Here is a 55,205-nt window from a genome sequence, read left to right as displayed (position 1 = left end):
CCCTACTCGCATACCCGGCCGCACACCCCGCCGTGCGAGCAGATGCGCCAGCCGGTTCGCCCGGGAGTTCAGTTCCCGATAGCTCAGCTCGGTGCCCGACTCGTCTACGAGTGCGACCGCGTCAGGAGTGCGCTCTACCTGCTCCTCGAACGGCCCAGCCATCGTGCGATACCGGATATCGGGGCGCTCATGTCGGTTGAGGCCATGCAGAACTCGCTGCCGCTCGGCAGCATCCAACAGCGGGTGCGTATCCATCGCACACTCAGGGTCGCGAGCCAGCCCACTGAGCAGCCGCACGAACGACTCCGCCCAGCACAACGCGACGGGCGCATCGGCTGCCGCGGTCATGCTCTCCGCGTACACCCGCGCCCCGTCCGCGGACACCACGATCGTTGCCGCTACCCGTTCTGCTGCGTCCTGGGCATTCACCGCGGCAACCCGCAGTTCACCGGCCCCGAGCAACGCCGCACTGAAACTGTCCCCCGGATCGACGGGCGCAGGCGTAATAGCCTCCCGCGCACCCTGAATCACGCGCACCCGATGCCGGGCCCCGAACTGCGACATCCGCTCGGCCAGCACCGTCGCCCCGATCGACAACGCCACGAATTCATCGGCCTCCGCCCGCTCAGCCAGTTCCCGCAACCGCTGCAGGACATCGGCCGGCACCTCGACGGGGCCGGCGCAATCCGACAGCAGCGAATCGTCCGACTCGGCCAAGGCCGTCGAACCGGCCCCCATGTAGTCCTCGAACTCGGCGACAGTTCCCACCCCATTGTTTACGGCGGAATCGCTGGACCCGTTCACGGGCGCCGAAAGACCGATCGCTACCGAGTCGCTCGGCTCGGCGCCGGCTGCCGACCAGCCGTTGGCCGCCCGATCGCTGGATTCGGCTACCGACAGACCGGTCGGACCCGGATGCCGACCCGCAGAGGGATGGCCGGGCAAGGAATTCGGTGGCGTGGGGGCGGTGGAGTCCGGTGTCATGAGCGCTCCGATCGTCCGGGCCGGCCGGTGGTCGGCCGACGAACCACTCATCCCAGGGTCGTGTCCCGAATGCGAATATTCCTGTCCCGCGTTCACGCGACACCGGCTGCCCGCGTAGCACTTTCACGTGACTGACCTGCTCTGACCGCCGGAATCTACTGTCGGAGGCGGCAATTGGCAAGCACCGCGACAGCGGCCGGCGATCGGAAGGCCACGCATGGATATCGCGATACCGGCGACCACGACCGCGCCCACCCCCGTACCGCCGCTGGACCTTATCCGCGCCCGGGCCGCACAGGCGGGCGACCGTATAGCTCTGGGCGGCGACGGCCGGTTGATCACTTATCGCGAGCTGCTGCTCCGAACCGATGCTCTAGCCCACCGATTGCGCACCGCCGGCGTGACACCTCAACTGCCGGTCGCTGTCCACCTGGACGACCCCGCCGACACGGTGGTTGCCATGCTGGCGACTTTCACTGTGGGCGCGGTGTACTGCCCACTCGATACGGCCGCACCCGCGGATCGCCTTGCGGCGATCATCACTCGACTGCGCTGCCGGTTCGCGATCGCCGACGTCGCCGGCGCCCACCGTCTACCCGCCACCACCACTGTCTTCAACCCCGCAGCCACGGTCGCGAATCCGGCGTCGGCTGTCCACGAGCCGGAGACGACCGTTGTCGACCCTGCGGCTACCGTGCCCACTTCCGCAGCCCTGGCTGATCACGTGGCATTCGCACACAACGCCACCCCGCACCTCGCGCACGCCGACGAGCTGGCCTATGTCATCCATACCTCGGGTTCCACCGGCATCCCCAAAGGTGTCGCGATGACTCGTCGAGGCCTTGCGCGGCTCATCGACTGGCAGGTCGGCGATGGCGAGACGGGCTTGCGCACACTGCAATTCACTGCAGCATCCTTCGATGTCACCTTTCAGGAAGTGCTGTCGACCTTGGCATCCGGTGGCACGCTTATCGTCTCGTCGGTGAACATCCGCCGCGATCCTGCGGCCTTGCTGGATGCTCTCGTCCGCCATCGCATCGAGCGGCTGTTTCTCCCGTATGTGGCTCTGCAACTGCTGGCTGTCGAGGCCGGCCGTCGGGGCGTGTTCCCGGATTCGCTGCGGCAGGTGGTCACTGCGGGTGAGCGCCTGATCATCACGCCCGCCATCCGCGCCTTGTTCGCGGCGCTGCCCGGATGTCGTCTCGACAACCACTACGGGCCGACCGAAGCTCACCTGGTCACCAGTGCGACCCTGCGGGCCGAATCTTCCCGCTGGCCCGAGGTTCCGGATATCGGGGCTCCGGTATCGGGCGTCTCCTGCAGAGTGCTCGATGACCGGTTGCGCACTGTCCCCGCAGGCGAGGCCGGTGAGCTGTATGTCGGTGGCTCGGGCTTGGCGCGCGGCTATGCGCACGATCCGGCTCGCACCGCGGAACGCTTCGTCGCCAGCCCCTTCGCCCCTGGCGAGCGCCTCTATCGCACCGGAGATCTCGTCCGCGCAGCACCAGCTGGGCATTACGAGTTCCTCGGCCGCGCAGACGATCAGCTCAAGGTCCGTGGCTTCCGCGTGGAGCCGGGCGAGGTGGAGCACGCGTTGTCGGCGCACCCGAGCATCGATGCGGCCGCGGTCGATCTGCGGCTCATCGCCGATGGAGTACGGGCGCTCGTCGCCTATATCCAGACCACCGGCCCGATTTCGCACCGAGAGCTCGGCGATCAGCTGCGCGCCACCCTTCCCGCGTACATGATCCCGAGCCGCTTCATCCCGGTAGACATCCTGCCGCGCACGACGACCGGCAAGATCGACCGGCGTGCGCTGGCTGCCCTGCCACTGCCAACCGCTCCAGGCAAGCCCGCTACTCCGCCACCGCGGGAACTCCCTCAGCCCAGCATTCTCGGCGCGCCTACGCCCTCGACGCATGCTCGTCCCAGCGACCTCGCCGCACCGATATCTCCGGAGCATTCCCCGTCCCGCGATCTCGCCGCACCGGTACGCCCGGAGCATTCCCATCCCAGCGACCTCGCCGTACTCGCACCGCAGGTGCATTCCCAGTCCAGCGACCTCGCCCCGCCCTCACGACAGGAGCCCGCCTTGTCCAGCGACGCCGCCGAATCCACATTGCCACAGCCCGCGAGCGCGCCCTCGCCGACCGAGCTCGTCACCGGCATCTGGATCCGGGTACTCGGTCACGACGAATTCGCCGGTAACGATGACTTCTTCGACGTGGGCGGTGATTCGCTGCTGGCCACCTGGGTCGTCACCGAACTCGCGCAAGTACTCGGGCGACCTGTCGAGTTGTCGCTGCTGTTGGAGTACGGCACGGTCGACGAACTCGCCGCCGCGCTGGAGTCGGCCGATGTGCTTGCGGCGCAACAGCGTTTCTCTCAGATAGTCACGTTGCGTCCCGGCAATTCCGGTCGCACCGTCTACTTCGTGCACCCGCTGGGCGGAGAGCTGCTCGCTTATCGTGAACTCGCGCTGGCTTCCACGGCCCCGATGCGATTGCTGGGTATCGGTTGGACGGGCGCTTCACCGAAATTCGGCAGCACGCTCGCCGATATCGCTCACCATCACGTCGAGCAGTTGCGGGTGGTCGAACCGGATGGCCCGTATTGGCTGGCCGGTTGGTCTTTCGGCGGTGTTCTGGCCTTCGAGATCGCCCGGCAGCTGCGGGCCGCCGGCGCGGAGGTTGCGTTCCTGGGCTTGTTCGATGCCAACCCGGTCATCGACCCCATCACCGGACTTCCGATGGGGCGCACGCCATTTCTCGAAATGCTCGACACCGTGGCCGCCCGGCTCGACGATCCGTCCACCACCGACGCCGAGCTGACCGATCTCACATCCGGCCCGACCTGGCTGCAGCTGATGGGCGCGCCCTTGCAGGCGCGGTCGTCCACCGGCTACCTGCGCACCGTCCTGGATACCGCTCGCGCGTGCATGAATGCCGCCATGCGCTATGAGCCGCAACCGTATTCGGGCCCGGTGCACCTGTTCGATTCCGCCGACACCCCGCCCGAGCGCCGGGCGAGCGCCACCGCCGCGATGCGTGAGCTCTGCATCGGCTCGCTGACCATCGTCGAGATCGCCGGTGCACACCGGACATTCATCACTGGAGAACACGCCGCCGAGGCCGCGGCGCAGCTCGATGCTGCGCTGGAACGCGTCGGCGCCGAAGGGAGCGCAAATCGTGGATCCGAACACTGACGCGGCGACATTCGCCGAGCAGGGCTATATCGGGCCGTTCACTCTATGGGAGCCCGAGGAGATGAACGCGTGGTGGAAGACCCAGCGCAGAGCGCTGCTCGACCCCGCGAACAACGCCCGCAAGGTCTTCGACAACCCGGTCAACTACGACCGGCACCTCGATATCCCGGGGTTGAGCAAGCTCATCACCGAACCGGAGATCGTGCGACGTATGCAATCGCTCATCGGGCCCGACATCCTGTGCTGGCGTACCGAATTCTTCCCAAAGAACCCGGGCGATTCGGGCACCGGCTGGCATCAGGTCGAGACCTACGCCATCGGTGAGACCAGCACCGGGATGCTGGAGGCGACCGAGCACTCCCCCGGTATCCCGATGGAGCTGACCTGCTGGGTGGCCTTCACTGACGCCATGGTCGACAACGCGTGCATGAGGGTCATTCCCGGCAGTCACCGGAAGTGGCAATACGACGAGCACGCGCCGATGAAGTGGAACAACGCCGCCAAGGACAATTCCTTCTTCGGCTACAACTACGACGACATCAAGATCGACAAGGACTGGAATCCGGACCAGCAGAACGTCCGCAATCTCGAGATGCGCGCCGGCCAGTTCTTCATCTTCACCGCCCGCTGCATCCACGGGTCGACCCCCAATGTCAGCCGCCGCCAGCGCATGGGCTTCGCCATCCGAGTGGTGCCCACCCACGTCCGCATCTATGGCGGTATGAACGAATTCCAGGAATTCGGGCATCGCTTCGACCTCGACCGCCACGGCAGCGTCCTGGTCGCGGGCCGAGATGCTTACGGGCTCAACCGCATTGCCGACACCAATGCCTGGGGCGAACCGTTCACCCCGGTGGAAAGCGTGGTGTGAACCGATGAAAACCAGCTACGTGACCACGATCTCGCTCGACGAGGACCGCCTCGCCAAGGACCTCGCCCAAGCCGAGACCTTCCGCTACTCCGAGGCCTACAGCAACTACCTCATCGGCGGCCCGTGGAAGAACGCCATGCTCTGGGCCGCCGGCGGCGACACCGGCAGCGGTCTGGTCACCGAATACGCCTACGAGCAACGCCCGACCTTCACCGATTACGGCGCGCGCCTGCCCTATCTGCAGGACATCATCAGTGCCGTCGCCGAACCGGACCTGCTCCAATTCGTGCGCCTGGCCGTGGTTTCCGACAGCGTGATCATCCCGCACCGCGACTACCTCGAACTCGGCGAGCTGCCCGAGGATCAGCGCCCCGCGCATCGGCTGCACATCCCGCTGATCACCCACGACAACTGCTTCTTCAGCGAAGACAACACCGTCTATCGCATGCGCGCAGGCGAAGTCTGGTTCTTCGATGCCGCCCAAGTGCATTCGGTGGCTTCCTTCGAGCGGAAGGCGCGCATCCATCTCATCTTCGATTTCGCGGACCGTCCGGATTCCGGCCCGCTGTTGCGGCTCGCCAACGCCAGCACCGGCGACCGTTTCCCGGCCGAATCGCGCATCACTCGCCCGCCCCTGCCCGACTCCCGCCGCCAGGAGCTGCGGCGTCTGGCCGATCTGCTCACCATCGACAACTATCGCGACGTCTTCAGCCTCGTCATCAAGACCCACTTCCGCTTCGACGGCGGCGAGGACTTCGCCTGGGACACCATGACCGCGCTCGCCCGTGCCTGCGCCGATCCCACTGTCCTGCCGCAGATTCAGGAGTTGCGGCAGTACTTCACTCTCGATCGTTCCGACAGCAAGGAGTAATTCCGATGACCACTCGACTCACGGTCGGTGACCGGCTCGACGCCAGCCCGATCTACCGCGCCTTCCGCGAACACCCGTTCTTCGCCGGCGTCGACGACGCCGACCTGAGCAAGGAGCAGGCCGCCATCCTCATCGAACAGTGGTGGCACCCCTTGCATTACTTCCCCACCTTCCTGGCGCGCTGCGTGGCGGTCCTGCCCGATATCGCCGCCAAGAGCGCCATCACCCGCATCCTCAATCAGGAGGCCGGCGGCGGCGCGGTCGAGAAGGCCCACGAGGTCATCTACACCGAGTCGATGCGCGCCTGCGGATTCGACGCCGGCCGCGTCACCGGAACCGCGCCCTACCCGGAAACCGCCGCGCTGGTCGAAGGCTATCGGCGCGCCTCCGAGGCACCCGAGAGCGCACTGGGATTCATCTTCGCCACCGAGAACACCGACCTGCTCATGGTCTCCAGCATCGGCAAGGCCATCGTGCACACCACCGGCGTCACCGACAACGCCTGGGTCTCCATCCATGTGCAGCAGGAACCCGATCACGTCGAGGAGGCCAATCACGCGCTGCTCACCGGAATGACTCCGGCGCAAGAGGATACGGTCTTGCAGGCCGCCGACGAGATGTGGCAGCTGTGGATCGGATTCTTCGACCGGCTCGCCGCCGAGACCGGCGTCGGGGCCGGTCGCTGAGCGAGGTGCGCCGTGGACGATATCCGGGCCACCTATCTGCGTTTTCCCGGCTGGACACAACACTTCTGGACCTGGCAGACCGGCCGGGCCCTGCCTGGACAGCGTCCACTCATCCGGCACGGGTGGGCCAGTTATCTGGCCCTGACCCTGGCCATCTTCCTCACCGGCCTGGCCGTGTCCACGGTGGCGGTCAGCATGATGTTCCCGCTCTGGTACCTGGCCCTGTTGGTGGGCTGGGTGCTGACCGTGCACGGCGAACGGCTCATGGTGCTGGTCATCGCCCATCAGGCCCTGCACCGGCGATTCTCGGGCAGTAAACGCCAGGACGCGTTCTGGGGTGAGGTCGTCACCGTGCTGTCGGTGTTCCACACCTTCGGCGACTTCAAGGAGGAGCACTTCGACAATCACCATCGCCGTGAGGTTTTCGCGACCGCCGCCGACCCGCCGGTGCAGTTCCTGCAGGCGCTCGGATTCCGTCCGGGGCTGAGCCGGGCCGCACTGTGGCGGCGGGCGTGGCTGGTGTTCCTCTCGCCGATGTTCTACTGGCACGGGTTCACCGGCCGCGTGGGCAGCAACCTGCACGGAAAGCCGTGGCGGATGGTCGGTTTCGTGGGTTGGATCGGCTGGTGGCTGTCACTGCCGTTCTGGCTGCCGCACGGCTGGCTGGTGCTGCTGCTGGCCTTCGTTGTACCGGTGATCCTGTTCGCCCAGTTGAGTGCGCTGCTCGATCGACTCGGCGAGCACACCTGGCTGGCGCCGCGCGATCCCCAACTGGGCCACCGCTTCTACACCGCGTCCAACACCGCCGCCCGCTTCTGCGGGTCGGCGGTACCCGCCCGCGGCGGCGGTCCGCTGGCCTGGCTGCGGTGGACCGCGGTCAACTTCGGCTACCACCTACCCGCTCGGCTGCTCGTCGTGGTGGGAGATCTGCCCAATCACGATTACCACCACCGCTATCCGTCCACTCCGGAGTGGACGACGGCCGCCTATGCGCGCCAGCACGATATCGACACCGGGCCGGAAGGCCCGCCATACCGGGAGGTCTGGGGCATGGGAGCGGCGATCGACCTGATGTTCCGCAGCCTGGCCGGCCGCGAGGAGGACTTCGGCAATGCACCATCACATCGTTGACACCTTCGCCGACGCGGAACACGCGGGCAATCCTGCCGCGGTGGTACAGGTGGCCGAGTTCCCATCGGCCATCGAAATGCAACAGACGGCACATCGGATCGCCTTGCCGACAACGGCTTTCGTGATCGAGTCCGGGCCGGGCGAGTATCTGGTGCGCTGGTTCACCCCGTTCAAGGAGATCAACCTGTGCGGCCACGCGACGATCGCCAGTGCACGGGTGCTGCTCTCGGGCAGCGACCGTGACCGGCTCGCCTTCGTGGCCGGCAGCGCGGTGCTGCACACGGAACGGATCGGCGAGCTGATCGCCATCGACCTGCCCGCGGCGGCGCTCACCGTGTGCGAGCCGCCGCCAGGGCTGCTCGCCGCGCTCGGGGTCGAGGCGGCCGTGTCGTGCGCAGTATCCAGTGACGACATTTTGGTCGAGGTCGATTCGGTGGAGGCGGTGCGCACGGCCACACCGGATTTCCCGGCCCTCGGCGCCCTGCCCTATCGCGGCCACATCCTCACCGCCCGCACCGATTCCGGCGGGGACGGAACCGATTTCGTCTCCCGCACCTTCTTCCCCGCACTCGGGGTGAACGAGGACCAGGTGTGCGTCACCGCGCACTGCAAACTCGGCCCCTACTGGGGTGCGCGACTGGGCCGGGACACGCTGCACACGGTCCAGCTCTCCGAGCGCGGCGGCCGACTCGAGGTGCACAACAACGGCGATCGGGTCCAAGTGCTCGGCAGTGCGGTGCTGCGCGGCGAGGTGCGCGAGGACCGTCCACTCGAGGGTGCTCGGCAATGAACGCGCGCCCTCGCAGCGCTAATAGTCGAAAGCGTCTGGCAATGAAGGCGCAGGCCCTCGCGCTGCTGTTGTTCGAAGGCGCGCGGCGATGAGCGCGCATACCCTCGCGCTCCTGGTGCTGGATCTCGCGGTGATCGCCGCGGTGGCTCAGTTGCTGGGCCGGCTGGCCCGGCGGCTGGGTCAGCCGCCGGTGATCGGTGAGATCCTCGGCGGGATCCTGCTGGGGCCCACCCTGTTCAGCGGCGCGGTGACCCACGCGCTGTTTCCGACGGCGGTACTGCCGTCGCTGACCGCGCTGGCCAACATCGGAGTCGGCGTGTTCATGTTCCTCATCGGCGTGGAACTGGACCGGAACCTGTTGCGCGGTCAGGGCAGAGTGGCGGCGGGGGTGGCGGCGAGCGCGATCATCGTGCCGTTCGGCCTCGGAGCTGTGCTGGCGCTGTATCTGTATGGCCATCATCCCGGGACTTCGCGTACGGCGTTCGTGCTCTTCTTCGGCACTGCGATGGCGGTGACCGCGTTCCCGGTGCTGGCCCGCATTCTCGCCGACCGAGGGTTACTGCGTACTCCTATCGGCGCGCTCGCACTGGCTTGTGCCTCGTTGGACGACCTTCTGGCTTGGTCACTGCTGGCGGTGGTCGCGGCGAACGCCTCCAGCGTGGCCGGGCTGTGGCGGATCGCGCTGATCGTGCCCTTCGCGGCGGTGCTGCTGTTGGTGGTTCGGCCCCTGCTGGCCCGGCTGGCGCGGCGCCTCGACGCGTTGGATCGGGATGACCGCGCACTGGACCGGGATGGCCGACCGTGGGCAAGAATCCCCGCGTGGGCGGCCGCGGTGGCTGTGATCGGGGGCGGCTTGTGGTTGTCGGCGCAGGCAACCCAATGGATGGGCCTGCACTTGATCTTCGGCGCATTCCTGTTCGGGGTGGCGATGCCGCGCGAGCACGCTGTGCGCCTGCGTGAATGGGCAATCCCGAAGGTACGCGCTGTCTGTGCCGTCCTGTTGCTGCCGGTGTTCTTCATGTCAGCAGGCCTGAACGTGAACCTGTCGAACTTGGATGCGGCGGCGTTCGGCGAGCTGGGTCTCATCCTGCTGGTGGCGATCGGCGGCAAGGGGTTGGGCGCGTACGCGGGGGCCCGATTCAGCGGTGTGCGAGTTCGGCATTCGGCTGTGCTGGCGATCCTGATCAATACTCGTGGGCTCACCGAACTCATCGTGCTGACCGTCGGCCGGCAACTGCATGTGCTCGATGGCCGGTTGTATTCGCTGATGGTGGTGATGGCGTTGGTGACGACCGCGATGACGGGAGTGCTACTGCGCCTTGTCTATCCGGAAGCTCGCGCACAGGCGGACATGGCCCCGCGTGCCACGATCGAGGGAAGAGAGGCAATGTCGTGACGACACAACAGGATCGTCGGCGGGTCGCCGATAAGTGGCTGCCACGCCCGCCGACACCGACGGCAACCGGGCGGGTGTTCTGCCTGCCACACGCAGGATATGGAGCCGGCGTATTCGCGTCCTGGCCACTACAACTCGGCGGAGTCGACTTCCTCCCTGTCGAATTGCCGGGCCGCCTACCACGTTTCGGTGAACCGGTGCCGGGAAGCTTCGAGGAGTTGGCCGCCCAGATGATTACCGGGCTGACTCCTTGGTTCGACGTCCCGTTCGCTTTCTTCGGCCACTGCTGGTCGGCGCTGCTGGCGTATGAGGTGACCACGCAGTTGCAGTCCGCAGGCGGTCCGATCGCCGCAAGGTTGTACGTCTCATCACAATTGGCCCCGCAAGACGGACCGGTCGGCCGAATGTTAACCATGACCGACGACGAACTGACCGAGGAACTCGAGGCCACCATCCGCGCCCAAGGCAACGAGCCGCAACGCGAACTGGTCTCCCTGTACCGCACCATGCTGCGCGCCGATATCGAGGCCAGCCGCCGATACGTGGTCCCGCGCCCCCTGCGGTTGCACTCCCCCATCACCGCGATAGGCTGGCGCGCCGATACCGAAGTGCCACCGGAATTGATGGCTGGCTGGCCGAGGTGCGGGGACACTACATTCACGGTGTTCGACGGTGTGCACGAGCGCTTCACGCAAGCCCCTGCGGAGCTGCTCGAGACCCTGCGCGCCGGACTCTGAAAGCGAATCATCCAGAGACCGTAAGGTTTTGGTCGGCAGACTCGGTGGGCGCCGCGCCACCGAGACCGACGGACCCCTCCGTGGACACGACGGCAGGCGCATTCAGCAGCCGGGAAGTGTCCGGGGAGGTCTTGTGATTCGGACGGATCTACTCATCAAGTCGCCGTTGTTTCTCATGGGTCTACGTCAGACTTTGAACGCGGCAGGAATCAAAGTGGTCGCGGTACGCGCCACCGCTGAGGAACACCCCTTCTGGCTGGCCGACACCGCATTGATCGACGCCGCGGTCCTGTCGGCCACCGGAGATCTGAGCCCCATCACCGAAGCCGCGAAATCGGCCGCGGTGCTCGTCCTCGACGAGGAGGAGGGCACCGTCGCCGACGAGCTCTACCTGCAAGCCGGCGCCACCGGGGTGATCGGCAAATCGGAACCGGGCGAAAGCATCGTCCGCGCAGTCCGGCTGGTCTCCTCCGGCGCCGCCACCCGCAACGAAGCGGCATCACCCCCACCCGAACCCGCCCACACCGGCGGCCGCCGCCTGTCCTCCCGCGAGACCCAGGTATTACGCCAGATCGCCCACGGCCTGACCCACGCACAGATCGCGGTCCGCCTCGGCATCAGCCCACACACCGTCGACACCTATGTACGCCGCATCCGAGCCAAACTCGGCGTGGGCAACAAGGCAGAGCTGACGCGTGCAGCGTTGCTCGGCCAGCTCGACCGCGACCCCGTCGATGAGATGCCGACCAGGCCGCACGGATTGCATTCGGCGACAGTCGGTCTGCGGTCCAAGGTCATCGCCCAGCGGGAAAGCCGTTGAGCCATGGACGAGAAACTGATCGTGGTAGACGAAATACCCACATTCCGTGCGGGTTTGACCACTGTCCTGGAACGTGGCGGCTTCGAGGTCGCCGAGCCGGAGGCGACAACCGCCTGGATCCACCGCCATCCGGTCGATGCCGCGGTAGTAACAGCCCACACCACCGACATGCGACCGATCCGCGAGCTCGCGGCGGGCTTCCCGCATCTGGTGGTGGTCTCGGTGCTGGTGTCGGCGGGGTACTCCGATTTCCGCAGCGCCCTTCGCGCAGGTGCCCACGCTGCCGTCCGCTGGGATTCTCCCCCGGACGAGATTGTCGCAGTGGTCCGCTCGGCCATCGCCGGCCAAACCGTCTTGCCGACCCGGGTAGTCCAATCCCTCGCCCGCTCCTCCCTCGGCGCCCCCGACCGTGGCGTCCTCCGCACCGAGGAAGTCCGCTGGCTCCGCGCCCTCGCCCACGGCACCTCGGTGGTCCGCCTGGCCCGAGAGGAAGGCTATTCCCAACGCGAGATCTTCCGCCGCCTCGCAGATGTGTACGCCCGCATGGGCGCCCGCAACCGCCACGAGGCAATCGCCCTCGCCAGCCAATGGGGCCTCCTCTCGGACCCGAGCGAGTCCGCCCCCGACCACCGCGCCGCTGTACTCCCGCTGCGGGTCACGAAGTAGCGAAATCAGCCGTTGACGGCGACTTTCCAGAGGTAGCCGGCGAGGTAGCCGAAGTACCCGCCCCACTGCGCCTCGGCGGCTCCGACATGCCAAGTCTCATCGCCACACACGTCGCCAGGTAGTGCATGCCGCACCACCCGGGCATGCACTCTGCAGAGACCCCATGTGCATTCTGCACATCGATGTGTCAGCTTCAATCCGCGTATCTCATAGCAAGATTCGCGCTACGACCACTGCTTCACTCGGACGATGTCCATCCACTCGGGCGGCCACGTAGCCAGCGCCACGATCGCCATGATGACCAGATGCAGCGGCGCCGCGAAACTCTCCTTCCGCCCGTGATGGTTGATGATGTGCGTGACCACAGCACCGGTCAGCACAAGTATCAGGACGACGGCGCCGAGGAATCGCGCCTCGCGGTACGGGAGCGCCAGCAGCACCGCGCACCCGCCTTCGAGCCCGCCGACGACGAACCGGAACCAAGCAGGCCAACCCCATTCAGGGAACCTGACCGAATACGCAGGCCCGAAAAATGTCGGCCCTGGCCAGAACTTGGTTATCGCCCCCATCAGGAACTCGAAGGCGAGGAACCACAGAAAAGCAGCCGCGACCCATCCGGGCCAAGTGTGTGCGTAAGTCATACGTCGCTGACCGCCCGCGCGGTCACAACGTGACAGCGGCGCGATTCCAATGTCCGAACGGCTCTTCCTGTGCCTCGACACCGCCCAACCGATGCCCTGCACGTGCTTACGATTGATTCATGTGGGAGATGATTGCAACTGCAGTCCGAATCGCCGACTGGAACGAGACACCCGAGCAAGAATTCGACGACGGCAGCAAGATCACTCGCGCCCACGTCACACTGACCGAGGGAACCGATGAGCTGACCGCCGGCACCCTCGACATGACGCTGTTCTACCGCCCCGACGGCACGGGCGCTTTCTCCTCGCTCATGCGATTGACAGCCGAAATTGCCGGACGCCCAGGCACATTCGCCCTCAGCGGCACCGGCGGCTTCAACGACGTAGCATCTCTCAACCTCATGAACATCATCCACAGCTCGGGCACGGGCGAGCTCGCCGGCATCAGCGGGCATTTCGAGAGCAACTCCAGGCGCACCGATTACCCCTTCATGCGAATGGAGTTGCGGTACCAGCTCCCTTGAAGCTGTCACGCACCCGACGTCGGGCTTCACAGCGGCTGTCGGTCGTAACCCCTACTCTCGACCCGTGTACACCATCGACTTCGTGGAGTTCCCCTCCACATCGGCAGGCGCGTCGAGCGCGTTCTTCGAGAAGGCCTTCGGCTGGACGGCGACCGCCTACGGTCCCGACTATGCCGACGTGCAGGGCGCCGGGATCTCGTTGGGCTTTCAGGCGGACGCCGAGGAGCGGCCCGCGGCGCCGCTGTTGACCGTTCACACCGACGACCTCGAGGAAGCGCGCCGTGCCGTCGAGGGTGCCGGCGGGGTCATCACGGTCGAGCCTTTCGATTTCCCTGGCGGTCGCCGCTTCCACTTCCGCGAGCCGGGCGGTGCCGAGCTCGCCGTCTGGTCGCGAACCGTGCAGGCGTGATGCCTCGGTAGATCAGCCCTCAAGCTCCGAGCAACGCACGGAAAGCCGCATCGCGCTGACCGAATCGGGCGGCGCGATGCGGTGGAGGGGCAACATCATCGGGCAGCTTCCCTGGAGTTCGAAGCGGTCCGTGGCGGGTGGCCGAATTGAGCTTTGTAGGCGCGGCGGAAGTGGCTGGTGTCGGCGAAATGCCAGCGCTCGGCGACCTGAGCGACGGTGGCTGCGTGGCGGAGAGCGTCGCGGGCACGCTCGAGCCGGCGTCGGCGCACGTAGGCCATCAGGGTTTCATCGGTCGTGGCGAACGCACGGTGCAGGGTCCGTACCGATACGCACAGTGCGCGGGCGATCATCGCGGGCGCCAGATCCGGTTCATGTAGATGGGCTTCGGTGAACGAGGTCGCCGCAGCGATCAGTGAGTCGGTGAGCAGCGGATCGCCGACGCGCACGCCGCCCGCGATCAGGCCCGCCAGCAGGACGACAAGGGCGTCGCGTGCGGCGGCGGATCCTGGCGCGCCGCGTCCACAGCGCTGCTGCTGCCTCGCGCCACGCTGGTCGAACACGTCGGCGACCGAAACATGGCCCCGCTCACCATCGTTCCGCAAACCGACGACGAAATAGCCACCAGCGCAGACAACTACCTCACGACCGAACTCGCTGAGCGACTCGAACACCAGCCGGTCGCGTTCACCCTTCGCGTGCAGCTGGGAGAAGCCGACGATCCGACCCACGACCCCACCATCGCCTGGCCCGACCAGCGCCGCGAGATCACCGCTGGGCGCCTCGAACTCAGCGCGCCCGTCGACGACCAGGACCATTGGGAAGCAGAAGGATTCGGTCCCACAAGATCAACGCCGGGAATCGAGCTGTCCGATGACCCCATCCTGGCCTTCCGCGCTCGGGCATATGCCGAATCGCTCAATCGGCGCAGTGGCGAGCCGAGCATTCACGGATCCATGTAGCCCTATTCGGGAAGCTCCGCGCTTGCTGAATGCAACAGGCGGGATCGGTCTCGGTGGGTTCTTGATCACTCCGGCGTCTGGTGAGAGTCCGCGATCCCGGCCAGTATCCGACGCAGCCCCTGCGAGAACTGTTCGGCCGCACTCGGATCGGCGGCTTCGATGAAGCGCGAAACCTGGGGATACGCGCCGCTCCCGATGATCTTGCGCAGGTACGGGGCGACGGCGGCGCGCCACTGGTCCTCGGTCTGACCGGTGCGCCGCTGGGTCTCCTTCTCGGAGATTTCACGCATGACCGCGCCACGTACGTAGTCCCGGATCAGCCCGACAGCCGAGGCGGCGTCGGCGATGTCGGAAGTAAGAGGAGCGGCCGCGGCAAGGGCGTGTTCCAGGCCGCGCAGCCAGTTCGGACCGAGCAGTGGCCGGGTGGCCAGCAGCGGGGCCAGCCACGTGTGGCGCAGCCACAGCTCGCGCACGTGATGGGCGTAGTCCTCGAGGTCGGCACGCCAGTCTCCCGTCAGCGGCACTTGGTCGCCATGTACCGCATCCGCCATGAGGTCGAGCAGGTCGTCTCGGCCGTCCACGTAGCGGTAGAGCGTGGTCGTGCCGGTCGACAGCTCGGCGGCGACGCGGCGCATCGACAGCGCGTCGAGCCCCTCGGCATCGGCGATGGCGACGGACGCGTCCACGATCCGCTCCACGCTCAGGGCCTGGCTTTTCGGCCGGTACGGCTCACGGTCCCAGATAAGCGACATGGACGGGAGTCTACAGACATGGGTACAGTGTGCCCATGAATGGGAACACTGTGCCCACTGATGTCTTGATCGCAGGCGGCGGATCCGTCGGACTGATGCTCGCGGTCTTGTTACGCCACCACGGCGTCAAAACCCTTGTCGTCGAAGAGAAACCGGGACTGTCGCCCCATCCCAGGGCTACCGGCATCGGGTCGCGGTCGGTGGAGATCCTGCGGGAGGTCGGCCTGGAACAAGCAGTCAACGAGGCCGCGGTCGACTTGCAAGCAGGCAAGATCAAAGGGCGCACCCTCGCCGAGGCCGACTTCGCCGAAGCCGCAGAGTGGAGGGCGAAGAGCTCGGCCGAGATCACCTACACCCCAGCCCGGATCCGCGGCACCTGCGCCCAGAACCGGCTCGACCGCGTCCTGATCACCAGGGCCGGCGACGTGGAATTCGGCGCGGCCCTCGACTCATTCGAGCAAGATTCCAGCGGCGTCACCGCGACCCTGTCCGACGGACGTGTCGTGCGGGCGCGCTACCTGGTGGGCGCCGACGGCGTGCGCAGCCGAGTCCGCCAGATCCTCGGCGTCGGCGTCACCGGTCCCGGCGTGATGGGCCGGGAGACAACGAGCATCCTTTTCGATGCCGACCTGCATCCGCGAAAGCCGTTCGCAATGTGCAACATCGAGCACCCGGACGCACCCGGCCTGCTGGTCACCGTCGACGGCAAACACGAGTGGGTCTTCCTCACCACCCTCGACACCGACCCGACACCCGACCTCCTCCGCACCGCGATCGGCGACCCCTCCATCGAGGTGAAAATCCGCAGCGTGCTCAAGTTCCGAGGACGCGGTCAGGTAGCTGATCGTCTCTCCGTCGGCCGAGTCTTCCTGGTAGGCGACGCCGCCCACGCCATCCCCCCACTGGGTGCCTTCGGCCTGAACGCCGGCATCTCCGACGCACACAATCTCGCCTGGAAACTCGCCCACGTACTGCGCGATGAAGCCGGCCCCGAACTCCTCGAGACCTACCACGAAGAACGCCATCCCGTGGCCGTCATGACAATGAGCCAGGCATACTTGCGATTCAACGATCCATCCCTGCACTGGGGCAAGGACATGGCAGAAGCGCGCAGGGTAGCGGGAGCGATCAACGCACCGGTCGTGCACATGGGCTACCGCTACGGCAGCACCGATCTCCCCTCCACCGAGGACATCACCCTCAACCTCGACGGCTCACCGGGCTCCCGCCTGCCGCACATGTGGGTAACCGACGGCGTGTCCACACTGGATCTGGTCCGATCGCAGTGGTGCATATTCACGGCCGATCCCGAAGTGGCAGCAGACATTCCGGTACATCTCGTCGATGGCTGGCCGTACGGAACGCTACTGGTCCGCCCAGACGGTTTCGTAAGCCGTTCGTAGGCCGCAGCAAACGTTATTGGATTGCCTGCGCGGTGATCAGCTTTCGGGCGCTGTATCGAAACGACGCGATTGCCGCATCTGCGGACATACGACCGGATGACACCTCGGATCCCGCGGCATGACCGAGCGCCATCACGGCCGTCAGCAGCCATTCCGGTGCGTGATCGGCGTCGAATTCACCGGTGGCCTGGCCACGGCGGATGAGTTGATCGAGCGGTCCCAGTACCGGTGCGTGCGCATCGCGATCGTCGGCCGGATCGGCCGGGGGCAAATGCAGCAACATCGGATAGCGCGCCATGATGCGCCAGCAGACGTCGAGAAACCGTTGCAGGGCTTCACTTGCCGGACCCTGGTCGAGGCAGGCCGCATCGATGTCGGCCACGACTTCCGCCGTAATGCGCACGACCGCAGCCTGAATCAGCGCGTCTCTCGACGGAAAGTGGGCGTAGACCGTTTGCCGGCTCACACCGGCGGCGGCAGCGACATGCTCGAGACTCGCGTCGGGTCGCTCGCCGAGTACCCGTATCGCGGCATCGAGTACCGACTCGACGCTGCGGCGAGCGTCGCTCCTGCGGCGGCGGATCGAACCCGTTTTCTCTGACATACTTGTCAAGCTTAGCCGACGAGCCTAACCTTGACAGTATTGTACGAGTTATCTGAAAGGCGCAGGTAAATGGCTACTTCCAGTACCCTTCCCGGCCGCGACATCGCAGCCTATCTCCGTACCTATGCGACGGAAATGGCCTTCAGCGCCGAACCGCCCGAAGTCATCGTCGATCGGTACCACACCCCCGATATCGTCTGGCTCAGCGACGGCCACCCGATGGACCGAAACCGATTGGCAGCCCACGCCAAACCGAGCCGCAAGAACGTCACCCAATGCCGGGTCGATGTCACCGAAGCCCTCACCTCGGGCGACCACGTCGCGGCTCGCTACACGATCACCGCCACGATGCGCACCGGCGTCACGATCGCCACGGAGGTATACATGTTCGGCGACCTCGCCCCCGACGGTCGGCTCCGCCGGGTCGACGCCATCACGCGCGACCTGCCCCGAGCGAAAAAGGCTACGCCAGAAGTTATTTCCGACCACTAGGGAGGAATGCGCCACACAGGCGCGGCTGGGCACGCGGTCAGCCGGCTGCCCCCGCTGCTGCTCGACGACGAGGAAACCGTCGCAGTCGCCATCGGCCTGCGCACCACCAGCGGTGGCCCCGGCATCGCCCAGGCTTCCCAGCGTGCCCTCGCCAAACTCGAACAGGTCCTGCCCTCGCGACTACGCCATCGGCTCGACACCTTGCAGCGATCCATGGTTCGCATCGAACCCGTTGCCTCGCAAGTGGATCCGGACACGCTGATCGCAGTCACCGGCAGCTGCGATCGACACGAACGCCTGCGCTTCGACTACACCAACCACACCGGCGGTGAATCGCAGTGGGACGTCGAACCCCACGCGGTGATCAACCTGTATCAGCACTGGTACCTCGTCGCCTACGTCCCCACGCTCGATCAATGGCGTTCCTTCCGCGTCGACCGACTCCTCCCCCGCATCCCGACCGGCCCCCACTTCGACCCCCGCACTCCACCCGAAGGCGACTACACCACCTACCTGCTGCACCGAATGTCGGTAGGCGCCTGGCCCTTCCAAACCACCATAACCCTGCACGCCTCGGCCACCGAACTCGCCGACCAGGTCTGGCCCGGCATGGGCATCCTCGAAGCCGTCGACGACACCCACTGCCTGTTCCACACCGGCGCCGACACCCCCGCCTCCCTCGCCTGGATGATCACCTCCCTCGGCACCGACTTCACCGCCACCGGACCACCCGAACTCCTCGACGAACTCCGAACCCTCGCCCAACGCTGCCAACGCGCCCTACCCACCTGACATTGTCAGTTTGCCGGAGTGGTGAAGGCGCGGATGGTGTCCTCGACTCGTAGCCGCGCTCCGGAACGGTCGTATGGTTCGGCGCCGTCGAGGATGTCGTCGAGGATCATGGCGCGATCCAGGGTGGCTGGGACGCGGTGGGCTTCTCGTGCGCTCACCACTACCGCGAGCAGGACTGTGGCGTAGACGCGTGAGCGGGGAACGGTCAGTCGCCATCCACGGGTTTCCAATTCTCGGATCCGGGACTCCACGGCGTCGAGAACGTCTTGGATGACTTGCAATTCGATCTGATGGGGGTCATCGGGCGACGCCGTCGCATTCGATTGCGGATACATGTCCTCACCCGGCCCGATGGCGGCCGTGCCGGCGGTGGGTGTTGGTGACGGGAATGCGGTGAAACTGTCCGCCACCCGCGATAAGGGACGAACCACTCCGCGTGGCCGTGCTTGCCGTGCGGTCGGTCCCGATCGCCCATGCGATCGCGGCGGCGCACAGAAGTAACGCGGTGATGACCGAGAGCAATTGGACTACGGCTGACAACATGCGAATCCCCTTGAAATGAAGGTATTTACAACTGAACGAGTTGCTCGAGAATCCAGTAGACACCCGGACCGGCTCGGCTGAACAGAACACAGCGTGCTGCACACGGAATATGATGGATGCACACCGCGAGCATGCTCATGGAGAACATCTACTGATAGTGAGGCTAAAGAAATGGCCGGAACTACTGTCTCCCGCAGGTCGTTTGGAAAACTACTGCTCGAATTGAGGGAAAAGTCGGGAAAATCTCCGCTGGCGGCCGGATTGCGCGTCGAGGTCTCGCGGATGACGATCAGGCGACTCGAGGACGGGGAGCTGACCAAGATCACGACCCCGCAGCTGGAGAGCCTGCTCACCTTCTACGCCGCCGACCCCACGTGCAGAGAAGAGGCGCTCGAGATGTGGGGCGAAGTGCGAGAGCAAGCCAAAATGGAACGGCTGCAGGGAAACTCGAAGGGCTACTGGAGAGATTATGCCGATCAGTACGTGTCGCACCTTCCTCACCTCTTGCGACTCGAGACATCGGCCAACGCGATCACCACGCATCAGCTCGTTCTGGTGCCAGGGCTGTTGCAGACGGCCGACTATCGCCGAGCGATGTCTCGAATCAGTGATCCCACAATGTCTCTCGTAAATCAGGAACGCTTGGTCGAATTGACAGCTCGGCGGCAAGCGAAGCTGGACGAGGACGGCTTCAGGTTGGATGCCATCGTTTCCGAGGCGGTGCTGTGGCACCAGCCAGGCGGCTCGGTAGTCATGGCGGCGCAACTGCTGTGGCTGGCCGAAGTGAGCGAGCGTGACGAAGTCAGTATTCGCGTGATTCCCTACGCCGCCGGCTCGCACTGTGGGCTGACGATCTTGAGCTTCACCCTGCTGGACTTCCCTCATCCTCGGCGTGGCCCGATCGAACCGCCGGTTGTCTATACCGAGCGCGCGCTGGGCGGCGGTGACTACAGCGATCGAGAGGATGTCGTTCGGAAGTATCAGGAAGCGGTCTCGGGCCTCCAGGAGGTAGCGTTGAACGAGGGCGACACGCGAGACATGTTGCTGCAATTCGCAAAGGAGTACGCGGCGTGACAGATGCGGCACCTCGGGACAAGTGGTTCAAGTCCAGTCGAAGCGAGCAGGCCAACGCATGCGTGGAAGTGAAATTCACCGCGCTGGCTGTAGGTGTGCGAGATTCGAAGTATCCCGGCGGCCCTGAGCTGTCCTTCACCCCCGAGGCGTGGGATACCTTTCTCACCAGCGGTATCTGGAGACGCTGACTCGAGCAACGGGCGAAGCTGAAGCGCCAGGACTCGAACCTGGACTGACAGAATCAGAATCTGCCGTGCTGCCGATTACACCACGCTTCATCGAGAGTTGGTGTGCCCGGGAGGATTTGAACCTCCGACCCCCTGCTTCGTAGGCAGGTGCTCTTTCCGCTGAGCTACGGGCACATGGATCGCGCGCGGATGTCGTCGTTGACATCGGCTCGGCACTGAGGTGCGCGGGATCGGATGGGTTGTCTCCCTTTGGCGATGGGCTGCAGGGGTATAAGGAAGGGCCGGTCCCGGCGAAGGCTGGGAGCGGCCCTTGATCGGTCTGAGCGAGACCTTCAGGGGTGACTCCGTGCACCGGTGCGTACGCGCAGGCGACGGCCGTTGTCGATCGTGGTCGGACGCTGTGTCAGCGTGGTCACTGTGCCGCCTTTCCTGTCGTCGGCTGGAAGCGTGAATTCACGGTAGCAGCGGATTCGGAGACGGGCGAACGATTATCGAGGTGGGGCCCGACAGCCGAACATGCCGATGAGCACCCAACGTATCCCACCCCAGCATTCTCAGCCCGTAGGACCAGATTCCGCACTCGAACGTCCGCCATGACCCGCTACGCGCACGAGCCGAACCAGCCAAGCGACCATCCAGCGAACGCGCAGATTGTCGATGAGCCTGCCGCATCCCAAAATGCGACGGATTGCGTCGATAGCCGGGCGCCCGAACGTACATCGTGCGATCCTTACACGGTCGAGCCGCATCAAATGTGCTGCGTAACAACGCATGTGACCGCCCCATTGGAGAAGTGAGATCATGACAGAGAACGCGCCCGATGAAACGCCGCCCCAGGCTGAGCCCTCCGCTGCGAATGCGGCCCGCGATCAGTTGTTGTACGCCATCGCCGACGAGGCCGGGCGGGTCGCCGCGTCCCAGCCGGGTAATGCGTCAGGGGCATTGGTAGAGCTGGCTCGTACCTTCGCGTTGGTAACTGGAGAGGGTGCCCGCTCGGCCGGATTCGACGGACAGGTCCTGCCTCACGTCACGCTCCGTGATCCACTTCTCCCCTGGGAGCGGAAGAGCGCCGAACTGGTAGTGATCCCGGCCGCGCAGTTGAAGCCGGATACGGTGGGCGAACTTCATGTTCGAGCTACAGACGATGGTCCCGGACTGGTACTCACCGGAGGCCATGCGTTCCCCCAGAGCCTCGAGGTCATCGACGATTCGGGAAACCTGGTCGCCACCTACATCGTGGCCGGCGGCTCGCAGCCGCTCGAACGGGCGTCAGGCTGGGTTGTCCACAGTGACTACCTCGAGCCGTCCGATTACGGGGCCAGGCTCTCCGCCGCGACCGTGGCACACGATCAACTGCTGAACGCCATCGCCGAGGAGGCTATGAGTGTCGCAGCGTCCCAGCCGGGTACTGCGTCTGCGGCATTGGGGGAGCTTGCCCGCGCCTACGCCTTGGTAACCGTGACGCCCAGGGTTTTTCAGGCTGGTGGCCAAAAGGTCGGACTGTGCCTGGAACTGGAGCCGTGACTTCCGTCGACGGGGAAGGTCCCGTCGTTCGAGCGAATGATGTTGACTTGCACGACGTTTCGCGCTCTATCTGATGCGCTTCAGAGCAGTGTCGATGACCGCCCGCCGGAGGAGTGAAATCATGACAGACGTGCCCAACCAAGCCGAGCCGTCCGCCGCCGTCGTGGCCCGCGATCAGTTGTTGTACGCCATCGCTGACGAGGCTGGGCGCGTCGCGGCGTCCCAGCCGGATACTGCGTCTGCGGCATTGCTGGAGCTTGCCCGTGCCTACGCCTCGACCACTCGCGCTACATCCGGGGAGGACGTCCTGCTGTTCCTCTTCGACAGTATTCCGGACACAGTGGTACTACGAGAGCCCGCAGTAGGTCTCTCATTCGGCCGGGGCCCCGACGCGTAAGCGAAGCCATTGCGGGTGTGCTGTTGCTCCGGCTTAACGTCAGGCGTTCGAGCGAGACCCCGAACAGGTCCGGCCTGACCGGGATTCGGATGCGCCTGTCTACCTGTCGCGGCCGAAGCGGAGGCGGGTGGCGGCGGCATCGAGGCCGAGGGTGTCGGCGATCGCGGGCCAGTCGACGCCTTGGGCTCTGAGCCGGTCGATCCAGCGGGCCAGATCGGCCTCCGCCCGGGCCGCGTTGGCGGCCAGGATGGGCAGCAGCCGCAAGATCTCGTCGGCAGAGTGGTCCTGAGGGGATCGGCTGGTCGCCGGTTTCTCCGCGGTGGTCCTGGCGTCCGAATCGGCGATGATCGTCGCGGACAGCGCCACGCATCCGTCGCAGATGTAGACACCGGGACCGGCGACGAGGCGTCGCACGTCAGCCGCGGGCTTGGTGCCCCCAGCAACACCCTCGGAATGGGTACGGAATACGACGCCGAGGACATGATCCCCTTTACCTCCGGAGACGGCATGCTGGGACAGCCGAAGGAGGGAGGCGCGGAACTCGCCGCCGTCATCGTGGCAGATGCGGCGGAACGCAGTCAAGCCCCTCCCCTGTCGGTGAGAATTCTCAAGCAGCGGAAGGGTTTTCGAGGACGATGGCGACGCCTTGGCCGGATCCGATACAGACGCCGATCGCGCCGTAGCGCGCATTGCGTTCCCGCAGCTCGGTAGCCAGGGTCAGGACGTAGCGAGCGCCGGTGGCCCCGAAAGGGTGACCGATGGCCACCGCGCCGCCGTTGGGTGTCAGCTTCTCGTCGGGGATGACGAAACCGTCCAGCTGGTTGGGCAATTCACGCAGCACACCCAAGGCTTGAGCACTGAATGCCTCGTGGACTTCCCACACATCGATCTGCTCGGGTGTCAGTCCCGCGCGCTTGATCGCCAGCGGCAACGCCCACGCCGGCGCCAATCCCATATAGAGCGGATCGATCCCGTACACCGCCGACGACACCACCCGCGCCAGCGGCTCGACGCCGAGTTCGGCCGCTCGTTCACCCGAGGCCAGCACCAACGCGCTGGCTCCGTCGGTCAAAGGAGTCGAGTTGCCGGCGGTCATCTGTGTCGTCCCCGGCTGCGGGGGCAATGCCGCCAGGCTTTCGGCGCTGGTGTCGTCGCGGATGAATTCGTCGTGCTCGAACAGGCGCGCGGGAGTCTTGCGCGTCGCGGCGATCTCGACCGGCATGATCTCCTTGGCCAACCGACCGGAATCCCTGGCCGCCTTGGCATTTCGCTGCGTCCGCAGCGCGAACGCGTCGATTTCCTCGCGGGTCAGCCCGTAGCGGTTGGCGACGTTCTGGGCCGTCTCGATCATTCCGATGTAGGCATTGCGTGCCAGTAACGTCGGATTGGCGGGACCGCCCGCACCCGCCCACATGGTGTCGAGCAGGATGACCGGGCCGCGCGGCCCGAACGGGCTGTCGCCCTTCATGTACGCCCATCCCGACCGCGACATCGACTCGACGCCACAGGCGATCCCGACGCCCAGGTCCCCCGCTTTGATCGCGTGCGCGACATTGACGGTGGCGCTCAGCGACGACCCGCAGAACCGGTTGATCGTCGCCCCGGCCACCGTGTCGGGGAATCCCGCCGCCAGTGCCGCCCACCGCGCGACATCCCCCATGCCTTCGTGGGCCGGATTGACGCAGCCCGCGACGATGTCCTCGATCTGATCCAGACCCACGCCGACGCGCTCGCACGCGCCCTTCATGGTCATCCCCAGCAGGTCGTCGGTCCGGATGTGCGACAGCGAGCTGCCGTAGCGGGCGAAGGGAGTCCGGACACCACCGAGCACGAACGCTTCCGCCATCACGATCTCCTTCGACAGTGTCTTCAGGGTCGCAACGACCGAGCCGTCGTTGCTGCTTTCGATCTTGCCTCGATTCCGACGAGATCCGCCAGAGCGCATTCGACGGCATTGCGACCGTTGGTCGTCGGGATGGGGCTGCTCGATCCACGGCGTAACAGAAGATCGAGCGGACCTGCCGATCCGGGGCCCGGATACACCCGCGCCGGTGAGCGTTCATCCATTCGACTGCCAGCGCGTCGTCGCTCGCCGCGTAGAGCGCGCATCTACCGGGTCGAGCGCGCAGGGGTGCGCAACCAGACGCCGGGAAACGCAGCCGAGGATGGCGGGCACGACCGACGTCATTGCCGGACGCCATCCGGGGACGGAATTGACCTCGCAGATCACGAAACAGTCGGCGGAGGCGAACAGGAGATCCACTCCGGCAATAGCCAATCCGAGGGCGCGGACGGCCAGGACAGCCAGGGATTCCGCCTGCGGATAATCCCCCAGACAGGGAGAGCCGACATCTCCCCGGGCGATGTTGGAGGCGAGGGCGCCATCGCGGGAAGTGCGCACATAGGCAGCGACAACCTCGCCATCGACCACGAGCACGCGCAGGTCGCGGCCGTGTGAGGGCGCTACGTATTGCTGCAGGGCGAGCGATGTATTCGCGCCGAGTGTGGGTGCCATCTCCCGGAGGAGCCGAGGATCGCGCGCGAGAAACACAGATCTGCCCTGATAGCCGGTGACTGGTTTGACCACCCACGGCATGTCGAGGCCGACAGCGTGCACCACGCCTTCCAGCGGAGCGGTCGCGTATGAGAGCGTGTCGGGTACCGGCAAGCCGGCCAAAGCCAGCTCCTGCAATTGCCAAATCTTGTTCCGGCACAGCAGATGCGCTTCGACCGGATTGAGCAGCGCGGCACCCATACGCTCGAGGTGCCGCAGCAGCGTCACCTCTCGGTCATAGTTCATCGACCCGGGCACCTGACGCACCAGCACAACCGCAGGCGCGGGTAGGTCCACGCCACCGAGACTGCGCAGCACCAATTCCCCCGCACGGACACCGAAAACGAATTCGTCAGTGCGCCAGACGACGAAACGGGAGCCATACACTTGCCCGAGCGCGTCGGCCAGCTCCTGGGTCGAACGCCGCAGCGAGATCGGATGCTCACGCGCCAGCATCCATACCTCACCAGCTGCGGCAATCCCCCTGCGCCCCATGCAAATAGCCTATCGCAGCATCTCCCGGGCGCGGGCGGCTACAGAGTAACCGACAGCAGGCAGTCGACGCGTGATCGCACCGCGGGCGGGTCAAAGGGCCGCGGATCTGCGCGATCAGCCAGGCCGAGGCAAGCTCGGGTTCGACTGCGGCACTGTTCGCAAGCCTGCGGTCGATCGTCGGCTCGCTGGACATCGGCGCCGCGCTCACCTGACCGACCGAAGGTGGGCGGGACAGCCGTTCCCGCGGTGGCGTAACCGCTTGAATCGCGCCTGTTTTCATACAGGGTGGCGTGGTTCAGGGTTTGTGGATCGATTCGATCGTGGCGAGGGTGGCGGCGCGGGTGATGAGGCTGCCGGCGACGGTTCGGGCGCGGCTGCCCAGTCCGCAGGCGCTGGCGACTCCGTCGAGGCGGTGGCCCAAGGCGGCCTCGATCAGCTGTAGCGTCACGACTTGCTCAGCCTCGGTGGGGGTTTCGTGCACGAATCCGGCGTAGAACTGTGTGCCCGCGCCGAGCCTGAGATTCGCCAGCGGCGCATAGAACGCCGGATCAGTCGACGGAGGCAGGTCACCGGCGGCGAGAGGGCCGTGCACATATTGCAGGGTGCGGCCGTCCGGCCAGTGTCGGGCAACGGAATTGGCCAAGGCCAGCTGTGGCCGGGTGTCGCGCAGGGTGGCACGGGCTTTGTTGTTCATTCCGCCCAGGCACAGGTGCACTCCGAAGCGGGTGCCTTCGGGAGCAGCGGCGGCCAGCGCGCCGATGCCGCGCCCGAACCGCAACACCGTATCGACGATCCGGTGCAGGGGTTGGGTTTTGGCCGCGATCACGAGTTCGGCCGGCGCCTCCAACTGGATAACCACGTCATCGCCGGCCAGTTGCCGGATCGCGAGGATCTCGCGTTCCATGGCCGCGGCGAAGGCTTTGCGATGGCGTCGGCGCGCTGCACACGCGAGGGCGACTGTAGTGAGGGTGAAATCGGTGGCCATTCCGGCTTGCAAAGACAGCGCGGGCAGGTCGCGTTCGGCGCGCAACTTCTGGAAGATCGGGTACGCGTCGGCTGCTTCGTCGGCGTAGCCGAGATTCATTTCATCGCCGCGCAGGCGGACCCCGGGCGCGACTCGATGCACGGACCGGGCGGCAGTCAGACTCCAGCATGGATCGGCGGCTTCGACCAGCAGTCCCTGGGCCACCAGGTCTTCGATGATGGGCAGGATGTAGCGGTCGTAGCGGCGGGTCTCACCGCTGGGCAATGTTCGCAGCATCGGCGCAGCCATCGAGCATCGCGCGCATGGCCTCCCCGGTGTCGGCGGCGGGAAAACTACCGACGAAATGCACCACTCGCACATCCGCGCCCCGCATCGTTGCCGGCACCCTTTCGCGCTCATCGTTGTGTGCACATACCGCGGCGGATTACCGACATGCACCCCGACGCAGCACACTAACGGTGATCGTAATGCCCGAATAGCTTACGTACCGGTCGTTTCAGCACAACCCGTGATGTCCATCGCATCTCATGGTGACGAGCGTCAAAACCCACGACATCCGAGTATCCGCGCAAAGGAAAGCGCGAGGGTGGCGGCCCGGACCGGCGTTTGCGGTTGCATGGCCGGGCCGCCTGGTCCACGCCTCGAACCGGTTGTACTGGAGGCGAACCCAAGCAATCGAACGGGTGCGCGCCGAGTGCTGCGACGGCGGAAGTATCGATCACTCCCACACGCCTCTCGATGCGTTCCTGCACGCCACCTCAGACAGACCACGTCGCGCAAGGACCACTACCGGTCACTGAACAACCGGCCCAACCAGTATCACCGCATGAGTACCGATTCCTCATCCGGAATCACCAAATTGAGTCTCGCACAGTACCGAAAAGGGACGTATCGGTCACAATCCTCGAGTGCTCCACCCCGGGGGCGACGGAAGATCAACTGGCGGTGGTCATCCGGGGATCAGTTCAGCGCCGTGCCCTCGCTATGTTTTGCCCAATCGCGGATCGCAGCGACGAACTCCTCGGGTGCATCGGACTCCACATAGATGCCCGCACCGTCGACGATCACGGTCTTGTGGTCGGGGAAGGTCGATTCCAGCCGCTCGCGCTCCCGGGGACGGAAGGCGAAGTCGGCGTCACCCCACACGATCAGCGTCGGGAGGTGAGCGATATCGGCGAGGCCGGCTTCGACCTCTGTGAAGAAGGCCCGGCTGCCGACGATCCGGCCGGGGAGCACCGCGCACGCCTGGCGGCGTTCAGGAGTATCCAGCGCCCGAAGATAGTGGGTCATCTCGGCCGGGGTCGGCTTGCGCCGTCGATGACCGATCGGGATGAACGCCTTCACCAGCAGATTCAGCCGCCGGACCAGGAAGCGGATCGGAGCTCCGCCCACGATGCGCGAGAAAGACTCGAAGTGCAGGTCGCCGTTGACCGGCCACGCCCACGTGTTGGCGAGCACCAGCCGCTCGATGACACCCGGCCGTCGCTCCGCGACCGCGATCCCGATCAGGCCACCCCAGTCCTGCCCGACCAGGGTGACGCCTTCGAGACCGAGCGTGTCGACGAACTCGGTGACCACGTCGGCGTGCTCCTCGGGCAGGAAACGGTAGCCGGACTTCGCCGTCGACAGCCCGAATCCCGGGTAATCCAGTGCAACACAACGAAAGTCGTCACGCAGCGCGGTGATCACCTCGCGCCAGAGGAACGACCAGGTCGGGTTGCCGTGCAGGAACAGCAGTGTCGGCCCCGACCCCTCGTCGATGTAGTGCACGCTGTGCCCGTCGATATCGACGAAACGGCTCTGGAACGGGAACAGCTCGTCGTCGACCCAATCGGGCCGAACGCTGCTGGTAGTGCCAGCCATGGTGGACCCCTCTGAACTCGGCATCAGGATATACTTGATAATCTCACGCTCACTTGAGATGCTCAAGCAATTGAAGGAAAACGATGCGTAGCTACGGCCAGTACTGCGGACTCGCCCGGTCCCTCGAAGTAGTCGGTGACCGGTGGAACCTGCTGATCGTCCGCCAGCTCCTCATCTCCCCCGCCCGCTACCGGGACCTGATCGACGGCCTGCCCGGCATCGCGACCAACCTGCTCGCCGACCGGCTCCGCGACCTGGAAGCCTCGGGCGTGGTCGAGCGTCGACTAGCGGGCGCGGGCAACATCGTCGAGTACGCCCTCACCCCGTGGGGCTCCGAACTACGCGAGCCGATCGAGAGCCTGATCCGCTGGTCCACTCCCCTGATGCTCCGCGGCCCCGAGGCCGATTCCTTCCGCCCCGACTGGCTCGCCCTCGCCGTCCCCGCTCTACTCGACACCCGGGTCAAGGACCGCCCCTCAGCGACGATCGGCCTCGAAATCGGCGGCCCGCCATACCAACTCCGCGCGACACCCTCCGGATTCGAGGTTGCCCCGCACGACGGCCGCACCCTCGACGCCACCGTCCGCGCCGACCCCGCCTACGTCCTCGGCCTCGCCGCCGGCGCCCTCACCCTCGACGACGCCCGCACCCTCGGACTGGTCGAAATCGACGGCGACGAGTCCGTCGTCCGCACTGTCCTTGCCGCCTGAACACCAGCGGCTGGTCGACGAATCCTTCGACATGGTGGCAGGCCCTCGCGGGTTGCGGCGGTTCAGGTGCGGAGGTGGGAGGCGCCGTTGAGGTCGAGGATGGTTCCCGATGCCCAGACCGCCTCGGGCGAGGCGAGGAACACGACCGCGGCCGCGACTTCTTCGGGCGTGCCGATTCTGCCGAAGGGACTTTGGGCACGTAGCCCGTCGCCCTCCGCCCCGGCCAGCCGGGTGGCTTGGCGTTCGGTGCCGATGAATCCGGGTGCCACCGAGGTCACGGCGATATCGTGCGGGGCGAGGGTGATCGCCATGGACTGCCCGAAGGCGTGCAGGGCCGCTTTGCTCGCGGCGTAGGCGGGGAAGTCCGGCTCACCGCGGAATGCACCGCGGGAACCGATGTTGACGATGGCGCCGGGTGCGCCTCGATCGATGAGATGGCGGGCGACGAGGTAGGTGAGGTTGGCCGCCCCGATCAGGTTGACGTCGATGCTCTTGCGCCAGATCTGTTGCCACTGTTCGTATTCCACGCTCGGCACTGCGTGCCGGGTGGCGTCGGAGGTCGCGACGGCGGCATTGTTGACCAGCACATCGATCCCGCCGAGCGCATCGACCGCTGTGTCGATCACTCGCTGTGTCTCATCGGGGTCGGCGAGGTCTGCACTCGCCAGGGCGTGCCCGTCGCCGGGCAAGCGGCGCAGGGTTTCTCGTGCCGCATCGATGTCGCGGCCGTAGTGCACCGCCACACGATCGCCGCGTTCGGCGAAGGCGATGGACACAGCACGGCCGATCCCGCGAGAAGCACCGGTCACCAGGACTCGTCTCATCGCGCGAACACCTGCGATTCATCGGTGAATGCCTTGAACTCCAGTGCATTCCCGGCCGGATCCAGCAGGAACATCGTCCACTGTTCAGCGGGTTGACCAGCAAAACGTAGATACGGCTCGATGATGAAATCCGTTGCCGCTGCGCGTAACCGCTGCGCCAGAGCGTGGAAATCGTCGGCCGGCAACAGCAACCCGAAGTGCGGGATCGGCACCCGATGCCCCTCGACCTCGCTGTCACCGACCGCGCCCACGCCCGAAGCCACGAGATGGGTCACCAGTTGGTGGCCGTGCAGATTCCAATCGATCCAGTGGTCACTGCTGCGACCCTGGTCGAGGCCGAGGACATCGCCGTAGAAATGCCGTGCCGCGTCGAGGTCGTCGACGGGGATGGCCAGGTGCACAGCGGGGCGCATGGTGATGCTCCTTCCGATTCACGTGGCCCCACCTTGCATCCAGCAATGTCCGAATGTCAACATTAGGACATGGCTGGATCACTCCCCAAAGTCGCCCGCCGCGGTCTGGCCCACGAAGCCGCCGATGTCATCCGCCGCGCGATCTTCACCGGTGACATCGCACCCGGTGCGCCACTGCGCGAGGTCGAACTCGCCGCCTCCCTCGGCGTCAGCCGCGGTTCGGTGCGTGAGGGCCTGGCCCGGCTCGAACGCGAGGGACTGGTCCGTAGCGGCTGGCATCGCGGCACGACCGTCATCGACCTCACCGCACGCGATGTCGAAGAGGTCTACACCCTGCGCGCGGCACTCGATCGAGTCGCCGCGGTGCGCGCGCAGGCCATCGCGAAACCCGACGACCTCGCCCGCCTCGGCGACCTCGTCGAGGCCATGGCCACCGAACTGTCCGGAAACGCGGACGGACTCCGGTTGCTCGATCTCGACATCGCCTTCCACGACCGGATCTACGACATCGCCGACAACACCCGCCTCACCCACGCCTGGCACGCCGTCCGCGCACAGGTGTACCTGTTCCAATCACGCCGCGTCGCACTGGGATACGAGCACTACCGCCAACGCGTCGTCGACGAACACCGCGAACTGGTCACCCTGCTGCGATCCGGAACTCCCGAACCCCTGGCCCGATACGCCGAAGAACACGTCGACGAGGCCCGGCGCAGTCTGCTCGCCCAACTCCCGCAATAACCGCCACATCCCGACACCCGGCAGCGTGTCGGGTGCTTCAGAAGGTGTTGAGTCAACAGCCCGTGGAGAACGGCGGTCGCTTCGTATTTGAGTTGTGTCGTCGCGATTCGGGGCGAGGTGAGGAAGATTCGCAGCTGGCGGAGCAGGCCGAGGATCGACCAGCGAGGTGTGAGCCGCAGGTAGATGTACATCTGATGGTGGATGACCAAGCCGTCGTGGAAGGTCCAGATTTCGGTGCCGAATTGGCGTTTGTCGCCGCGGAATCCACCGCGCCAGGTGTTGACGATGGTCCGGTCGTCGTGGCATTCGAGGGTCTTGTGGCCGGACATGCGCTGGTCTCGGAAGACGCCGATCGTCACCCCGAGTGCGCGCCGGATCGCCTCCAGCCCTTCGTGACGTTCGTACATGCCGTCGAAGACCCATTCCGCGACGCAATCGGGATGGAACAGGGCCACAGCGTCTTCCAGTGCGGCCTCGTTGGTGATTCGTTGTGCTTCGGCCACGAATGTGGTGGCGTCGATGGCGCGAATGGATGGATTTTCCGTCACTGCAGGCGAATTCGGCTGGGATGCTGCGCACATGGCGGCGCTCCTATGTCGATCGGGGTGCGCGGGTGATCAGTCGCGGTAGTAGTCGAAGGGCGAGACGCGGATGCGAGAGCACCCACGGCGCCACCGGCCGCGCGATGGCGAGCGGGTTCGCGAAGGTGTCGCGGCGGCGTACCAGGTCCTCTTCGAGGACGAAGCGGTCGACTATGGGAATCGCGAGCGCGTGCCGGCCCAAGGTGCCGCCAGCGACGAATTCGATCAGCACCCCGTCGTGGGTGGCTCCCCACCGATGGACCTCAGCCTGTAGGTCGGGAACCGCCAGGAACAGTGGTTCGAAAATGTGACGGAACGCAGTAGGAATATGGCTGGCGTGCTGCGAGTGCGATCAACCGCGCGTCCAGGCGCGGGTCGGCGACGGGGAGCGGGATCACCGCGCGGCGAGTGCGCAGGCCGAGGGCATCGATGAGTGCGCGGATGAGCTGCTCATGGGTCGGTTCTGCGGAGGCGGGTACGTCCAGGGATTTGCCTGCGAGATCGTCGCGCAGGCCGGCGAGGTGGAGGGCTTCCGTGGCCGCGGCGGCGTCGATGACCGCGATGCGGTTCCGTCGCCACGGTCCCAGCGGCAGTATCGGTGAGCGTTGGACGAGCCGTAAATACGGCAGTGAGCCGCGCGATCCGGCGCCGAGCACCATTCCTGCGCGCACGGTGGTCATGCCAGGTATCCCGGTCATCAGAATGCCCTCGACCATGAGCCGATTATTCTGGTAGACAGGAGATTTCATGCCCGGCGGTGGGGCCACCGCGTAGTGAAGAAGACGCCGCGGGACAGCTGCGTTTCCCGTGCCGCGCGCACGAATGCCCGGGCGGCACGCTCGTCGCGTGCGTCCGTGTCGCGTGGGGCGTCGAGGGCATGCACGAAGTAGTAGGCGACGTCCACGTCTTCCAGTGCCCGGTGCAGGCCCTCGCCGGTGACGGCATCGCCGCACACCACCTCGTCCAGTCCAACTGGTGCCCGCGCTGGTGTACGCACCAGGCCACGCACCGTATATCCCTCTGCAGCAAGGCGTCTCGCGACATTGCCACCGTTGTAGCCGCTCGCACCCACGATCAGAGCTCTCATCGGTTCACCCCGTAACCCGATCAATAAACTTCAAAATTATAAAGTGCTCGAAATCTATTACTGAAGTCAGAACTTCGGAAGGCTAGACTGGCGCCGATATGACGAAGCGCTCCTACAACCAGTACTGCGGACTGGCCGTGGCTCTCGACCTGCTAGGCGAGCGCTGGACGATGCTCGTGCTGCGCGAACTTCTGCTGGGCCCCAGGCGATTCAAGGATCTGCTCGACGGGTTGCCCGGTATCGGCACCGGCCTGCTCAGCCAGCGCCTCAAAGAACTCGAAGCCGCCGGCGTCATCGACAAGGCGACCCTGCCGCCACCCGCCGGATCGAACGTCTACCGACTCACCGAGGACGGGGAATCACTGCGACCGGTCCTGCTCGGACTCACCCGCTGGGGGATGACCCGCCTCGGCACCCCGGAGGCGGATCAGTACATCAGCTCCGAGACGCTCGCCGTCGCCGTCGCCGCTCGATTCAACCCGGCGACCGCCCACGACGCGGCCGGCACCCACCGGCTCGATATCGACGCACGCCCGTTCCTGCTCGACATCGCCAACGGCCAGGTGAGCGTGCGAGCCGGCGAGGCAGACCGCCCAGTGGTGTCGATCAGCACCGATTCCGGCAGCCTGATCGCACTCATCAACGGCACCCGTACTCTCGCCGACTCACTTGCCGAAGGGTTCATCGCGATCGACGGCGATCCCGCCGCGATCATGGCCCTCGCCCGTGCATTCGACCTCGCAGCCAGCGAGCCCGAATAATTCGGTTCCCCAACCGGATACACGGTGCTACCGTCATTTCACCGCACCGCACCACGAAGGGCCTTCCGCCATGTATGGGCAGCTACTGAACCAGCCTCAGCGCTGGCTCGACCGCGCCCGGCTCCAGGGCGCATCCCTTTCGATCACGGTCGTACGCCCGCGCATCCGCCGCGGCCCCTGAGGTCTCCCCCAGACCCCTTCTCTCAGGGCCGCATCCGGCAATCAGCCTCGGAAGCGGCCATTTTCATACCCATTCCCTCGTAGCCCAATTGGAAGAGGCGGCAGGCTCAGACCCTGTCTGTTGCGAGTTCGAATCTCGCCGAGGGAACCGACGGTTCAGGAAAACGTCCAGGTCAGGCACTATATTTTAGTGTCACAGCAGTTCGGATTCGAACCCCACCCCCATCACACCCCAGCGCGAACCAGCGTGTTGGCGCGGGTAAGGCGATGTCGCTCCCGCCAATCGGTTCACACCCATCAACTTGGCCGTCGTCGACGCCCGGGTGGGTCAGAGCGCGGGGTTGCGAATTCCGCAGGGGTGGGAGAGGTGGCCGCTGAGGTGAACGACGCTCGGGTCGTTGGCATTTCGGCAAAAGATGGTGGTCGGTTCATGATCCCGACTAACGTAAGGCGTTGATGGACGCCGACCCCAGTGATCCAGCTCGATTGCCACCTACTGCTGCAGGAGTCCCAGCGTGGGACGATCGGGGAAGTTCGGGACCGAGGCAGGTCTGTCGAGAGTTGCGAAGAGCTCATCGTCGACACGCTGATCCAGGAGTGGCCATGACAGTTGTGACTCGGCAGTGAAGACCATGCTTTTCGGCCCGAGCCGACCCCGCCCGAGCCGGCGGCGCGGATCCGATCACCCGAATCCTCTGGCATCGAGCCTGCCGAAAGAAAGGCAGCATGCAGTGGATCTTCGTGACGTCCCGTGCGGGCGCGGACGTTTGCCGGTTCTCGGACACGGTTGGAAAATATGGCGCGATCCGGTCCGGTTCATGGTGGATCTGGTCGGCGTGGGGAAAATAGCACGGGTCGACATCGGCAATCGCGTTCTGTATGTCATTACCGATTTCGAACTACTCCACAAGGTGCTGGTAGAGAACTCCGACACCTACGAGCGAGGGCTCCTCTTCGATCGCATCCGTCTCATATTCGAGGAATCACTGATTGTCGCGGATGGTCAGCAACACAGGGATCTTCGTCGCCTGCTTCAACCAACTTTCCATCGAACACAGTTGGAAAACTACGCGCCGATCGTCAAGCGTAATGCGGATGCGTTGGCGAGTTCGTGGCGGCCGGGCCAGATTATCGAGATCCGTTCTGTGCTGTTGGATTTGGTGATTTCCGACCTGCTCGGGTCCATGTTCTCGCACGAACCCGATAGCGGTGAGCTGCAACTCATCTCGAGTCTGATCGAGGCCATAGGCGCGGGTGCCATCGTGGGCAGTGTGCTGCCGAAGCGACTGGCGAGCCTGCCATTGCCGGTGAACCGCAAATTCCTGTCGGCTGGAACGCAACTGCGGGACTACTGCCGGGATCTGCTCGTCGCGCGCCGGGGCAGCGGTGAGCGCCGGGACGACCTGATCGACCTCCTGCTGAATTCGCCAGGCACCGAACACCGTAGCGACAAGTTCCTGGCAGAGCAGGCCGTGACGATTCTCTTCGGCGGGATCGACGCCTTGACCGCCACGCTGACCTGGGCACTGTACGAGCTGTCCCGGCGTCCGGAGGTGGCTTCGAAACTGCAGCACGAAATACTCGACGCGGGAGAACTCAACCCCCAAAGCCTCGACGAGCTCGACTACCTGAACTGTTTTCTGAACGAGCTCACGCGGATCCATTCGCCACTACTGCAGACCAGGCGCAGTGTCACCACGGTCGAACTCGATGGTTTCACGTTTCCCGCCGGGACCGATATCGGCTACAGCATTGCCGCTGTTCACCGCAACCCGGATATTTTCGCCGAGCCGAACACCTTCGACCCCGATCGGTGGTCGCCTTCGAACTCTGGGTCGAAATGCCGGAGCTTCGTCCCGTTCAGCATGGGCAATCAGATGTGTATCGGTAGAAATTTTGCGTGGCCGGTACTGCAAACGACTCTCCACAGCCTGCTGTCGAAGTGGGAGTTTCAGCCGGTCGCGACCAAGAACCTCCCCCGGGCCATGGGGCCGATTCCTGGGTTGAGAAGGCTTCCGCTCGAAGTTCGTCCAGTCTCAGGTCTTGCCTGATTTGGTGAGTGCCGTCCTGCGCAGTCCCGACATCCGGCGTATGAGGATGGGTAACACGGCTGCGGTGATGAAGAGGGTGACGGCGACGAGGATGAAGTAGAGCAGCGATCCGTTGCGGCCGAAGCGAGGGAGGAAGGCGACCTGCTGGCCTGTTGCGGCGACGGCATTGAGGAACGGTGCGTAGGCCTGCAGGGTGAATCCATGGGGGAGCAGATTCATCGCACTCTCGGCCACATATACCCAGAACAGGAGAACGGCAACGGCGGCGGACGGAGTGCGAATCAGCGACCCGACCGCGACGCCCACTCCACATGCGGCGAACGCATAGATCGGGACCGTCCAGAGGAACCGGATACCGGCGGAGTCGGTAATGTCCACGGCCCCATAGAGTTCGGGGAACTGGTGTGGCAGCGTAACCATGACGACGATGAGCAGCACGACTGTTGATACCGCCGCAATCACGCCGTAGTAGATCCACCGCGCCAACGCGACCGTCCAGGACCGGGGGAACAGGAACGTGTTGAGATCGCTTGTCTGACCGCGTCGTTGGGAGCCGTGGGCGTAGGCGGCGGTGACCATCATGATCGACACCGAAAATGTCATCACCCAATACACCGAGTTGGTGGTGGAGACCGGGGATACGAAACGCTGTCCGGGGAGGGTGGCGAGTCGTTCTGCGACGGCGGCGATTCCGAAGGTGACGACCAGCGGCAGCACGAAGGTGAGCGGGACAGCGATGGTCCACAGGAAGCTGCGTCCGGTGGTGCGGGCCCATTCGGCGGCGACGCCGCGGCAGATGAGGGTGGCCGGACCGGGACTGTTCATCGGGCCGCGCCCGACTCGAGACGGGTAGGCAGGCCGGCAATGCGCACGTAGGCGTCTTCGAGGCTGGTCTCGCCGGGCGCCAGCGTGTTCATGATGTGGGCGAAAGGCTCGTCGGTCAGAATTCGCCGGTTTCCGATGATGACGATATGGTCGGCGTTGCGTTCGACCTCATCGAGCAGGTGCGTGGCGACCAGGACACAGGTCCCGGCATCGGCGAGCTCGCGCAGCAATTCGCGTAGCCAGCGGATGCCCGCGATGTCGAGGCCGTTGAGCGGTTCGTCGAGCAGCAGGGTTCGAGGCTCGCAGAGCAATGCGGCGGCGATGCCGACGCGTTGGAGCATGCCGAGCGAATAGTGCCCGAGCCGACGATCGGCGACCCGGACGAGGTCGACAATCTCGAGGACCTCGCCGACCCGGCCGGTGGGTATGCCGCGTGCGCGAGCGATCCAGCGTAAATGCCGGCGTGCGGTGTGGCGTGGGTCGAAGGCCCGGTAGTCGAGGTGCGTTCCGAGCGTTGCGGGTGTGGTGTGATGGGCTCGGACGAGGGTGTCGTCGACCCGGACGGTCCCGGCGGCAGGGGTGATGAGGCCGCAGATACACCGCAACAGTGTGGTCTTGCCGGTGCCGTTGAGACCGATCAGGTAGGTGAGCGCCCCGTCTGCCACGGTCAGCTCGGGGACTTCGAGGACGGTCACGCCCGGGTAGCTCAGGGTGAGGTCACGAATATCGATCACAGTGCCGGGAGCCGGTCAGAAGTCACAGGACATCGGCAGACCCACGGCCTTGATGCCCTCGCACACAGAGCTGTTGGAGAGCTTCCAGACCCCATCGATACGCTTCCAGACCACGCGCGCAGTGATATCCGGTCGTCCCACTGACTTGCTGCGCAGATTCGCGGTGAGCACGTCCCCGTTCTGGGTTTCCGGACCGGTGATCTCGTTCGACCCGTTCGGAGCTCGGAACAGGCCGCTGTTGTAGAGGGCGTCCGCGACCGGGACCGCTCCCATACCGCCTTCCATATTGGCCGCCTTGGCCTGGTCGGAGACACCGGGCGTTTCGATCAGGAACACCACCTGGTCATGGAGATCATCAAGGGTGGGAACGTCTTTGGTGAGGAGGAAATCGCCGGGAGCGGCGAAAGCGGCAGGGGCGTCGACAACCGAGGCGCCGATCGTGACCACGGCGACCGTCATGATCGACGACGCGACACCAGCGACAACGTTGAAGGACTTCATCTCTTCATCCTCTGATCAACTGGGACAGCGCAAATTTGGCGCATTCGACAATACTCGCGCTCACGGCGGCTTCCTCAAGGTTTGCGGCCGATGGCACCGAGCATGACCATCCGGGTGTCCGGTAAGTCGGGGCGGAGCCACTGCTGTACGGGCACCACACCGGGTTCGAACAACTCGAAGCCGGCCAGGAATGACTCCGTCTCCGCCGTGGACCGAAAGGTGACCTGGGCCGATGTTCCTACGGTGCCAGTGAGCACCTGGAGTATCTCCGGGGCGGAGTCGGTGGACCCATGACTGATCGCCAAGTAACTACCCGATGCCAACCGATCGCGGAAGGCGGCGACGATCTCGGCGGGGCGTTCGTCGTCCATCACGTAATGCAGCACGCCGGAGAACAGAACAGCTACCGGCTCGTCGAAGTCGATCAGGGATTGGTCGTCGAGCTGATCGAGGATTTCACGGGGACTACGAATATCGCCCAGCAGTGTTGTGACTCCGGGTGGTCCGGCGAGCAGCGCGTTGCAATGGGAGACTACGACCGGGTCGTAGTCGACATACACCACTCGCGCCGATGGCTCGATCTTTCGAGCCACCTCGTGCACGGCGGGTGAGACCGGGATACCCGAGCCGAGATCGAGGAACTGACGGATACCTGCATCAGCGGCCATCTCGACCGCTTTGAGCACGAAACCCCGGGCGAACCAGACCAAGGTCTTGAGTTCCGGTACGCGAGACAGCATTTGACCGGCCACCTGCCGGTCGGTTTCGTAATTGTCCTTGCCGCCCAGCAAGTAGTCGTACACTCGGGCAGAGTTCACCTCATCGGGGTTGAATGAGTGCGGTGTCCGTTCCCGCTCCGACGCAGGCCCTTCGGCTTCCTCGACCACAGGTGTAACCGTAGCCGACCGACGCCCAGATGCGTGCGACTCCCGAGATCTGAAATCGCCCGGATGTGCTGGAAGTATGCATTGCCCGAACGAGGCGATGCCCCGCCTGACCGAATCTCGACCCCGATCGAGCCATTCGGCGAACCACGCTCCGACACAACACGATCCAGCACTCCACGACAGGCACTACTCCCGACTGCCGTCACGGGTCTGACTTGGATCTGTTTCAGCCAGGGCGACTGCGCAGGCGACCGCCGACCGCGCCCGGTCGACGGTCGTATAACGGCCCAGACCGCATGGGGCCGCGACGTCCAGCTGGCCGCCGTAGGCCGACTCCGCCGCCGCCAGCGCCTGTCGTGCAGGCGCGAGCGGTTGCGTCGGATGCGCGAGCCCGGCGATAACACGCGTGGTGACAGGCAATTCGAGGCGCGCCAGCGGCGCGTAGTACCGCGGCCGAACCGGCGCCTGCTTGCCGTCGCCGATGGGCAGGTGGACGAAATCGAGATGCCTCCCCGCAGGCCAGTAGCGCGCTATCGCATTGGCCAGCGCGACAACCGAGGCGGTCGACCTCGGTGCCACGACCGGCTTGCCGTCGAGGCTCCCGTAGCACAGGTGCACACCGAAACGAGAACCGTAGGGGGCTCGTGTGACGAGGCGTGCGATCGCTCGGCCCGCCAGAGTGGCCGGGCCCTGCCGCAGCACGGCAGGTGTCCCCGCGCAGAGCAGGGTCTCGGCTGCCAGTTCGAGTTGGAATACGACGTTGTCCCCCAACGCCTCATGGATACGGACGATCTCCCTGACAGTGGCGTCGACAATCGGGCGGTAATAGGGGTAGCCCCGACGCAACATGAGCATGCGCGCCTCGAAGGCGATGAAACCGATGACGAAGGGTGTCGGTATACCTACCTGCAAACGAAGTCCGGGATCGGTTCGGCGCAGGTCCGCCAACGCGTCCCCGGCACGTCCGGCCTCCTTCGCATAGCCGAGCGCGGCGTCGACATCGGCTTCGTCCAGCGATCGGCCCGCCCGAAGCCGGAAGGTGTCGCGGGAACGCAGCGTCGACCAATCACCGCGGCGCACCGGCGCCAGCGCCGGGATGCCGCCGAGCCGGTCGATGATGGGTCTGACGTACCACTGGGCGCGATATGGATCCGCTTCACAGCCCGGAACCATGCCATCCAGGAATTCACCGGCTGTGTCGACAGCGAACGCCATCGCCTTCTCTGGACTGTCCAACTGTGCGGGCAGGCTGCCAACGAAGTGAACCTTACGCTCGGGCTGCACAGCGCCAGTCTCGCATATCGGCTGTCCCGAGACGTGGGCGTCCGCTATTCCGGCCACCACCGGAACGCTGAGGTGACAGGTAAGTGTCGGCGGAATGGTACGTACCTGCGAAAGCTCGGTTGGTAACCTTCAACGCATCAACCTTCCGCAATGTGCGGAATCACCGCGGACAGCCGCCCGATGGCCACCGGAGATCTGGCGGTGAACGGATTGCTCGTATTGGTCAACGGACTTCCCGGTGCACGGTCGGCCGGGCTGGCAGCGATTGCAAGTCCTCAGCGCAGGAGGTCGACGAATCACTGAGTGGGACTATGGAATTGCTCAGCAATCTGCCATTGTTTCCCGGCCGTGGGGCGACGATCCTTCTCTGTGGACACTCACCCATATCGGAGGCTCTTCTTGCAAGCCGCAACACACCACGCTCTGGTCGGACTGTTGACCCGTGCGCAACGTCTCGACAAGGTGCTCGTCGAGGGCGCGAATCCGCTGGCAGACACGGTTATCCGCCCGTTGACGCTCGCACTCGATGGTTTCGGCGATATCGCGCCCGCGGCGGAACTCGGGGACCCCGCACAGGAGCTGTGGGAGCTGACCAAAGAGGCTACCCGCCTTCGTACGAGCAGTGATCTGTCGGAGTTGCAGGAGGCGGTCGCCGGGCTGCAACACCTCTCGTGCGTCTTGGCCGGTGATGAGCAAACCCTGACGGCCCGCATCGCGGAACTCGCTGATATCCAAGGGCATCCGCCGACCCAGATCGATGTCGCCCTCGACGGGCCGTATCTGGTGACGAACCCCGAGAACCTCACCAACTGGCTGGGCGAGCCCATCCGAACCTTCCCGCAGATGGCGCTGTGCCGTTGTGGCGCTTCGGAAACGAAGCCGCTGTGCGACGGCAGCCACGCCCAAGTCGGCTTCTCCGGCGCGAAGGATCCCGATCGGGTCCCGGACCACCTCGACACCTATCCGGGCACCGCGCTCACGGTGACCGACAACCGCGGCATCTGCGCACACTCCGGCTTCTGCACCAACCGGGCGCCGACGGCCTTCCGCACCGCGCACGAGCCGTTCGTCGCACCCAATGGCGCGCCCGCCGGTGAGCTGATGGCGGTGGTTGGGGCCTGCCCATCCGGCGCGCTGGGCAGCCCGCAAGTGGTTCTCCCCCACCGCGATCCGGCCATCGAGGTCTCCAAGGACGGCCCCTATCGGGTGACCGGGACGGTACCTCTCGACGGGACCGCGCCTCGCGAGCACTACAGCCTGTGCCGCTGCGGGCATTCCCGCAACAAGCCGTTCTGCAGTGGCATGCACTACTACGTCGGCTTCCAGGACCCGCCGCTGTCGGAGGAACCGACCCTGTGCGAATGGGCCGGTGGGCTGCCCGCGCTCACGCGCATGACGAAGATCTTCTACGGCAAGTACGTCGCCCAGGACGATCTGCTCGCCCCGCTCTTCGCCCGCATGTCTCCGGATCACCCCGAACGGGTGGCCGCCTGGCTCACCGAAACCTTCGGCGGCCCGAAGCTTTACACCGAGCAGTTCGGCGGCTACGACCACATGGTCGCCGAGCACGCCGGCAAGGCCCTCACCGAACAGTGGCGCGCCCGCTGGGCCCAGCTCATCTCCCGAGCCGCCGACGACGCGGGCCTGCCCACCGACCCCGAGTTCCGCGCCGCCTTCGCGTCCTACGTCGAATGGGGCTCGCGCATTGCCGTGGAGAACTCCCAGCCCGGCGCGAATCCCCCTCCACACATGCCGGTTCCACGCTGGTGGTGGGTCTGCAACGCCACCCCTGGCTCCCGCATCTCCGCTCTTGCCCCGCAAGCCGAGGCCGTCATAGAAACCCCTGCCGCAGACCAGCAGGTCAGCTTCGCTGCGCATGTCAAGCCGCTGTTCCGCGAAATGGACCGCAAATCAATGAGTTTCGCGTTCGACCTGTGGTCGCACGACGCCGTCGCAGAGCACGCCGAAGCGATCCTCGCCCGCCTGCGCCAAGGCAGCATGCCCTGCGACGGCGCCTGGCCCACCGAACGGGTCGACACCTTCGCCCGCTGGATCACCGAGGGCACCCAGCCGTGAGTCCCCGCCGCAGCCGCAAGGTGGCTGTGCAGTAGCTACACGGCACCTGTGGCCAGTTGTTCGGTACTCGAGGTGGAGGCGTTCGGTAACCGGATGGAGCGAAGGTGGGAGTAGGCCGATCGCCGAGCCCGCTCGGCGGATGCGCCAGATCGATTCCACGACAGCGGAAATCCCCAGGAGGAAAACATGAGTACCAGCGATCACAACGTCCCGATCCGTCCGCGGTGGCGTGATAACGCCACCGCTGCCCAGGTCGGCATGTTCCGCACGGTGTGGGTGCTCGGCGGACTCTCGGTGGCCACCTCGGTGCTGCTGGTTATCGGCGCTTTCGCCGCCGACTCGGCCAACGGTGCAACCGGTCAGCCGGCAGCCTTGCTGGGACTGATCACCGGCATGTTCGGGGCGAGCGTCCTCATTGTCGGCGTCCTCGTCCGATTCGGTGTCGTGCGGTCGGACTCACGCCGCTCTGGCCACGACCACTGAGACTCTCCGACGCGACGCGGGACCCGGTGGTTTCGGGTCCCGCAGCGCGTCGTGGTTCGATTGCCGGATATTTCCTTCTCGTGTCTCCAGGAGGTCAGGTGAGTGTCGTCCGCGCCGTCTCGCGCGACTGGACGCGTGCGGTTTCGACGGCGCTGGTGGTGTTGCTGGCAGGGATCATCGAGGCACTGATCAGCATCCACTACAACCAATTTCCCAACCGCGGCACTCTCGTTCCCGCCATCGTCGGCACGGCGGTGGCGATCGGTCTCGGCTGGCGCCGGCCGGGTGTGGCTGTAGGTGTGCTGTGGGTGATCGCGGGATTCCAGCTCGTCGTAGGCGCACCGATCCTGGTGACCCAAGCGGCGGCCGGCGTGGTGGTGTTCGCGACCGCCCGTTGGGGCGGCACGGCTACCGCGATGGCGGGTGCGGCGTCGGTTCCGATTGCCGGAGTGCTCGCTTACCTCGGATTGGGTGCCTACGGAACGCTGCTCGTGGTTGCCCTGTTCGGTGTGTGCTGGCTGGCGGGGCATTCGCAGCGCCGCTCCGCCGACCGCACAGCCGAAGCACTCGCGTCCCAGCGCGCGGCGGAAGCCGACGCCGCCAGCGCGTACCGGGCGAGTCAACAGGCCAGCGAGATCGCGCGACTACGCGAGGAACAGGCCCGGCTCGCCCGAGACGTCCACGACGTTGTCGGGCATTCGCTGGCAGTGATTCTGGTGCTGGCCGAGTCCGCCCAATTCATCCCCGACTCCGACACCGCCGCCTTGCGGACCTCGATGGCGAATATCGCGGACCTGGCTCGCACCTCCGTGCAGGACGTCCGGCAGGTCCTCGCCGCGACCAAGCCCTCCGATACCGGTCCGGGCGAGCTGCTTTCCCTGGTCGAGGGCGTCCGGGCAGGCGGCCCTGACATCGTCGTCGACGAGATCGGGACCGCTCGTACGCTGGCGCCCGAACTGGCCACCGCCGCCTACCGCGTACTGCAGGAGATGCTCACCAACGCTATTCGCCACGGCAGCAGAGACGTCCCGATTGCGATCGAATTGCATTGGACAGCAGACACATTGCAGATAAAGACGGTCAATGCAGTAGCGGCAGAAGCACCAGCGCAGCCCGACGCGGGCGGGCAGGGACTCGATGGGATGCGGCGGCGGCTGGAGTCGGTCGGCGGCCGGCTCGATATTCGATGCCAGGGCTCGGGCCACCCTGGCGCCGCTAACTTCACCGCGACCGCGTGGGTTCCGGCGAGTGGACTCGTCCAGTGAGCGACGCCGAGGAAATCCGCGTGCTCCTGGTCGACGACCAGGAGCTGTTCCGCACCGGCGTCGCGGTGATCATCGACGCACAGCCCGGGATGCGGGTCGTCGGCCACGCCGCCGATGGCTTCGAAGCACTGAACCGGACCGACGAACTCGAGCCCGACGTCGTTCTGATGGATATCCGCATGCCGGACATGGACGGTGTGGAGGCGACCCGGCAGCTCTTCTCCCCCGAACGCGCCGCCCTGCGCACCAAACCGCTGAGGGTGCTGGTGCTGACCACGTTCAACCTCGACGACCGCGCCGCGACCGCAATTCGCTACGGCGCCAGTGGATTCCTGCTCAAAGACACCAAACCCGCCATGCTCTGCGACGCGATCCGCACCGTCCACACCGGCAACGCGGTCCTCGCCCGACACGATCTGACCATCCTGCTCGAAGGTCAATTCCGCACCCGTGCAGCCGTTCCCGAGACGTACGCCAGTCTCACCGACAAGGAAAAGGAGGTGTTCGCCGCTGTCGCGAAGGGCAATTCCAACCTCGAAGTCGCACACCTGATCTTCGCCAGCGAATCCACGGTCAAGACCCACGTCGGTGCGATCCTCCGCAAACTGGACCTGCGCGACCGAGTGCAGATCGTGGTCTTCGCCCACGAACACGGACTGGTCTGAACGGCCCGCAGTGTCCTGGCACATCTTCTCAAATGCGATAGCGCGATGGGTGGGTCCTGGCAGTACGGTGCCGGAGTGAGTGAAACCGACATCGAACTTCGGCGCGCGCGTGCTCTCGACCACTCTCGCCGTGCCGTGGGTGGCGGCCGGGCGCCGCGCGGCATACATCACCGATGGCGACCTGCGCGACAGCGTGCATTTTGCGAGTGGAATCGCGTTGTGTGAGGCCGCCGGATGCGTCGTCACCGGTCTGGCCGGACAGCCGATCGACGCACCACCATATGGTTTGGTAACCGCAGCAGACACAAAAACCCATGCGGCGCTTGTCGAAATCATCGTCGGTCAGCTAGAGAGCGAAGCCGGCACACACTGACCGACTACCGATCCGATCCGGTATGCCCGCTCAACCGCTTCCCGCGTGACCAACCGGTCACCGCGCGCTTCGAAAGATCAACTGGTCGCGTCCAGCGTTCAAGAAGGCCGTCGCTCGCCGACTGGCCGTCATGACAGCCTCGATCGAGGACGGATGCCAAAAGTTCACGCACCCTACCGAATTGGTGAACACGGCGGAGATTTCGACGCCGCACCGGAGACCTTGTCGACCGCACAGGCCGAGCGTCTGCTCGGCTATCTGCAGTCCGCGGAGTGCCTGGTCGCGGCACCGGGATGGATCGAAGACCCCTTCGCGCCCGACCACACACGCTCAGGTGTGCGTATCGGTGTGATGACCGATGGCGAATGGGTTTGGCCACTGGCATGGCACGATTACGTCAATTGGTATCGAGCCGCTCCGCCCTCCGATTTCATGGACCATGTCCAGGCACACGGTTGGGTAGCTCCACCGCTATCGGAGGACCGCATCAGTGCGGTCATGCGCAGACTCGGGATGCCGGACGAATTCGACGAATGAGCCTCGGTAACATACAGACTCCGTAGTCCGACGATCCGCGCAACTGCTGATCTCAGCGTCATCTCGCCCCGGCACCACGAGCGGCCAACGCGGCGAGAGCGGCTGTTTTGGCTGCCATTACGTGGGCATGGGCCGCTGATGGATCCTCGCCTCGATGGACCCGAAAACCTGCTCGAGGATCGAGTTTCCGGGGACCGCTGCCCGCAGTTCGTCGATCTGGGCGTCGGAGGCGTTTCGTGCGCACAGCTCGACTGCGGTGGCTTCCAATAGTGCACGGACGTCGTCCAACTCGCCGACTACGGTCTCGGTGAGGACTGCGATTTGGATTCCGCGGGCCTCGGAGGTCTCGACCAGGCCCTCGGCTTGCAGGCTTCGGAGCGCCTCTCGCAGGGATGTTCGGCTGACGCCGGTCAGTTCACCGAGTTCTCGTTCGGTGAGTCGTTCCGGGCGCTCGACGAACAGTCTGCGATCGGGATCGGCCATCACGGGACTCCAGGTTCTCGCATGCAGGGCGATCGTCACCACCGTCCGAGCCCGATAAGGGCTCTACGCTCACACGCCCAGTCGCTTTGGCAAACTCGCGCAGCGTGTCGACCGAAAACCTGCCCACCCAGCCTTCTGCCGTCACCGGACTACGCTCGGCCATGGCCCACTGCGGCACCCCCGCACCTGGAATCGTGCTCGGCGGCGCCGCACTGCTCATCGTCGCGACGGTGTGGCTGATCTCCATGGGAGAAGCACACGGTGGACTCATCGCACTGGTGTTCCTCGCCGCCACTGAAGCCCTCGCCGTGATCAGCGTGACGGCCATCGGAATCGCCCTACTGCCCGACGTACATCCGGCCTATGGCCACGCCGAAATCATCTTCCACCCCATCCTCGCGATCATGGCCGCCGGCGCATGCCTGTCCATGACCGCGTCCCTCTGGTGGTGCTTACAGGTCTGGACCGAGAAATAACCCAGGAGACCGAACTCGCGGTCATACGGCGCACTGTCCGTCGATCGACACGTCGCTGTCACAGCACCGTGGACACGGCGTACTCATACGTTGGCGCGGGGCGGGGACGATTTCTGCACCCGAACTGAGGCCATAGTCGCGCTATGTCAGCGATGCTGGGAGCCATGTCAACTGACCGGAAAACGTCGATCGCGACGAAACAATCCACTCGCCGACGAGCACGCCGCCACCCGGTGAGCGCCGGCTACGTGCTCGATGAGCGTCTGCTGCGTGCCTACGCCCTCGGTGATGCGGGCGTCGGAAACCTGCTCGCCGTGCTGAGCGGCCGCGAAAATTCGGCTGGCGGTGCCGAGCACGGCGCTGTCGACAGCGTTGGTCGGGCTTTCCGATACTCGAGGTGACGAGCTGGTCAGTGTCATCGAAAACAATGCGTCCCTAGGTATTCCCGAGCTCGAGAACCTCGACGAGGCGAGAGATCTGGCCGATGTGTGGGCTGTGGCCACCGAACCCATCGACGTCACCGCCGCACACACCATCTCGGTCGCGCGCCACCTGGACCGGCCGATCATCACTACCGTCCGGGCCGGATGGGTAGAACCGGAAAAGCTGCTCCCGTTCCGGCTGCACGTCGTCGAATTCGCCGACGGCGAATAGCAATTCAGCTGTGCCGCACGCGGGCCACACCCGAGCCGGCCTCAGATGGTCCCGACCAAGTTGCGCTTCCGCCGCACCACATTGACCGGCTCGGTCACCGACGCTCTACATGGGCTCGCTGATTTCGGCTACGAAGCTGCGGCCGAGGTGGGCTTCGGTCATGGCGGCGAACTCGCGGCCGAATCGGTCGTAGCTTGCGCGCAGCCGGGGACCGGGCCAGTGCGGATCGGAGAGCTCTGCGGGGAGTAGCGGATCGTCGAGCAGGTGGCGGATGATTGCCGCGGCGATCTCGAATCGGTCGGCGAGTGTGGCCGCGGCGGACATTTCGGTGAGTAGTTGTTCGCCGGTGGCTGCCCACTCCCCCGGTGCGAAGAGTTCGTCGGCCAGTTCGCGTGCGTTCGCCATGGGGGTCGCGGTGAAGGCGGTGACGCGTTCGGCGACGTGGGGTGGGAGGGCGAGGTCGAGGTTGTTGGGGCGGGTCCAGACGCCGTCGCGCATGTCGCGAAAGCGTAACTGGCGCAGGGTTTCACGTAGTGAGGTGCGCTCGGTTGCGGCTTCGCCGATGCGGGTGACGATGAGCATCGTCCATTGGCCGTTCCACGCCAGTACGTGGGGGTGGTGGGCTTCGGCTTGTCGTGCTTGGCGTGCTCGCAGTCGTGGCGAGAGGCGGTAGTAGCCGTCGGATCGTTCGAGGTCGCCTGCGGCGACCATGCGGGTGAGGGCGACTCGCACTGCTGATTCCTGCAGGCCGAGCAGGGCGGCCAGGGACAGGATCTCGCTCGCCTTGGCTTCGGCGGGGGCGCCCAGGAAGGCGCTCAGGATCATCGAGCGGGCGGTGAGACGGCGTGGATGTGACGCGGACTCGTCGATCCTCGCTGTCGTCACCGCTGCACCCTCCTCGATATGTCCGGTTCGCATCGACCTTACGTGGCGCGGGCCGCAGCAGATCGCGACAGCTCCGCGGCGGCCGGGGTGCGGCGGAGTTTCAGTCGTTCTCCTTCAGTGTCGCGCGTTCGAGAATGGTTCCGACGTCGATGCCGGTCGGCAGCGCGCCGAAGACATCGCCCCAGTCCGAGCCCAGCCGGGTGGCGGTGAAGGCATCGGCGACGGCGGGATTGCCGTAGCGCACCAGCAGCGAGCCCTGCAGGACCTTGGCCATGGCTCCGACCACCGAGCGCGCCCGATACTGGATGGTGTCGAAGTCGGCGAACTGCTTCTCGAGGGAGGCGATTGCTCGATCGAGCGACTTGTCCGCGCCTGCAGCCTGTTTCACCTCGTCGAAGAACACCGTCAGCACCTGTGGCTGTTTGGCCATCGCGCGCAGTACGTCGAGTGCGGCGACATTGCCCGAGCCCTCCCAGATCGACGGTAGCGGGGCCTCGCGGTAAAGCCGAGGCATCCGTGATTCCTCGACGTATCCGTTACCGCCGAGGCATTCGAGGGCTTCGGCGGCGAAGGCCGGGCCGCGTTTGCAGATGTAGTACTTGCTGACCGCCAGACCGATTCGGCGCAGTGCGGCGGCATGCTCGTCGCCGGTGACCGCGTCGTCGGTGAGTCCGGCCAACCAGAGACCGGTCGTGGTGGCGGCTTCGGTTTCGGTGGCCAGATCTGCCAGGACGTTGCGCATCAGCGGTTGGTCGATCAGGTACGCGCCGAAGGCTTTTCGCTGGGTTGCGTGCGTCAGTGCCTGTTGCAGGCCGGTGCGCATGAGTCCGGCGGTGCCGATGGTGCAGTCCAGGCGTGTCATGTTGACCATCTCGATGATGGTCGGCACGCCGCGGCCTTCGGCGCCCACGCGCCAGCCGATGGCGTTGTCGTATTCGACTTCGCTCGAGGCGTTGGAGTGGTTGCCGAGTTTGTCCTTGAGTCGTTGCAGGAAGAAGTTGTTGCGGCTGCCGTCGGGCAGGATCCTCGGGATGAGGAAGCATGTCACGCCCGCGTCGGTTTGAGCGAGGGTGAGGAAGAAGTCGCACATCGGCGCGGAGGTGAACCATTTGTGCCCGGTGATGCGGTACGAGCCGTCCGAGATGGCGACGGCGCGTGTGGTATTCGCGCGGACATCCGAGCCGCCTTGTTTCTCGGTCATCGACATGCCCGCCAGCAGTGAGCGTTTCGAGGTCGGCGGGGCCAGCACCGGATCGTATTCGCGCACGGTGAGCCGGGATTCGTACTGCGCCGCCAGTTCCGGGTTGTGGCGCAGTGCGGGGATGACCGCGTAGGTCATGCCGATCGGGCACATGTGCCCGGCGTCGGATTGCGCCCAGGCCAGGAACTTCGCAGCACGGGTCAGGTGCGGGTGTGGTTGGGTGTCGGCCCATGCTGCCCCGTGCAGGCCCAGGTCCACGGCGTGCTGCATCAGCTGGTGGTAGGCGGGGTCGTAGACCACCTCGTCGATCCGATGTCCGTAGCGGTCATGGGTTTTCAGCACCGGTGGGTGAGCTTCGGCCAGGTCGCCGAGTTCGAGGACGTGCGCGCTGGCCGCCAGCCGGCCCGCCGCGAGTACCTCGTCGAATCGTTGCGATGCGCCCGCGCGGGTGAGTGCCTCCGCGATCGGTGGGTAGTCGGCGGCGTTCAGCCCGGTCGGTTGGATCGCTTGATTGAGGACCTCGTGTGTAGCCATTGCCGGGCGCCTTCCGTTCGAGTGGCTTCGCACGCCCCGCCAGACGGGCGCACTGCGCACCAGAAGATTACATCTTCTGAACAGCTGGCGCACTCATGTAATTCTGCTGGCGACCTGGGTGCTGCCCGAGATCAACTCCACTGGTCACTTGTTCGGTAGTTTCCTGCGAAGGTCAAACGCAAGATTGACCCTTATCGCTTACATGCACTGTGTGTTACCGTCAGTATCAGTCATAAATCCGATGTCTCACCTGACGCGCGCCACCCACCAAGGAGAAGAGCAATGGAGCTCCTCGACAGCGACGTCCCGACCGTCGAGAACCTGACACTGCAAGCCCGCGAAGTCGCCTTCGACTGGTCGGCGATGCCGGCGCACTTCGTCTTCGGCAACCCCGCCGCCACGCACCTGCTCAATGTCATGAACCTGCTGTTGCCCGCCGGTGAGCGGTGGTTCGTCGCCACCTACAAAGAGGCATTGCCCTTGGTCGAGGACGAGCGACTGCGCGAGGAGATGATCGGGTTCATCGGCCAGGAGTCCGTGCACGCGCATGCGCACGAGGGCATCCAAGAGTTCCTCGACGCCAAGGGAATCGACTATCACGCCTTCCTCGCGCGCGGCGAATGGTTGTTCGGCCAGTTCCTCGGCCCGCGTCCGCTGACCGCGCTGCGCGCACAGAACTACCTCGTCGAACGGCTGGCGATCATCGCCGGCGCTGTCGGACACTGCGGTCGACGACTGGCTCTTCACCAGACTCGCAGCGGCACTGGACCTGCTGTGGATCCGTCGCACCGCGGCCCGGGACTTCGCGCCGGGCCGGGGACTGCCGCCCGCGAACGAGGCCAGGTTGAGCGTCGAACTGACAAACCGGCAGATCGTCGCCACGGACCAGGACGTCGTGCAGCTGACCTTCGCGCGCGCTGACGGCGTGGAACTGCCGCGCTGGCAACCGGGTTGCCACCTCGACGTGTATCTGCCCTCGGGACGGCAACGGTCCTACTCGTTGTGCGGAGATCCGCAGGACCGGCACACCTACCGCATCGCGGTTCGCCGCATCCCCGCAGGAGGTGGTGGATCCCGCGACCTGCACGCACTGCCGGTCGGTACCATGCTCTCAATCAGTCACCCTCGCAACGGATTTCCCTTCCAATACAGTCCCAGAGCACTGTTCATCGCCGGCGGAATCGGAGTGACCCCGATCCTGCCGATGGTGCGCGCAGCGCAACGCCTGCACATGGATTGGCGGTTCGTCTACTGCGGACGCAGCGAAGACTCGCTGCCCTTCCTGCCGGAGATCACGACCTGGGATCCGCAGCGCACCCGAATCCGCCTCGACGACGAGCACGGACTACCCACTGCCGCAGACCTTCTCGGCACGGACCTGACGAGCACGGCGGTCTATGTCTGTGGTCCGCCGCCGATGATCGAATCGGTGCGCACCATGATCGACGACACCGACGCGGTCGCGTTCCATTTCGAACGGTTCAGTGCCGCACCTGTGGTGGACGGCACGGCGTTCGAATTGCAGTTCGCCTCGACCGGTGAGATCGTGGAAGTGTCGGCGAACGAGACGTTACTCGACGTCGTTCGCAAGCACCGCCCGAATGTCGGCTATTCGTGTCAGCAAGGCTTCTGCGGAACCTGTAAAACCCGCGTCCTGGCCGGCACACCTGATCACCGAGACCACCGCCTCTCCGTATCGGAGCAGGCCGATTCGATGCTGATCTGTGTATCTCGTGCCCGAAGCGACCGTCTCGTACTCGATCTCTGACGCCGACCGCATTCGACCCGAATGTGTTGTCTCCGCAACCTCCTCGTGTCCGACGAAAGGATGAAATGGCCGCCTACAGAAGGATCGTCGTGGGCACGGACGGCTCCGACACCTCACTGAACGCAGTCGTGAAAGCCGGTGAAATCGCCTCCGCCGCAAGGACCGAACTCGTCATCGCATGCGCCTACGAGCCTGTCCCCGCCCGCCGCGTCCGATCCACAGCAGACGTACTCAAGAACGAGTCCTACCTGGTCCGTGGATCCGCTCCCACCGAAGAGCTCCTGCGCTCCGCCCGCGAATTGGCCAAGCGGGCAGGCGCTTCGATCGTCGACACGCGCGCAGTCATCGGCGAGCCGGTGGGAGTACTACTCGCCGTGGCGGCGTCCGGTCCCGCGGCCGACCTGATCGTGGTGGGCAACAAGGGAGTCAACACGCTATCCGGACGTTGGCTGGGTTCGGTCGCCACTGAACTCGCGCAGAAGGCTCCCTGCGATGTGATGGTCGTACACACCACCGGCTGAATCCATACGCCCAGCCGGCACGCCACCGGAACAACCCCGACGCAAGATCAGGCCGCCCGTCCGCGCACACGACGCGGCCAAGCCATTACCGGCAAGGCATAACCCACCACAGCGACCAGGTAGAGGACCAGCGCAACAATCGGCACGACCAGCCCTATCACCCCAACCGCGGCCAGCGCCACAAATCCGATGACCGCCTGACGGGTCTCGACCCGAGCGACGTCCGCCGAGTAGCCCGGCCTCAACAGCGCCGGGTCCCGACGCACGGCCGTCCACATCACGATCCAGGCGCCCGCCTGAACCGCGGCGGTAAGGAAATAGAAAGCGGTGGCAACGCCGGCATTCCGGCCACCATCTTCGAGATGATGCGCCAAGACCGTGGTGGGAAAAGGCAGAAAGGCCACACACAGCAGCACCAGCAGATTCCCGACCTGCAGCAGACCATTCACCTGCCGGATGCGGGCGAAGAAAGCGTGGTGAGACAGCCAGATCACCCCGATGGTGGCGAACGATCCCAAGTAGGCCAGGTAACTCGGCCACAGCCCCAGCAGCTGCTTCAGCAAATCGTCCTGGCTCTCCGGCAGCCGGATATCGATCACCAGCAACGTGATGGCGATTGCCATCACGCCATCACTGAACGCTTCCACCCTGGAAGGATTCAGCGGCCGAACGGGGACTTCCTCGGTCGACGCGTCGGTCATGACCAGGACTTTACGAGAACGACTCCGTTCTACGAGTTCAGCCGCGCCGGGCCCACGCTTCGGTGCCAACGGATTTCGCCTTCGTGTTGACAGCTGGTGGCGGTCAGCCCGGCGGCGGTGGCGACGGCGGCGGATGCCAGGTGTTCGGGGTGGATGTGGGCGATGACGGCCTGCACGTTCGGCTGGCGGCTGAGCCAGTCCACCAGTCCTCGGGTGGCTTCCGCGCCGATGCCTCGTCGCTGCCACGGGGTTCCCACCATCCAGGCGATTTCGGCGATCCGGCCGTGTTCGCCGGGGCCGATCGTTGCTTGGACCATTCCGGTCAGGCACGACTCGTCGCATAGCCGAATCACCCAGTTCAGCCACGAGACGCCGGGGTCGGGGGACCCCGCCGTCAGGCGCCGGTAGCGGGAACACAGGTCCGCCGCGCTGTCGGGACTGCCGCCGATGAAACGGTAGAGAGCCGGGTCGGACAAGACAGCGGCCATCTCTTCGGAGTGATCGACTCGAAGCGGGATCAGATCCAACCGTTCGGTGCTGATGATCTGGGCTGCAATGTCATTCACGCCGATCTCACCGTGAACCATTCACTACACCTTACTCAGAACTCGGACCAGTTCTCCTGGAGGGGAGGTCCAGTGATTGGTGAGTGGACGCGGACAAGGCGGGGGCGTGGTTCGTAGTGTCGCAAGCAGGAACGGGTGATCTGGAGGACTGGTGGATACGAAACTTGCCGCAGACCTTGCGGACGTGACCGCGCTGCTGAATGTCGTCAGCGTCGAGGCGGGGGAAATCCTGCGCGGGCTGGAAAAGCGACCGGTGGCGATACCGCCGCAAGCACAGGGTGGGGCCACGTTGCCGGATGCTGGACATGGTCTGCATCAAGCGCTTTCGGAGTTCCGGCGGCGTTGGGAGCCGAGGTTTTCAGGAAGTGCGGGGCCGCGGTATCTCGGATTCATCACCGGTGGTGCGACACCGGCTGCCATCGCCGGGGACTGGCTGACGAGCGTGCTCGATCAGAACGCGATGAGTGGCGAGGATTCCGCGGCGAGCGAGTTGGAGCGGGAGACGATCGATTGGATCGGAGAGCTGTTCGGGCTGGCCGAGCATAAGGGCGCCTTCGTTACCGGGGCGACCATGTCGAACTTTGTCGGGTTGGCTATTGCGCGGGAGTGGTTGGGCGAACAGCTCGGGGTGTCGGTCGCCGAGGACGGTGTCGGTGCACTCGGTCGGGTGACTGTGCTGTCGGGGACTCCGCATTCGAGCATCTTCAAATCTCTGTCGATGCTCGGGATCGGGCGCAGCAGTGTGCAATCGGTGCCGACCCTGCCCGATCGTGAGGCCGTCGATGTCGAGCGGCTTGCCGAGGCCCTGGAAGCGCTGGACGGTCGGCCCGCCATCGTGGTCGCCAACGCGGGCACTGTGAACACCGTCGATTTCGATGATCTGCGCGCCATTGCCGCACTACGGGAGCGCTATCCGTTCTGGTTGCACATCGACGGCGCCTTCGGCGCGTTCGCGGCACTCTCGCCGGAACACGCGCATCTGGTGGACGGGTTGGCGGCGGCCGATTCGGTGTGCGTCGATCTGCACAAGTGGCTCAATGTGCCCTATGACGCGGCCGTGCAGTTCACCCGCCGCCAGGACTTGCAGGTTCGTGCCTTCCTGAATTCCGCCGCGTACCTCACCGCCCCCACCGGTGTGCCGGATTTCGGCCACTTGGTGCCGGAGAACTCACGCAGGCTGCGCGCGCTCACTGCGTGGTTCACGCTCACTGCGTACGGTCGCGCGGGACATCAGGACATCGTGCAGCGCAACATCTCCTGTGCGGCGCAACTCGGCGAGGTGCTGGCAGCCACCGGCCAATTCCAGCTGCTGTCTCCGGTCCGCCTCAACGTCGTCTGCTTCACCCTCGCCGACCGACCCACGGCGGATCGGGTGCGCGCACTGATCAAGGCGATCGCCGATACCGGCGAAACCTTCGTTACGCCAACGGTTTACCAAGGAGTTCCCGCCATTCGCTCCGCCTTCAGCAACTGGCGGACCACTCCTGACGATGTGGCGCAGGCAGGCGCTGCGATCACGAAAGCGGCCGAGGAGCTTCAGTAGCGCATCGTTGAGCGGGCATGCGTTCAGCGCCACCCCATTGCAAAAGGCATGCCCGCTCTTGCGTTTTCCGGCATGGTCATTGCATTCGCGATCATCGCTCCACCTGCGGAAATCGAAATGTCCGGCGATGTCCTCGTTGAGCAACCACGAGAGGCGACCTACCGTTCGGCGCAGAGTGAAAGTTGCGCTGAAAGGAACTCGATGACCGAACTCGCTCACCGTGATGCCGAAAAATCCACTGCTGCTCCGACATTCGTGTTCGTGCACGGGTTGACGGGCAATAGTTTCTACTGGGCTCCCGTAGTCCGTGAACTTGCCTTGCTCGGCCATCGCAGCTTGCCGGTGGATCTCCCTGGGCACGGGCTCGACGCCTCGATCCCACTGACCTACCAGGCGCAGGACATTGCCGCCTTCGCTGCCTCGTCGTCACCGATGGCGGCAATCACCGTACAAGACAACGTCGCCCACGTCATCGATGTGGTCCAGAAGGTGCGCCGCCACGGGCCGGTCATCTTGGTCGGGCACAGCCTCGGCGGCAT

63 protein-coding genes, 3 tRNA genes and 2 pseudogenes (2 of these 68 only partly in view) are annotated in these 55,205 nt (G+C 65.3%); 38 read left to right on the top strand and 30 right to left on the bottom strand.

Translation table 11 applies throughout. The features are described from left to right. On the bottom strand, positions 1-984 hold the 5' portion of the coding sequence (locus ACH438_RS41775; protein WP_397015968.1) for an amino acid adenylation domain-containing protein. It extends 1,587 nt beyond the left edge of the window; the window shows 984 of its 2,571 coding nt (coding positions 1-984); the start codon lies at positions 982-984; its stop codon lies beyond the left edge, outside the window. Positions 985-1,201: 217 nt separating this feature from the next. Between ACH438_RS41775 and ACH438_RS41770 the strand changes: the two genes are divergently transcribed. The 10 genes from ACH438_RS41770 to ACH438_RS41725 all read left to right on the top strand — a co-directional run bounded on the left by ACH438_RS41770 (position 1,202) and on the right by ACH438_RS41725 (position 12,157). After that, the gene (locus ACH438_RS41770) at positions 1,202-4,189 is read left to right on the top strand and encodes an amino acid adenylation domain-containing protein (RefSeq protein ID WP_397015966.1); all 2,988 of its coding nucleotides are present in this window, start codon (positions 1,202-1,204) and stop codon (positions 4,187-4,189) included. After that, positions 4,173-5,060 (top strand): chlorinating enzyme, encoded by an 888-nt coding sequence (locus ACH438_RS41765; protein ID WP_397015964.1) that lies wholly within the window; start codon positions 4,173-4,175, stop codon positions 5,058-5,060. Before ACH438_RS41770 ends, ACH438_RS41765 begins: the two co-directional genes overlap by 17 nt. 4 nt (positions 5,061-5,064) lie before the next feature. Then, on the top strand, positions 5,065-5,931 hold the full coding sequence (locus ACH438_RS41760; RefSeq protein WP_397015962.1) for an aspartyl/asparaginyl beta-hydroxylase domain-containing protein: 867 nt from the start codon (positions 5,065-5,067) through the stop codon (positions 5,929-5,931). A 5-nt stretch (positions 5,932-5,936) separates the two neighbouring features. Continuing rightward, positions 5,937-6,617, top strand: coding sequence for a TenA family transcriptional regulator (locus ACH438_RS41755; protein WP_397015960.1), 681 nt, complete (start codon positions 5,937-5,939; stop codon positions 6,615-6,617). A 12-nt stretch (positions 6,618-6,629) separates the two neighbouring features. Further along, a complete protein-coding gene (locus ACH438_RS41750; RefSeq protein ID WP_397015958.1) occupies positions 6,630-7,748 on the top strand; it encodes a fatty acid desaturase in 1,119 nt (372 codons plus the stop codon). Next, on the top strand, positions 7,729-8,538 hold the full coding sequence (locus tag ACH438_RS41745) for a PhzF family phenazine biosynthesis protein (protein ID WP_397015956.1): 810 nt from the start codon (positions 7,729-7,731) through the stop codon (positions 8,536-8,538). Before ACH438_RS41750 ends, ACH438_RS41745 begins: the two co-directional genes overlap by 20 nt. 88 nt (positions 8,539-8,626) lie before the next feature. Then, positions 8,627-9,934, top strand: coding sequence for a cation:proton antiporter (locus ACH438_RS41740; protein WP_397015954.1), 1,308 nt, complete (start codon positions 8,627-8,629; stop codon positions 9,932-9,934). Further along, complete coding sequence (locus ACH438_RS41735; protein ID WP_397015952.1) at positions 9,931-10,671, top strand: thioesterase II family protein; 741 nt, start codon at positions 9,931-9,933, stop codon at positions 10,669-10,671. The genes ACH438_RS41740 and ACH438_RS41735 overlap by 4 nt, the downstream gene beginning before the upstream one ends. 133 nt (positions 10,672-10,804) lie before the next feature. Further along, on the top strand, positions 10,805-11,491 hold the full coding sequence (locus ACH438_RS41730) for a LuxR C-terminal-related transcriptional regulator (RefSeq protein WP_397015950.1): 687 nt from the start codon (positions 10,805-10,807) through the stop codon (positions 11,489-11,491). Between the two features lie 3 nt (positions 11,492-11,494). Then, a complete protein-coding gene (locus tag ACH438_RS41725) occupies positions 11,495-12,157 on the top strand; it encodes a hypothetical protein (protein WP_397015948.1) in 663 nt (220 codons plus the stop codon). Between the two features lie 224 nt (positions 12,158-12,381). Here ACH438_RS41725 and ACH438_RS41720 read toward each other — a convergent pair whose 3' ends face one another. Beyond that, positions 12,382-12,798 (bottom strand): DoxX family protein, encoded by a 417-nt coding sequence (locus ACH438_RS41720; RefSeq protein ID WP_397016004.1) that lies wholly within the window; start codon positions 12,796-12,798, stop codon positions 12,382-12,384. Positions 12,799-12,917: 119 nt separating this feature from the next. Here ACH438_RS41720 and ACH438_RS41715 point away from each other — a divergent pair, with 119 nt between their 5' ends. Together ACH438_RS41715 and ACH438_RS41710 are read left to right on the top strand one after the other, a co-directional pair. Beyond that, positions 12,918-13,322: a DUF3224 domain-containing protein gene (locus tag ACH438_RS41715; RefSeq protein WP_397015946.1), complete on the top strand. Its 405-nt coding sequence runs from the start codon at positions 12,918-12,920 to the stop codon at positions 13,320-13,322. Positions 13,323-13,386: 64 nt separating this feature from the next. Then, a complete protein-coding gene (locus ACH438_RS41710; RefSeq protein WP_397015944.1) occupies positions 13,387-13,731 on the top strand; it encodes a VOC family protein in 345 nt (114 codons plus the stop codon). Between the two features lie 95 nt (positions 13,732-13,826). On the opposite strand, the gene ACH438_RS41705 is transcribed toward ACH438_RS41710, so the two are convergent. After that, positions 13,827-14,291, bottom strand: a complete 465-nt coding sequence (locus tag ACH438_RS41705) for a helix-turn-helix domain-containing protein (RefSeq protein WP_397015942.1) — start codon at positions 14,289-14,291, stop codon at positions 13,827-13,829. Between the two features lie 15 nt (positions 14,292-14,306). Between ACH438_RS41705 and ACH438_RS41700 the strand changes: the two genes are divergently transcribed. Then, complete coding sequence (locus ACH438_RS41700) at positions 14,307-14,690, top strand: catalase (RefSeq protein ID WP_397015940.1); 384 nt, start codon at positions 14,307-14,309, stop codon at positions 14,688-14,690. A gap of 65 nt (positions 14,691-14,755) precedes the next feature. Here the strand turns inward: ACH438_RS41700 and ACH438_RS41695 are convergent, their stop codons facing one another. Then, positions 14,756-15,442, bottom strand: coding sequence for a TetR/AcrR family transcriptional regulator (locus ACH438_RS41695; protein ID WP_397015938.1), 687 nt, complete (start codon positions 15,440-15,442; stop codon positions 14,756-14,758). 35 nt (positions 15,443-15,477) lie between these two features. Between ACH438_RS41695 and ACH438_RS41690 the strand changes: the two genes are divergently transcribed. Then, the gene (locus ACH438_RS41690; protein WP_397015936.1) at positions 15,478-16,845 is read left to right on the top strand and encodes an FAD-dependent monooxygenase; all 1,368 of its coding nucleotides are present in this window, start codon (positions 15,478-15,480) and stop codon (positions 16,843-16,845) included. A 13-nt stretch (positions 16,846-16,858) separates the two neighbouring features. Here ACH438_RS41690 and ACH438_RS41685 read toward each other — a convergent pair whose 3' ends face one another. Beyond that, the gene (locus ACH438_RS41685; protein ID WP_397016006.1) at positions 16,859-17,227 is read right to left on the bottom strand and encodes a hypothetical protein; all 369 of its coding nucleotides are present in this window, start codon (positions 17,225-17,227) and stop codon (positions 16,859-16,861) included. 36 nt (positions 17,228-17,263) lie between these two features. After that, a pseudogene (locus ACH438_RS41680) lies at positions 17,264-17,449 on the bottom strand (helix-turn-helix domain-containing protein); the annotation flags it as partial. A 69-nt stretch (positions 17,450-17,518) separates the two neighbouring features. On the opposite strand from ACH438_RS41680, the gene ACH438_RS41675 reads away from it, so the two are divergent. Both ACH438_RS41675 and ACH438_RS41670 read left to right on the top strand, forming a co-directional pair. Continuing rightward, the gene (locus ACH438_RS41675; RefSeq protein ID WP_397015934.1) at positions 17,519-17,941 is read left to right on the top strand and encodes a nuclear transport factor 2 family protein; all 423 of its coding nucleotides are present in this window, start codon (positions 17,519-17,521) and stop codon (positions 17,939-17,941) included. Between the two features lie 6 nt (positions 17,942-17,947). After that, positions 17,948-18,733, top strand: a complete 786-nt coding sequence (locus ACH438_RS41670; RefSeq protein ID WP_397015932.1) for a helix-turn-helix transcriptional regulator — start codon at positions 17,948-17,950, stop codon at positions 18,731-18,733. A gap of 5 nt (positions 18,734-18,738) precedes the next feature. Here ACH438_RS41670 and ACH438_RS41665 read toward each other — a convergent pair whose 3' ends face one another. After that, positions 18,739-19,143 (bottom strand): hypothetical protein, encoded by a 405-nt coding sequence (locus ACH438_RS41665; protein WP_397015930.1) that lies wholly within the window; start codon positions 19,141-19,143, stop codon positions 18,739-18,741. A 304-nt stretch (positions 19,144-19,447) separates the two neighbouring features. Between ACH438_RS41665 and ACH438_RS41660 the strand changes: the two genes are divergently transcribed. Both ACH438_RS41660 and ACH438_RS41655 read left to right on the top strand, forming a co-directional pair. After that, positions 19,448-20,350, top strand: a complete 903-nt coding sequence (locus ACH438_RS41660) for a helix-turn-helix domain-containing protein (RefSeq protein ID WP_397015928.1) — start codon at positions 19,448-19,450, stop codon at positions 20,348-20,350. After that, positions 20,347-20,538, top strand: a complete 192-nt coding sequence (locus tag ACH438_RS41655; RefSeq protein ID WP_397015926.1) for a DUF397 domain-containing protein — start codon at positions 20,347-20,349, stop codon at positions 20,536-20,538. Before ACH438_RS41660 ends, ACH438_RS41655 begins: the two co-directional genes overlap by 4 nt. Before the next feature lie 18 nt (positions 20,539-20,556). Here ACH438_RS41655 and ACH438_RS41650 read toward each other — a convergent pair. After that, positions 20,557-20,628, bottom strand: a tRNA-Gln gene (locus tag ACH438_RS41650). A gap of 8 nt (positions 20,629-20,636) precedes the next feature. After that, a tRNA-Arg gene (locus ACH438_RS41645) sits at positions 20,637-20,712 on the bottom strand. Between the two features lie 627 nt (positions 20,713-21,339). Here ACH438_RS41645 and ACH438_RS41640 point away from each other — a divergent pair. Continuing rightward, positions 21,340-22,062, top strand: coding sequence for a hypothetical protein (locus tag ACH438_RS41640; RefSeq protein WP_397015924.1), 723 nt, complete (start codon positions 21,340-21,342; stop codon positions 22,060-22,062). Between the two features lie 121 nt (positions 22,063-22,183). Then, the gene (locus ACH438_RS41635; protein WP_397015922.1) at positions 22,184-22,459 is read left to right on the top strand and encodes a hypothetical protein; all 276 of its coding nucleotides are present in this window, start codon (positions 22,184-22,186) and stop codon (positions 22,457-22,459) included. Positions 22,460-22,558: 99 nt separating this feature from the next. On the opposite strand, the gene ACH438_RS41630 is transcribed toward ACH438_RS41635, so the two are convergent. The 5 genes from ACH438_RS41630 to ACH438_RS41610 form a co-directional block, all read right to left on the bottom strand. After that, positions 22,559-23,041 carry a ClpX C4-type zinc finger protein gene (locus tag ACH438_RS41630; RefSeq protein ID WP_397015920.1) on the bottom strand — a complete coding sequence of 161 codons (483 nt, stop codon included), beginning with the start codon at positions 23,039-23,041 and terminating at the stop codon, positions 22,559-22,561. 25 nt (positions 23,042-23,066) lie between these two features. Continuing rightward, complete coding sequence (locus tag ACH438_RS41625; RefSeq protein WP_397015918.1) at positions 23,067-24,305, bottom strand: thiolase family protein; 1,239 nt, start codon at positions 24,303-24,305, stop codon at positions 23,067-23,069. A gap of 213 nt (positions 24,306-24,518) precedes the next feature. Next, the gene (locus ACH438_RS41620) at positions 24,519-25,469 is read right to left on the bottom strand and encodes a RimK family alpha-L-glutamate ligase (RefSeq protein WP_397015916.1); all 951 of its coding nucleotides are present in this window, start codon (positions 25,467-25,469) and stop codon (positions 24,519-24,521) included. A 334-nt stretch (positions 25,470-25,803) separates the two neighbouring features. Continuing rightward, the gene (locus tag ACH438_RS41615) at positions 25,804-26,769 is read right to left on the bottom strand and encodes a hypothetical protein (protein WP_397015914.1); all 966 of its coding nucleotides are present in this window, start codon (positions 26,767-26,769) and stop codon (positions 25,804-25,806) included. Positions 26,770-27,453: 684 nt separating this feature from the next. After that, positions 27,454-28,356 carry an alpha/beta fold hydrolase gene (locus ACH438_RS41610; RefSeq protein ID WP_397015912.1) on the bottom strand — a complete coding sequence of 301 codons (903 nt, stop codon included), beginning with the start codon at positions 28,354-28,356 and terminating at the stop codon, positions 27,454-27,456. 83 nt (positions 28,357-28,439) lie between these two features. Here ACH438_RS41610 and ACH438_RS41605 point away from each other — a divergent pair, with 83 nt between their 5' ends. Further along, the gene (locus ACH438_RS41605) at positions 28,440-29,066 is read left to right on the top strand and encodes a winged helix-turn-helix transcriptional regulator (protein WP_397015910.1); all 627 of its coding nucleotides are present in this window, start codon (positions 28,440-28,442) and stop codon (positions 29,064-29,066) included. A gap of 62 nt (positions 29,067-29,128) precedes the next feature. Here ACH438_RS41605 and ACH438_RS41600 read toward each other — a convergent pair whose 3' ends face one another. Both ACH438_RS41600 and ACH438_RS41595 read right to left on the bottom strand, forming a co-directional pair. After that, entirely contained in the window at positions 29,129-29,890 is a 762-nt protein-coding gene (locus ACH438_RS41600; RefSeq protein ID WP_397015908.1) for an SDR family NAD(P)-dependent oxidoreductase, read from the bottom strand. Then, a complete protein-coding gene (locus ACH438_RS41595) occupies positions 29,887-30,303 on the bottom strand; it encodes a VOC family protein (RefSeq protein ID WP_397015906.1) in 417 nt (138 codons plus the stop codon). Before ACH438_RS41595 ends, ACH438_RS41600 begins: the two co-directional genes overlap by 4 nt. 69 nt (positions 30,304-30,372) lie before the next feature. Between ACH438_RS41595 and ACH438_RS41590 the strand changes: the two genes are divergently transcribed. Then, the gene (locus tag ACH438_RS41590; RefSeq protein ID WP_397015904.1) at positions 30,373-31,044 is read left to right on the top strand and encodes a GntR family transcriptional regulator; all 672 of its coding nucleotides are present in this window, start codon (positions 30,373-30,375) and stop codon (positions 31,042-31,044) included. A 254-nt stretch (positions 31,045-31,298) separates the two neighbouring features. Here ACH438_RS41590 and ACH438_RS41585 read toward each other — a convergent pair. From ACH438_RS41585 to ACH438_RS41570, 4 genes and pseudogenes are all read right to left on the bottom strand, one after another. Continuing rightward, positions 31,299-31,625 (bottom strand): annotated as a pseudogene (locus tag ACH438_RS41585) (hypothetical protein); the annotation flags it as partial. Positions 31,626-31,635: 10 nt separating this feature from the next. Then, positions 31,636-31,857, bottom strand: coding sequence for a hypothetical protein (locus ACH438_RS41580; protein WP_397015902.1), 222 nt, complete (start codon positions 31,855-31,857; stop codon positions 31,636-31,638). Positions 31,858-31,888: 31 nt separating this feature from the next. Continuing rightward, positions 31,889-32,341, bottom strand: a complete 453-nt coding sequence (locus ACH438_RS41575) for a hypothetical protein (RefSeq protein ID WP_397015900.1) — start codon at positions 32,339-32,341, stop codon at positions 31,889-31,891. 29 nt (positions 32,342-32,370) lie between these two features. Next, positions 32,371-32,712, bottom strand: a complete 342-nt coding sequence (locus ACH438_RS41570) for an NAD(P)H-binding protein (protein ID WP_397015898.1) — start codon at positions 32,710-32,712, stop codon at positions 32,371-32,373. Between the two features lie 98 nt (positions 32,713-32,810). Between ACH438_RS41570 and ACH438_RS41565 the strand changes: the two genes are divergently transcribed. From ACH438_RS41565 to ACH438_RS41555, 3 genes are all read left to right on the top strand, one after another. Next, entirely contained in the window at positions 32,811-33,473 is a 663-nt protein-coding gene (locus ACH438_RS41565; protein WP_397015896.1) for a winged helix-turn-helix transcriptional regulator, read from the top strand. Positions 33,474-33,727: 254 nt separating this feature from the next. Further along, positions 33,728-33,801, top strand: a tRNA-Leu gene (locus ACH438_RS41560). A gap of 484 nt (positions 33,802-34,285) precedes the next feature. Further along, the gene (locus ACH438_RS41555) at positions 34,286-35,704 is read left to right on the top strand and encodes a cytochrome P450 (RefSeq protein ID WP_397016002.1); all 1,419 of its coding nucleotides are present in this window, start codon (positions 34,286-34,288) and stop codon (positions 35,702-35,704) included. Here the strand turns inward: ACH438_RS41555 and ACH438_RS41550 are convergent. From ACH438_RS41550 to ACH438_RS41530, 5 genes are all read right to left on the bottom strand, one after another. Then, positions 35,690-36,529, bottom strand: a complete 840-nt coding sequence (locus ACH438_RS41550) for an ABC transporter permease (protein ID WP_397015894.1) — start codon at positions 36,527-36,529, stop codon at positions 35,690-35,692. The two genes, ACH438_RS41555 and ACH438_RS41550, sit on opposite strands and share 15 nt — an antisense overlap. Further along, positions 36,526-37,263: an ABC transporter ATP-binding protein gene (locus ACH438_RS41545; protein ID WP_397015892.1), complete on the bottom strand. Its 738-nt coding sequence runs from the start codon at positions 37,261-37,263 to the stop codon at positions 36,526-36,528. The genes ACH438_RS41550 and ACH438_RS41545 overlap by 4 nt, the downstream gene beginning before the upstream one ends. A 15-nt stretch (positions 37,264-37,278) precedes the next feature. Next, the gene (locus tag ACH438_RS41540; RefSeq protein ID WP_397015890.1) at positions 37,279-37,764 is read right to left on the bottom strand and encodes a hypothetical protein; all 486 of its coding nucleotides are present in this window, start codon (positions 37,762-37,764) and stop codon (positions 37,279-37,281) included. 74 nt (positions 37,765-37,838) lie between these two features. Then, on the bottom strand, positions 37,839-38,651 hold the full coding sequence (locus ACH438_RS41535; RefSeq protein ID WP_397015888.1) for an SAM-dependent methyltransferase: 813 nt from the start codon (positions 38,649-38,651) through the stop codon (positions 37,839-37,841). 186 nt (positions 38,652-38,837) lie between these two features. After that, on the bottom strand, positions 38,838-39,935 hold the full coding sequence (locus tag ACH438_RS41530) for a hypothetical protein (protein ID WP_397015886.1): 1,098 nt from the start codon (positions 39,933-39,935) through the stop codon (positions 38,838-38,840). A 399-nt stretch (positions 39,936-40,334) separates the two neighbouring features. Here ACH438_RS41530 and ACH438_RS41525 point away from each other — a divergent pair, with 399 nt between their 5' ends. The 6 genes from ACH438_RS41525 to ACH438_RS41500 all read left to right on the top strand — a co-directional run bounded on the left by ACH438_RS41525 (position 40,335) and on the right by ACH438_RS41500 (position 45,334). Further along, positions 40,335-42,011: a CDGSH iron-sulfur domain-containing protein gene (locus ACH438_RS41525; RefSeq protein ID WP_397015884.1), complete on the top strand. Its 1,677-nt coding sequence runs from the start codon at positions 40,335-40,337 to the stop codon at positions 42,009-42,011. 186 nt (positions 42,012-42,197) lie between these two features. After that, positions 42,198-42,494 (top strand): hypothetical protein, encoded by a 297-nt coding sequence (locus ACH438_RS41520; protein ID WP_397015882.1) that lies wholly within the window; start codon positions 42,198-42,200, stop codon positions 42,492-42,494. Between the two features lie 98 nt (positions 42,495-42,592). Next, positions 42,593-43,759: a sensor histidine kinase gene (locus ACH438_RS41515; protein WP_397015880.1), complete on the top strand. Its 1,167-nt coding sequence runs from the start codon at positions 42,593-42,595 to the stop codon at positions 43,757-43,759. Further along, positions 43,756-44,424, top strand: coding sequence for a response regulator (locus ACH438_RS41510; protein ID WP_397015878.1), 669 nt, complete (start codon positions 43,756-43,758; stop codon positions 44,422-44,424). Before ACH438_RS41515 ends, ACH438_RS41510 begins: the two co-directional genes overlap by 4 nt. Positions 44,425-44,503: 79 nt before the next feature. After that, on the top strand, positions 44,504-44,797 hold the full coding sequence (locus tag ACH438_RS41505; protein WP_397015876.1) for an inositol monophosphatase family protein: 294 nt from the start codon (positions 44,504-44,506) through the stop codon (positions 44,795-44,797). A gap of 45 nt (positions 44,798-44,842) precedes the next feature. Next, positions 44,843-45,334: a hypothetical protein gene (locus ACH438_RS41500; protein ID WP_397015875.1), complete on the top strand. Its 492-nt coding sequence runs from the start codon at positions 44,843-44,845 to the stop codon at positions 45,332-45,334. Between the two features lie 117 nt (positions 45,335-45,451). Here the strand turns inward: ACH438_RS41500 and ACH438_RS41495 are convergent, their stop codons facing one another. Next, a complete protein-coding gene (locus ACH438_RS41495; protein ID WP_397015873.1) occupies positions 45,452-45,817 on the bottom strand; it encodes a GntR family transcriptional regulator in 366 nt (121 codons plus the stop codon). A gap of 104 nt (positions 45,818-45,921) precedes the next feature. Between ACH438_RS41495 and ACH438_RS41490 the strand changes: the two genes are divergently transcribed. Continuing rightward, on the top strand, positions 45,922-46,293 hold the full coding sequence (locus tag ACH438_RS41490; protein ID WP_397015871.1) for a hypothetical protein: 372 nt from the start codon (positions 45,922-45,924) through the stop codon (positions 46,291-46,293). Between the two features lie 345 nt (positions 46,294-46,638). Continuing rightward, positions 46,639-46,947: a hypothetical protein gene (locus ACH438_RS41485; RefSeq protein WP_397015869.1), complete on the top strand. Its 309-nt coding sequence runs from the start codon at positions 46,639-46,641 to the stop codon at positions 46,945-46,947. A gap of 105 nt (positions 46,948-47,052) precedes the next feature. On the opposite strand, the gene ACH438_RS41480 is transcribed toward ACH438_RS41485, so the two are convergent. Beyond that, positions 47,053-47,832, bottom strand: coding sequence for a PaaX family transcriptional regulator C-terminal domain-containing protein (locus tag ACH438_RS41480; RefSeq protein ID WP_397015867.1), 780 nt, complete (start codon positions 47,830-47,832; stop codon positions 47,053-47,055). A gap of 100 nt (positions 47,833-47,932) precedes the next feature. Then, positions 47,933-49,567, bottom strand: coding sequence for an acyl-CoA dehydrogenase family protein (locus ACH438_RS41475; protein WP_397015865.1), 1,635 nt, complete (start codon positions 49,565-49,567; stop codon positions 47,933-47,935). A 282-nt stretch (positions 49,568-49,849) separates the two neighbouring features. On the opposite strand from ACH438_RS41475, the gene ACH438_RS41470 reads away from it, so the two are divergent. The 3 genes from ACH438_RS41470 to ACH438_RS41460 all read left to right on the top strand — a co-directional run bounded on the left by ACH438_RS41470 (position 49,850) and on the right by ACH438_RS41460 (position 51,856). Next, on the top strand, positions 49,850-50,488 hold the full coding sequence (locus ACH438_RS41470) for a metal-dependent hydrolase (protein ID WP_397015863.1): 639 nt from the start codon (positions 49,850-49,852) through the stop codon (positions 50,486-50,488). Further along, entirely contained in the window at positions 50,412-51,335 is a 924-nt protein-coding gene (locus ACH438_RS41465; protein ID WP_397015861.1) for a PDR/VanB family oxidoreductase, read from the top strand. Before ACH438_RS41470 ends, ACH438_RS41465 begins: the two co-directional genes overlap by 77 nt. 65 nt (positions 51,336-51,400) lie before the next feature. After that, positions 51,401-51,856 carry a universal stress protein gene (locus ACH438_RS41460; protein ID WP_397015859.1) on the top strand — a complete coding sequence of 152 codons (456 nt, stop codon included), beginning with the start codon at positions 51,401-51,403 and terminating at the stop codon, positions 51,854-51,856. A 47-nt stretch (positions 51,857-51,903) separates the two neighbouring features. Here the strand turns inward: ACH438_RS41460 and ACH438_RS41455 are convergent, their stop codons facing one another. Beyond that, positions 51,904-52,557 carry a TMEM175 family protein gene (locus tag ACH438_RS41455; RefSeq protein WP_397015857.1) on the bottom strand — a complete coding sequence of 218 codons (654 nt, stop codon included), beginning with the start codon at positions 52,555-52,557 and terminating at the stop codon, positions 51,904-51,906. 29 nt (positions 52,558-52,586) lie between these two features. Further along, complete coding sequence (locus tag ACH438_RS41450) at positions 52,587-53,144, bottom strand: GNAT family N-acetyltransferase (RefSeq protein ID WP_397015855.1); 558 nt, start codon at positions 53,142-53,144, stop codon at positions 52,587-52,589. Positions 53,145-53,274: 130 nt separating this feature from the next. On the opposite strand from ACH438_RS41450, the gene ACH438_RS41445 reads away from it, so the two are divergent. Then, complete coding sequence (locus ACH438_RS41445) at positions 53,275-54,666, top strand: pyridoxal phosphate-dependent decarboxylase family protein (protein WP_397015853.1); 1,392 nt, start codon at positions 53,275-53,277, stop codon at positions 54,664-54,666. 48 nt (positions 54,667-54,714) lie between these two features. Next, positions 54,715-55,205, top strand: the 5' end (the start) of a protein-coding gene (locus ACH438_RS41440) for an alpha/beta hydrolase (protein ID WP_397015851.1). Its footprint extends 562 nt past the window's final position; 491 of the gene's 1,053 nt are visible here — the first part of the coding sequence; the start codon lies at positions 54,715-54,717; its stop codon lies off the right edge, out of view.

The organism is Nocardia sp. NPDC020380, from assembly GCF_044386975.1.
In the GTDB taxonomy this organism is placed as follows: Bacteria; Actinomycetota; Actinomycetes; order Mycobacteriales; family Mycobacteriaceae; genus Nocardia.
Note: the sequence above shows the minus strand (reverse complement) of the source record. Positions and strands in the feature narration are given on the sequence as shown.

Bases quoted from the DNA above. Each gene is read 5' to 3' on its own strand.
- ACH438_RS41770 (WP_397015966.1), top strand. From the start codon at position 1,202: ATGGATATCGCGATACCGGCGACCACGACCGCGCCCACCCCCGTACCG.
- ACH438_RS41760 (WP_397015962.1), top strand. From the start codon at position 5,065: ATGAAAACCAGCTACGTGACCACGATCTCGCTCGACGAGGACCGCCTC.
- ACH438_RS41755 (WP_397015960.1), top strand. From the start codon at position 5,937: ATGACCACTCGACTCACGGTCGGTGACCGGCTCGACGCCAGCCCGATC.
- ACH438_RS41745 (WP_397015956.1), top strand. From the start codon at position 7,729: ATGCACCATCACATCGTTGACACCTTCGCCGACGCGGAACACGCGGGC.
- ACH438_RS41740 (WP_397015954.1), top strand. From the start codon at position 8,627: ATGAGCGCGCATACCCTCGCGCTCCTGGTGCTGGATCTCGCGGTGATC.
- ACH438_RS41725 (WP_397015948.1), top strand. From the start codon at position 11,495: ATGGACGAGAAACTGATCGTGGTAGACGAAATACCCACATTCCGTGCG.
- ACH438_RS41720 (WP_397016004.1), bottom strand. From the start codon at position 12,798: ATGACTTACGCACACACTTGGCCCGGATGGGTCGCGGCTGCTTTTCTG.
- ACH438_RS41715 (WP_397015946.1), top strand. From the start codon at position 12,918: ATGTGGGAGATGATTGCAACTGCAGTCCGAATCGCCGACTGGAACGAG.
- ACH438_RS41700 (WP_397015940.1), top strand. From the start codon at position 14,307: ATGGCCCCGCTCACCATCGTTCCGCAAACCGACGACGAAATAGCCACC.
- ACH438_RS41695 (WP_397015938.1), bottom strand. From the start codon at position 15,442: ATGTCGCTTATCTGGGACCGTGAGCCGTACCGGCCGAAAAGCCAGGCC.
- ACH438_RS41690 (WP_397015936.1), top strand. From the start codon at position 15,478: ATGAATGGGAACACTGTGCCCACTGATGTCTTGATCGCAGGCGGCGGA.
- ACH438_RS41675 (WP_397015934.1), top strand. From the start codon at position 17,519: ATGGCTACTTCCAGTACCCTTCCCGGCCGCGACATCGCAGCCTATCTC.
- ACH438_RS41670 (WP_397015932.1), top strand. From the start codon at position 17,948: ATGCGCCACACAGGCGCGGCTGGGCACGCGGTCAGCCGGCTGCCCCCG.
- ACH438_RS41660 (WP_397015928.1), top strand. From the start codon at position 19,448: ATGGCCGGAACTACTGTCTCCCGCAGGTCGTTTGGAAAACTACTGCTC.
- ACH438_RS41640 (WP_397015924.1), top strand. From the start codon at position 21,340: ATGACAGAGAACGCGCCCGATGAAACGCCGCCCCAGGCTGAGCCCTCC.
- ACH438_RS41635 (WP_397015922.1), top strand. From the start codon at position 22,184: ATGACAGACGTGCCCAACCAAGCCGAGCCGTCCGCCGCCGTCGTGGCC.
- ACH438_RS41625 (WP_397015918.1), bottom strand. From the start codon at position 24,305: ATGGCGGAAGCGTTCGTGCTCGGTGGTGTCCGGACTCCCTTCGCCCGC.
- ACH438_RS41620 (WP_397015916.1), bottom strand. From the start codon at position 25,469: ATGCTGGCGCGTGAGCATCCGATCTCGCTGCGGCGTTCGACCCAGGAG.
- ACH438_RS41615 (WP_397015914.1), bottom strand. From the start codon at position 26,769: ATGCTGCGAACATTGCCCAGCGGTGAGACCCGCCGCTACGACCGCTAC.
- ACH438_RS41610 (WP_397015912.1), bottom strand. From the start codon at position 28,356: ATGGCTGGCACTACCAGCAGCGTTCGGCCCGATTGGGTCGACGACGAG.
- ACH438_RS41605 (WP_397015910.1), top strand. From the start codon at position 28,440: ATGCGTAGCTACGGCCAGTACTGCGGACTCGCCCGGTCCCTCGAAGTA.
- ACH438_RS41600 (WP_397015908.1), bottom strand. From the start codon at position 29,890: ATGAGACGAGTCCTGGTGACCGGTGCTTCTCGCGGGATCGGCCGTGCT.
- ACH438_RS41595 (WP_397015906.1), bottom strand. From the start codon at position 30,303: ATGCGCCCCGCTGTGCACCTGGCCATCCCCGTCGACGACCTCGACGCG.
- ACH438_RS41590 (WP_397015904.1), top strand. From the start codon at position 30,373: ATGGCTGGATCACTCCCCAAAGTCGCCCGCCGCGGTCTGGCCCACGAA.
- ACH438_RS41575 (WP_397015900.1), bottom strand. From the start codon at position 32,341: ATGGTCGAGGGCATTCTGATGACCGGGATACCTGGCATGACCACCGTG.
- ACH438_RS41570 (WP_397015898.1), bottom strand. From the start codon at position 32,712: ATGAGAGCTCTGATCGTGGGTGCGAGCGGCTACAACGGTGGCAATGTC.
- ACH438_RS41565 (WP_397015896.1), top strand. From the start codon at position 32,811: ATGACGAAGCGCTCCTACAACCAGTACTGCGGACTGGCCGTGGCTCTC.
- ACH438_RS41555 (WP_397016002.1), top strand. From the start codon at position 34,286: ATGCTTTTCGGCCCGAGCCGACCCCGCCCGAGCCGGCGGCGCGGATCC.
- ACH438_RS41550 (WP_397015894.1), bottom strand. From the start codon at position 36,529: ATGAACAGTCCCGGTCCGGCCACCCTCATCTGCCGCGGCGTCGCCGCC.
- ACH438_RS41540 (WP_397015890.1), bottom strand. From the start codon at position 37,764: ATGAAGTCCTTCAACGTTGTCGCTGGTGTCGCGTCGTCGATCATGACG.
- ACH438_RS41520 (WP_397015882.1), top strand. From the start codon at position 42,198: ATGAGTACCAGCGATCACAACGTCCCGATCCGTCCGCGGTGGCGTGAT.
- ACH438_RS41495 (WP_397015873.1), bottom strand. From the start codon at position 45,817: ATGGCCGATCCCGATCGCAGACTGTTCGTCGAGCGCCCGGAACGACTC.
- ACH438_RS41475 (WP_397015865.1), bottom strand. From the start codon at position 49,567: ATGGCTACACACGAGGTCCTCAATCAAGCGATCCAACCGACCGGGCTG.
- ACH438_RS41470 (WP_397015863.1), top strand. From the start codon at position 49,850: ATGGAGCTCCTCGACAGCGACGTCCCGACCGTCGAGAACCTGACACTG.
- ACH438_RS41460 (WP_397015859.1), top strand. From the start codon at position 51,401: ATGGCCGCCTACAGAAGGATCGTCGTGGGCACGGACGGCTCCGACACC.
- ACH438_RS41455 (WP_397015857.1), bottom strand. From the start codon at position 52,557: ATGACCGACGCGTCGACCGAGGAAGTCCCCGTTCGGCCGCTGAATCCT.
- ACH438_RS41450 (WP_397015855.1), bottom strand. From the start codon at position 53,144: ATGGTTCACGGTGAGATCGGCGTGAATGACATTGCAGCCCAGATCATC.